We start from the raw sequence: 54,453 nt of genomic DNA, 5'->3' as shown, positions 1-54,453 counted from the left end.
GGGCATCACTTAAACCTTGTTCTTAAAATGACCGAAGAGGCCCGGACGGCCAGCGGCTCAGATGCGACCTAGACCGGATGGAAACAAAAATTCAAGCGTGGGGCAGGGGGCGCCTGCAGAAAGCCTGGGATGGCCCTGATCGCACCGGGCGGGCACCGGGATTGCACCGGGATTGCACGGGGGGGGGGCACGCCGGGGGCGGCCCGGAGGTGCTGACCTGCCGTGCCCGCAGGAGGGCGGAGGCGCTGATCGCGGCGGGGTGGGGATGCTGTGCCAAGATGTGCCCGGCAAGCCCTGCGTGCCCCTAGCTGTGCGGTGTCGTCGGCGGAAAGCTGCCTGAACAGCGTTGAAAACCAATTGTTTGCACTGTGTTGCCTATTCGGAAGATCCAATTTGCAACGCGCCGGCCGGATCTGCCATTCGTCCGATCTTTTATTGTCCTTTGGGAAACGTTCAATGAATCATTTGCAATGACTCCCGTGGGATAGATGGGGCGGTTAATGCAGGTGCCGGATACTTAGTACGTATTCGTGTTAATAATTGCTATGTGTTGGGATGATCAATGCCGCATCCCTTTCATGAAATTTGTCTGAATTGGCGGGGTAAAATTCGTGATCCTGTTGACAAAAGGGCATTAAGACTTTGTAAATCGTTGTAATGTTCAGATGTGCAAGACTCGCGTGTTGGAGCTGTCACTTTGTTAATAATCACCCGGTAGGGCAGTAATTACGACACGAAACTCATAGACGCTGGCGTCCACAATTTTCCCTATCATTCTAATCAGTTGAGATCAAATTATGACCCTCCATAAGTCGATCAAATCGCCCTCCTCCGCAGTCGAGGGGTCGAAGCAACCTCAGGTTGAGGGGGTGAGCAGCCGTAAGCTCCAGGCGATTATGCGTCAAATCAACGAACGCAAGGCCAAGACCATCTTCGGCCTGACCGGATTGCTGGTTCTATTGCCGATGATGAGCCACGCTCAAAGCGCATCTTCCGAGGCGGTTGCGCTGGACAGCGTCGAGAATGTCGTCAGCTACGAAGTGCAGGCCGACGGGACCATCCAGGTCACGCTGTCGAACGGCCAGAAGGTCGTCGTCAGCGAATCCGCGGTCAGCCTGTCCGCGGACGGCAGTGTCATGGTGTCGGCCCTTGCCGCCAGCGAACTGACGGCCGCCGGCGAAGTCGCCTATGGCATGGGGGATGTTCCCCCCGAGGCGCTGGCCCTGGCGGCTGGCGGTGTCGGCATTCTTGCGGCGGCGGCCGGCGGTGGCGGTTCGAGCTCCGGCGGCGGTGATGGCGGCGGTGATGGTGGTGGTGACGGCGGCGGTAGCACGACGATCTCCAAGACGCTGCAAATCGTCGACGCTCCGCTGCACAACGCGCTGGTGTTCTATGATATCGACCTCGACGGCAATCCGGATGAATCCGAATACCTCGGGCTGACCGATGCCAACGGTGCGGTCAACGTCACCTATACCCCCCAGCCGGGGGCCAAGTTCATCATCGTTCCGTCCCCTGCAGGCAGTGATGATACCTCGTATGGCTGGAGTGACAGCTTCTCGGCGCAGTTCGACGATGTCGTGACCCGCGACATTGCCACCGGCAACGTGTTCTCGAACATCCTGCAAGCGGAGGATACCGGCACGGAAGGCGGCCAGGTCGTCTCCCCGATCTCGACGCTGAAGGCAGCGGGCATGACCGATGCCCAGATCAAGACGGCCTTCAACATCCCGGCCGAAACCAATCTGACCACCTTCAACTTCTATGAACAGCTCAGCTCCAGCGATCCGGCCGTGCGCGCGACCGCGCAGAAAATGTCGGCCGCTGCCGTCGTGGCGACCAAGGTGATCGACTCCGCTGTTGCCGCGGCCGAGGCGAACACCTCCGGCGGTCTGACCGCGGCCCAGAAACAGGCGATCGCGACCAAGGCGGCACAGGATGTCACCAAGGTCCTGAACACCCTGCCGGCCGGGACGTCGCTGTCCGAGGCGACCGAGGCGGCGTCGGCCGTTGCCGTTGCCGGGGCCCTGAACCCGACCCTCGACACCACCTCCATGGCCAGCTCGATTTCCACGGCGATCACGGGCGGCAGCAGCGCGGCCAGCGCGGTCAGCAACACTGTCAGCGCGCTGCAGACAGGCGGGCAGTTGTCGTCGCAGGCCTCGGCCACGGTCAATGCCGTGTCGCAGGTGATCAAGACCAGCACGACCCAGATCGAAACGCTCTTCAACAACCTGCCGGAAACCGGCCCCTCTTCCGATTTCAACACCCAGCTGGATGCCGCGACCGATGGTATCTCCTCCGGTGTGGCCGAGGGGATCAACAAGGAACTTCTGGGCGTCGTCCTGACAAAGGATACCAACACGGCGGTCGAAAACCAGCCGACCTTTGTCAAGGGCAACCTGCTGGCCAACGATCACTTCAGCGATGGTGAACTGCTGCCGGCGACCACCGGGATCTATTCGATCAACGGCACCAAGATCGCGGCCCTGTCCACCCAGGAAGGGGCGGGCATCTACTACATCAGCTCCTCCGATTGGGCGTCCATCTCGGGCAACCGCACGGTGTCGGACAGCACGATCGAGGATGCGATCAACCTGAACGGTGACCTGCCCGCGGCACGGGGCGGTGGCGCGGCGACCCGTGGGTCGGCCATCACCAACCAGTTTACGGTCGAGGCCGGCGATACGCTGACCTTCGATTATTTCTTCGGGTCCTACGATTACCTGCCCTACAACGACTACAGCTATGTCGCGATCCAGCAGGTCGACAGTTCGGGCAATGCGATTGGTGCAGGGATCGTCCTGCGCGGCACCGGCGCCGATGGCACCTTCGACGTGCAGGATCTGAAAGGGCCGGTCAATTACACGCTGGCGGGCCAGTGGGTGACCAGCTCGCTCCAGGAATTCTCCTATACCTTCCTGGCGGACGGTATCTACAATATCGCCATCGGTGTCACGGATGTGCGCGACAGCATCGTCGACAGCGCCATGGTGGTTTCGGACATCCAGCTGGAAAGCGGTGGCTCAAGCATTGCCGTGCAGCTGGCCGATTTCACCTCCTACGGCAACGCCGCGACGCTGCTCGAGATCCCCAATACGGTGAACGCCCTGGTGGCGACCGGGCAATACGGCACGCTGATCGTGACCAAGGCCGGTGACTACATCTACCAGGTCAGCACCAGCAACGCCGATCCGATCCCCGAAGGGGTCGTGGTCACCGATGACTTTACCTACACGGTCGAACTGGCGGATGGCCGCCGCGCCACCCAGACGCTCAGCATCAAGGTGACGGGCGTTGCCGATCCGGTCGACAGCCAGCCGGTGATCGGTGTGCTGGATTCTCCGGTGAATGCGGCCGGTGCCGCGGCCGCGCCGATCATCGGCCTGACGACCAATGTCGCCGAAGGCACGGTGGTGTCCTTCGTGATCACCAACGCCAGCAATCAAACCGTTGCCAGCGGCACGGCCACGGTCGAGGCGAACGGGTCCTTCTCGGGTACCGTGGACCTGACGGGCGTTCCCGATGGTGCACTGACGGTGACGGTCTCGGTCACGGCGAACGGCTTTACCGAAACCGCCAGCAGCAGCGTCGAACTGGACACCACTGCGGATGTCGGGGATGACATCTCTGTCGAGATCCTGACCGGGACCGATGGCCCCGCCCTCAACTTCACCGACAATTCCGAGGTGGAGCTGGATGTCTCGGGCCTGGACAGCGATGCCACGGCCATTCTGACGCTGACCAGCGGAGAGACATCGACCTCCATCGAATTCGCGCTGAACGGCCAGTACACGCTCGATCTCAGCGCCTTCGCGGCAGGGTCGGTCATCACCGGCAGCCTGGCCGTGACGGATGATGTGGGCAACGAACTGATCGATCCGGCGGCGCTCAGCTTTACCGTGCAGCCGACCCCGACGGTGATCAACACCACCACCAACATGGGCTACACCAGCCTGGCCGAGGCGATTGCCGCAGCCAGTGCCGAGGACGTCCTGCAACTGGCCGCCGGCGAATTCTCCGAAAACATCGTGCTGGACAAGCCGCTGACCATCCTCGGGGCCAATGCCGGTATCGCGGCCTGGACCGATGCGGACAGTCTCGATCCCGATGGCGGGTCTGGGGCACGTGGCCCGGAATCGATCATCACCGGTACCGTCACCATCGCGGCCAGCGATGTCACCATCGACGGTGTCAGCCTCGACAATGACACGGCGCCGCTCAGCTGGGCCGAGGATCTGCTGACGACAACCCCCGGCGCGCTGGACAACTTCACGCTGACCAACTCGATCATGACCGGTTATGAGGCAGACGGGGCCCCGACCTTCAATGCCAACTCCGACGATCCGCGCGGCCTCTACAACGGTCCCGCGGTGGCCTCGGGCTGGGAAATCAGCGGAAACCTCATCGGTGGCGTGCTGAACGGCAACGCCGGTGCGCTCTACCTCAGCGGCCTGGCGGATTCCGAAATCTCGGGCAACATGTTCTGGCGGCCCGCAGCCGGGCACCTCTACCTGTCGTCCCTGACCGACACGGATATCAGCGGCAACTTCTTCTACCACGGCCTGCATGCCGGGGGCGCAGACTTTGACGGCTTCGCCGATTACTACGACGGCTCAGGCTACGGGTATGGCTACGGCTATGGCTATGGCGCGTCCGAAGACTTCTTCGGCCGCAACTTCTGGATCGAGCTGAAGGGGACCAACGACGGCGTCACCATCACCGCCAACGATGGCAAGTACAACAGCGGCGGCATCCAGCTCTTCGGGGAAAACGAGGGGTACTCCTTCGCCAACATCACGATTTCGGGGAACAACTTTGCCGATTTCATCAACGCCGATCCCACCGGTGTGCTGGAGGCCAACGGCAAGTCCGGCTTCATGGGCGCCATCGTCGTGTCGGTCAGCGAAGGCAGCACGGCAGAAGGCATCCTGATCACCGCCAACACGATTTCGGCGGCGGTGGACCAGGTCTATTCGGGCCGTGACCAGAGCAGCCTGATCGTGGTTCAGGGGCTGGTCGATGGGGTCACTGTGACCCAGAACATCCTGACCTGGACGACATCGGACCCCGAGCTTCTGACGATGCTGTCCGACATGGAGCTTCCCGCGTCGACCTTCGATACCAACTTCAAGGGCGTGTTGCTGGCGGGTGGCATCGAGGGGGACGTCGTGCTCAACGGCAACGACTTCAACTTCTTGGCCGAAAGCGGCAGCAACCCGATCGCTTTCTATAGCATCGGCGAACTCGACGGGTTCGACGGTTTCGGGATCTTCGCGGCCAGCGTCGTGGAATCTGCCAACGACTACGCCGACTGGACCAACGGTCTGGGCGCGCTCTTCGACAACATCTCGGCCAGCTACGACATCGATACGGCGATCTTCGAGACGACCAGCCTCTACCTGCAAACCGACAACGCGGTCTATGCCCTGCAACTCGGCGGCGCAGGGGCGACGACGCTGTCGGGGTCGGCCGGGTCGGATGCGATCTATACCGGTGCGGGCGATGACATCGTCGACATCTCTCAGGGGGGCAAGGATATCATCCTGATCAACGCCAACCCTGAGGCCAATGGGGAAGACCTGATCACCGGCTTCACCCTGGGTGATGGGGCGGATGGCGACTTTGTCTCGCTGGTCAACTTCGATCAGGCGTCGCTGCGCGGCACCGGCGAATACATGCAGATGATCAGCACCGGAAGCGAAGAGGTCAACGCCAACAGCGGCCTGCTGATCTTCACGAACGAGATCAGCGCGACCCCGGATCAGGAAGGGGATGCCCTGGCAAGTATGCTCAGCGGTCTTTCCGGGCTGAACGAAGGCGATGAGTTCTATGTGGTGGCCGATTTCTCCAGCACGGACCTGATCTTCGGTCATGTCACTGTCGGGGCAGGGGGCACCAGCTTCGAAAGCGTCGGCCTGGCCGAGTTCAACAACCTGAGCTTCTCCGACCTGGCGGGGATGACGCAGTCCAACTTCGACAACTTCATGGCGCTGCCGGAAGTCTGATCACACCAAAATAAAAAGGGCGGCGGAGCAACCGCCGCCCATTGACCAAGGGACGGCCCACTTGATGAAGATTCTTACGCGTGGCGTAATGCTGGCAGTTTCCGGACTTGCCGCGGTTCCGCTTGGCCTTGCGCCAGTCATGGCACAGGACGCGACCCCGACGTTGTCGTCGGATGAATACCTGGCCTACCTCGTTACCCTTTCGACCCCGCAGGAAAGCAAAGGCAGTGCCAGCACCGTCGGCATTCCCAGCGGCTTTTCCCTGCCGCACGGGGCCGGGTTCATCGCCGGGGCGCTCAGCGATGTCAGACGTGAGGGCGCGGGCACGAATGGCGCAAACGAGGCGGATGGATCCGCCGCCTTCGGCCTGGGGTTCGGCAACGCGGCCGATGCGGTGGGGGTCGAGGTTCTGCTGAGCCTCGAGAGTGTGGATCCTTCGGATTTCGCGGATTCAGGATCGCTCCACCTGAAGTTTTCCCGCCAGTTGTCCTCGATCCTGCCGGGGCAGGTCGCGGCGGTGGCGATCGGCGCCAGCAACCTTGGCGCCTGGGGCGATTCCTCGGCACGGGACGAGAGCTATTATCTCGCGGCCAGCACGACATTTTCGGTCGGGCGCCTGCCGGGGCTGCTGTCGGCGGGCTACAGCACCGCCATAGGCACGGACGACGAGGAAGACGGCGGTTTTGTCGGCGTCGGGCTGGGTGTGACCGACTGGCTGTCGGTCGGCACCTCCTGGTCGGGCAACGAGGCGATCGTCGGGCTGACCACGACGACAAAGATTTTCAAGGCTTACGATGTGCAGCTGGGTCTGAGTTACGGAGATGTCACGCACAACGGGTCGGATGGTCGCTGGACCCTGAGCATGGCGATCATCGATCTGGATCTGTTCTGAGATCCATCCTGGGTGCTTGAGTGGCGTAAATGGGAAAAGAGGTTTCAAGATGCGTAGTTCCATTCTGGCAACATTGATCACCGTGGCTGCGGCCACGACGGCGCAGGCCGGTCAGGTCTCGGTGATTTCCCCCCCGGCGATCGTCGTGGTGATCCCCCCGACCACACCCGTCGTCGTGCCCCCCAGCACGCCGGTCGTGGTTCCCCCGACCACACCTGTCGTCGTGACGCCCAGCACGCCGGTCGTGGTTCCGCCAACGACCCCTGTCACGGTCAGCCCGGTCACGCCCGTGACCCCGGGGGGCACGGTGACAGCCTCTGTCAATGGGGGGTCGACCTCCCTGGGGACGGGGGCCAGCAGGACGGGCGGCGGGGCATCGTCGCGGGCCGTCGCGGTGTCTCTTCCCAGCCTTCAGGGCTTCAATGTCGGGGCGCTGTCGCTGCCGCAGATGCAGACGGCCGTCGCGCTGATCCAGGGTGTCCTGGCCTCGCCACCCGCCGGTCTGACCCCGGCGCAGGCGGCAACATTGCGCAACCAGATGGCCCAGATGCAGGCCATGCTCGGCCAGTAAGGCCGGTGTCCCGCGCGGCCTGATCCGCCCCCGAGGCCCAATCTCGCCTCTCCAGTCAGGATCCCGCGCGGCTGACCTGCCTGAACTTGGCCGATCCAAACTTCGCCGATCCGAACTTGGCCGATCCGAACCTGGCCGATCCGAACCTGGCCGATCCGAACCTGGCCGATCCGAACCTGGCCGATCCGAACCTGGCCGATCCGAACCTGGCCGATCCGAACCTGACCTGCCTGAACCTGACCTGCCTGAACCTGGCCGATCCGAACAGAAAAACCGGCAGGGCCTGCGTCCTGCCGGTTTTTCATGTCTGCCTTCGCCCCCCGGCAGGGCCGGCGGAGCTATTCGCGGAACGCCTGGTCCTTCACCTTGATCACCGGGCGGGTGATGTAATCCAGCACCTTCTTGCGCCCGGCCAGGATATCGACCTGGGCGACCATGCCGGGCAGGATCTGCACCGGCGTGCCAGCGCCGTCCAGCATGGTGGTGCTGGTGCGGATCTCGGCCACGAAGACCTCTTCCTCGCTGCGTTCCGACCGCTGGATGGTATCGGCCCCGATGCGCACGATCTCACCCTCCAGGCTGCCATAGCGGGCGTAGTCATAGGCGGTGATCTTCACCTTGACCGCCTGCCCGGGGTACAGAAAGGCGATGTCGTCGGGGGTGATATAGGCCTCGATCAGCAGGCTGTCGTCCAGCGGCACGATCTCGATCAGCGGCTCGCCGGCGCGCGCCATGCTGCCCAGGGTGGTGCGGTGGATGCGGTTGACGATGCCGCGCATCGGCGCGCGGATCTGGGCCCGCTGGGCCCGCTGTTGCAACGCCGGCAGCGACGGTTTCAGCGCCGCCAGTTCCGCGGTCGACGTCGCCAGGTCCGTCAGCGCCCCGGATTCATAGGTCCGCCGCTGCGAGGCGATCTGGTCGTCGATTTCCTCCAGCGCGGATTGGTACATCTTCAACGAGGCCTCGGCCCGCACCTTGCGCCCGTTCCAGTCGGCTTCGTCGCGGCGCAGGGTCAGCAGGGTGGTCTGCGGTTCGATCCCGCGCTCGACCAGCGGTGCGATCAGGGCGCGTTCCTCCTCCAGCAGGCCCAGGGTGGAATTCGCCGTCTCCAGGTCGACCAGCCCGGACTGGTATTCCTGCTGGCGTTGCTGGCGTTGCGTTTCCAGGATGGTGATCTTGCCCGCCAGGTCGTCGCGGCGCCCCTTGTAGAGCGCGGTTTCGCTGTGCACGACGTCCGGCGCCCGCACGACCAGGTCGCTGTCGAAATCCAGCATCTCGCCGCTGATCTCGGCCTCCAGCCGCTGAATCCGGGCCATCAACCCGTAGGCGCGCTGTTGTTCCTGGTCCAGCTGCGATGTCAGCTGCACCCCGTCCAGTTCCATCAGCAGGGTGCCGGCCTCGACGATGTCGCCCTCCTGGACCAGAAGATCCTGCAGGACGCCGTTCTCCGAGGCCTCGATCACCTGCACGTCGCCCGAGGGCACGATGCGCCCGTCGGCGCGGGTCACATCGTCGATCTCGGTGGTGGCGGCCCAGGCCACGGCCACCACGATGAACCCCAGGATGGTGGCCAGCAGCAGGCTGTTGCGGATCGGAGAGCTGCTCTTCATCGACCGGGCGAGGCGTTGGAAATCCTTGTGCTGGCTCATGCTTTCACCCCCACGGCAGGCGGTGTCGCGGTGCTGCTGGCGCGTTGCAGCAACGATTTCGGCCCGTCCGCCTGCACCTTGCCCTCGGACAGCACGATGACGCGGTCGACCAGGTCCAGCAGGCTGGGGCGGTGTGTGATGATCACCATGGTGGCATTCTTCATGTGGGTGCCCAGGTTGCGGATCACCTCGTTTTCATTCTGCACGTCCATGGCGCTGGTGGGTTCGTCCAGCAGCAGGATGGCGGGCGAGGCGACGATGGAACGGGCCAGGCAGATCGCCTGTTTCTGGCCCCCCGACAGGCCTTCGCCCTTTTCACCAAGCGGCATGTCGTAGCCCGCCGGATGGCGTGCGGCAAAGGCCTCGACCCCGGTGATGCGCGCGGCGCGCAGGATCGCGGCGTCATCGGGGCGCAGATCGCCGATGGCGATATTGTCGCGCAGCGAGCCCGAGATCAGCCAGGGGTCCTGCAGGGCGGCGCCGATATTGCGGCGCAGATCGCCGGGATCGATCTGGCGGATGTCCACGCCATCGACGCGCACCGATCCCGATGACGGCTGGTACAGCCCCAGCAGCATCCGCGCCACCGTGCTCTTGCCCGATCCGATCGGGCCCAGGATCGCCACCTTTTCGCCCGGCTTGATGGTGAACGATATGCCCTTCAGCGTCTCGACCAGCTGGTTGGGATAGGTGAAGCGCACATCCTCGAAGGTGATTTCGCCCTCCATCTCGGGGCGGGAAATCCACTTGCGGTCATGGGGGCGTTCGCTCTCGGAATTCATCAGCGCGTTCAGGCTGCGGTACGAGGTGCGGGCCTGGTTCATCCGGGTCAGGGTCTGGGCCAGCTGCGCCAGCGGCCCCAGGCAGCGCCCGGTCAGGATGACCGAGGCGATCAGCGCCCCCATGCTGGTCACACCTTCGGAAATCAGGAACACCCCGTAGAAGATGATCAGCACCTGTGCCGCCTGCTGGGTCAGCCCGGTGATGTTCAGGGCAAACTGGGTGATGGCGCGGCTTTGCGCGCCATGGGTGGATTGCTTGGAAATCGCCTCCTCCCAGCGGGCCCGCATGAATCGCGACGCGCCCGAGGCCTTGATCGTCTCCAGCCCCGACAGGGTTTCCACCAGCACGCTCTGCTTGGACTGGCCATCCGTATGGCTCTGCTTGGCCAGCCGCCACAGGAACGGCTGCACCAGCAGTCCCACCACCAGCACGATCGGCACCGCGATGGCCGGGATCAGCGCCAGCGGCCCGCCGATCATGTGGATGACGAAGATGAACAGCACGACAAAGGGCAGATCGACCAGCGCCACCAGGCTGGCCGAGGTAAAGAAATCCCGCAGGCTTTCGAATTCGCGCAAGGTGTTGGCCATCGCCCCGGTCGATCCCGATCGCGCGGCCAGCCGCAGGTTCAGCAGCTGGTCGAAGATCCGCCGCCCCATCAGCAGGTCGGCGCGCGCCCCGGCGCTGTCGATGAAACTGGCCCGCAGCGTCTTGATGCCGAAATCGAACAGCAGCGCGATGCCGATCCCCACCGACAGCGCGATCAGGGATTCCGTCGCCTCGTTCGGCAGGATGCGGTCATAGACCACCATGGAAAAGATCGAGGTCGACAGCCCCAGCACGCTGGTCAGCATCGCCGCCAGGATCACCTGCATGTAAGACCATTTGCTGGCCGCCAGCGCCGACCAGAACCAATGGCCTTCGGTGGTGCTCTGGCGGGTCAGGTCCTCGCGGTAGTTCGGGCGCATCAGGATGGCATGGCCGGTATAGGCCTTGGCCAGCTTCTCGGGCGCCATCTCGCTCAGCCCGTCCCCGACGACGGGGTCATAGAGGATGCAGCGGGTCTTTTCGACCCTGTGCAGCACCACGGCACGATCGCCCGCCAGCAACAGCACGGCCGGGGTCAGGCTGTCGTCGAAATCGCTCAGCTTGCGCGCGCCGAAGGCGGCCTGCAACCCGGCGCGTTCGGCCACCTGCAGCGCGTCGCGCAGCGTCAGAAAGCCCTGCGGGTCGGAAATTTCGGCGAACAGGGCAGCATGGGTGATCGGGCGGTCCAGCTTGGTGGTGACATGCAACATGCAGGCCTCCAGCGGCGACAACTTGCGCGCGCTGCGGGGGCGTTCGGTCTGGATGTCGTGGATATCACTCATCTGGGGTCACTCATTTCCGGCCGCGCGGGGCGGGCCACTTAACTGGGAGGGGTCATGTTGGAAAAATCGGCCTGGAAGATCTCGACGATATCACCGGTCAGGGCCAGGGCATCATAGCCGGTATAGATCTGCGTGCGTTCCGATGTGATGAGGGTGTTCTGCGCCTGCACGTAGTCGCGCTGCGCCTCCAGCACGTCCAGCAGGTTGCGCCGCCCGATCGAGAATTCGTCCCGTGCGGCGGCGACGTTGGCCCGGTTCGCCTCGACCGCGGCGCGCGACGAACGCAGGCGCTGCACCCCGGCGGCCGCTTCGGATTTCACGTAGTCCATCGAGCGGCGGATATCGCGTTCCAGGGCGGCCTTCTGCGCCTCCAGCCGGGTGACTTCGGCGCGGGCGCGGTGAATGGCGCTGCTGCTCTGGCCGCGGGTGTCGAAGGCATATTCGACATTCAGCCCGAAGGTGATGTCCTTGCCGCCGTTGTCGGCACGCTGCGCGGTGCCGTCCAGTTCGACCTGGGGGCGGCGGCTGACCTCGGCCAGGCGCAATTGCGACCGGCTGGCGGCCAGCTGGGCATTCAGCGCGCTGATGCGCGGGCTGGTGGCGACGGCGGCGGCGGTATCGGCGGGCAGGGCCGGGGCCACGGGCGGGGTTTCCAGGGCGCCGGGGCTGGTTCCGAACATCTGGACAAAGCGCGCCTCGGTGCGTTCCAGCTGGGATTGCGCGTCGATCACCAGGGTTTCGGCATCGGCCAGACGCGACCGCACGGTCAGCACGTCCGATTGCGATCCGGCGCCGGCGCTGCGGCGTTCCTCGATCAGATCGGCCATGTCCTGGTGGGCGTCCAGGTTGTCCTGCGTCAGGGCCAGGATCTTGCGCGCCGAGATCACGTTCAGGTAGGCGTCGACCGCGTCCAGCGCCGTATTGGCCGCCGTCACCAGCCGCGCGTTGGTGCTTTGCTGCACGTTCGCCGTCGCCGCGGCCTTGCGGCTGGCCGAGGCCCCGCCATCATAGATCAGCTGGCTGACCTGCAGATAGGGCGTGGCCTGGTTGTTGGTGCGGTCACGGTCGCCGATGACCCGCGATTGCGCGCTGGCCCCGATCGACACCGCGGGCCGCAGTGCGCCCCGGCTGGATTCCAGGTCTGCCTGCGCGATCGAGATATTGGCCCCTGCGGCCTCGACATCGGGGTGGCTGCGTACGGCCTGCGCCACCATGCGGCCGAATTGCGTGCCTGCCACCGCGGTCGACAGGCGGGCGGTCGGCGCACGCAGCGTGGTTGCCGTGGCCGGTTGGGCCGTCGGGGATGGCGTGCCGGTCATGGCTTGCCCCGTCAGGCTCTGGCCCGTCATGCCCTGGCCCGCAGGGGTATCGGCGGGGCTATTGCGCATCTGGCACCCGGCCAGGGCTGGAAGGGCGATAAGAATGAATGCTGGCCACAGGCGCGTGGAAATCATGTCGGCGGCGTCCCTATGTCTTGAAAAAAATCTCGTCTTTGTCGGTCTCGTAGGCGCGCGCCATGGCATCCAGGAACGGGGTCAGGGCAGGGGGGTGGCCCGAAATCTGCGCCGAACCCTGTGCTGCCTCCTGCGCTGCGGTCTGGCCCATTCCGTCCTGCGCCGTATCGCCCTGCGCCGTATTGCCCTGTGCCCTGCTGCCGGGCTGGGGCACGCCGGCCCTCTGCTTCATCTGCGCGATCTTCTGCAACGACAGGATCTGCGCCAGGGCCAGCGCCACGGCCTCGCTGCGAAACAGCTCCTCCAGCCGCGGCCCCGACAGCCTGGACAGCGCGGCGCGGTCCGCGGTGTAGTACCCGGGGCCGGGCAGATCCTGCATCCGGGCCGGTTTCAGCACCCCGGCCTGCCACAGCGCCCGGCTGGCCGCCAGCGTGCTGCGCAGAGAGGCCTGGTAATGGCCGAAAAAGCTCTGGATGGCGTGGAACGCCTCCGTGGGGGTGCCGGTCAGATCGAACAGGCGCCCGTGTCCCGTGCCCCTGGGGCCCGGTGTCGGGGACAGGCAGGCGCTTTGCGGGTCCAGGTGCAGGGTCTCCGGCATGCTGTCTGGCGTGCTATCGGGGCGCAGGTCGCAGGCAAAGGGGTGGATGCGCAGCGCGCCGGGCACGTAGAACGCCTGCCAGGCGCCGCTGTCCGAAACCACCCGCGCGGTCGGATCGGCCAGGTGCAGCAGGGCAACCGGGCGCAACCCCGCCTGCGGGCCGCGCGCGCTGTCGATCTGTTCGAACAGGATGGGCAGGGTGCCCGCCACCGGGTTCAGCTCGGCCAGCACGATCGGCACGCTGACATAGCCGCGGGCGAACCCGTATGAGTTGAAGGGCTGCCAGGACCATGTGCCATGGCGCTGCGCCGAAACCGGCTCGAACCGCTCAAAGAAATCCTCTGCGAAAGAGCGTGTTTGATCTGCGCTGTTCATGATCAGAACTGGTTGCCCATTGGGAGATCGGAACTCTTACAATTTATTGCGGTTTTCGCAGCCGATGCGCCAGTCCGGCGTCAGAAGGGATATGGGCATCAAAGGTTTTATGCTGTCCGGCCGGTTGTGGTGACAAGCCTCGAATATCCGATCCCCCCCGATTTGGATATCCTTAAGGCGGCCTTTCATCAATACGCCGGGCCGGGATCGGCAAATTGTGCGTCTTATTCGCAATAGGGATGGATCCTGCCCGAAACTGTATCGCGGTCTTGTCGGGACTTTCGTCCCCTGCGCGGCGCGCGCCCCGATCCCTGGCCGCATTGCAGGGCGATGGCTGATGCGCCGCAAGGGTGTGCGGGTCATCGGGCAGGCGATCTCGGCCTGTTGCAAAGGGAATCCTGATGTCACACGGCGCCTTTGACCTGTGTTGTGCAATGGAGGCACAAGAGGGGAATGCAAAGGCTATGTGGGTTTTCATTAATATTGTATTAATACGTAGCAATCAGCCGGGACTGATCTTTGTCAGGGCCAGGGCGGCAATGCCGCCATGCTCAAATCCCGTGATTTTGGATGTTTTCCGAAAATCCGCGCGGGATCGGCGGGGCCAGTCGAGAGTTATGCCCGTTCAGATTTATGCCTCCCAGACTCGTGCAGGGCCAGACTCGTGCAGGGCCAGAGTCATGCAGGGCCAGAGTCATGCGCGCCCAGAGTCATGCAGGCCCGGATTAGAACACGCCCGATCCTGCCCCGATCCTGCCCCGATCCTGCCCCGGGCCTGGTTTGGGCCCGGTTAGGGGGTTGGCGCGCCTCAGGGGGGGCGCCGTCCGGGCCAGACACATGCGCCAGACCTATCCCGCAAAGGCGGGGCCTGGCGCCAGACCGGACGGGTTCAGAACAGAAAGTCGTTCGCATCCAGATCGGTGATCTCGACCCCCCGCAGCAGCACCCGGTTGCCCTCGCCCGCGTCGATCAGAACGCCGCTGTCGATCTGGCGCATGTGGTTTTGCGACAGGTCGTCGAAATCGGTGATTCCGCTGACCCCGGACAGGTCGATCTTTTCGAAGTCATTGCACGCCTCGAAGTCCCATATCTGGTCGCTGCCGAAATCTCCCGCAAAGACAAAGACATCGGCATTGAACGCCCCGATCAGGATGTCGTTGCCGGCGCCCCCGTCCAGCACGTCGAACCCGGCGCCGCCGCGAATCCGGTCATTGCCGCCGCCCCCCTCCAGCGTGTCGTTGCCATGGCCGCCGAACAGGGCGTCCGATCCGGTTTCGCCACGCAGATGGTCATCGCCCGTCCCGCCGAACATCCGGTCATCGCCCGATCCGCCGAACATCCGGTCCAGCCCGCTGCTGCCGTGGATCGTGTCGTTGCCGGTGCCGCCGTACAGGTTGTCGGCCTGTCCGCCGCCGTCGATCAGATCGTGCCCCGCACCGCCCTGGATCAGGTCGAATCCCGCGCCGCCGCGAATCCGGTCGTTGCCCGCGCCCCCCAGCAGCACATCCTGATGCGCGCCGCCATACAGCCAGTCGTCGCCCGATCCGCCGTTCAGATAATCGTCGCCGCTTTCGCCCAGCAACACGTCGTCGCCGGCGCCCATCTCCAGCCGATCCGCGCCGCTGCCCCCCAGCACGGTATCTGCCGCGGAACTGCCCAGAACGCTGTCCGCGCCGCCCCCCGCGTCGAAGATGAAGCCCTTGTAGACCTGGAACTGCGCATCGGCGCCGTCCCCCTGCATCACGTTGCCGGTTGCAACGGGGTCGAGGCCGGGCAGATGTGGCAGGCGGTCGGCATAGCCGGCCGACATGGCAAAGCTGAACTGTGCTGCCTCGGCGGCCCCCGCCGCCCCGGCCGCCAGATCCCCATCGAGCGAGATCAGCGTCATCGCCCCGGCCGCCAGGTTCAGCGTCAGGCTGTTGTCGCCGGGGGCCAGCAGATGGCTGTCGCCGATCTCGAACACCGGGGCGCCGCTGCCGGTGGCGTTCAGCTGCGCGACATGGGCCAGCGCGGCATCCTCGGCGGCGATGCCGTAGCCCGCGAAATCCAGCGTGACGCTGGTATCCTGCGCGGCGCTGGCAAAGGTGTGCAGGCTGCCGCCCTGGCGGAAACTGTAGACAAAGACATCGTCGATGCCGTCGCCATCGCTGTCATGGGCGGTCGGGGCCTGTTCGACCGCATGTCCGGGCACGAGGGTGCGCAGCAGGGTAAAGGCCGCGCCGGTGAACTGCATCTCCAGCGCGCCGTCCTTCTGGTCGATCAGGGTCGAGCCGGTGTTCTGCAGGGCGGGCCAGACGTGCATCTCGTCCACGCCCTCGGCCACCAGCCGGTGAAACAGCGCCACGGTGGCAATCCCGGCCTGCGCGCCGCTGACATCGCCATTGGAAAAGGCGGCATTGCGGATGTTCCATTCGCTGGCCACGCCGTCCAGCTCGACCGCCTCCAGCCCATGCGTCTCGGCATAGTCCTCAAAGGCCTCCTGCCAGTCCCCGATCAGCCCGGTGTCGCCGGTGATCGCGCCGATCCCGTCATCGGTGTCCAGCCAGGGGCGATAGGGATAGACATGGGTCGCGACCCCCTCGATGGCGGCAAAGAAATCGGCCACGCTCTCGACATGGGCATAGTCCTGCCCCAGGTCCTCGTCGAACAGGTCGCGCAGCAGCGGGGTGTTGCCCTTCTCGCCGTATTTCACGAATGCCGTCTGGGCGATGATCTGCGGCTGGTCGCCCGGTGCCAGCCCGGTCTCGTCCAGCGCCTCATTGATCCAGACCGCCATGTTGCGCATCAGCGCGGCGGCATCGGCGGTGCTGCCCAGGATCGCGCCGTTATGCCCGCCCATCCACGAGGCGAACTCGTTGCCCAGCTCGAACCCGCTGATCACATGGCCGGCGGGATGCGCCATGGCGGCGGCGACAAAAGCCTTCACATCCGCCTCCAGCGCCGCGACCTCGGCCGGGCTGCCCGATTTCACCGTTTCGAAGAACCGGATCATCGGCACCACCACGGTGACCTTGCCGCCCTCGGTGGCGGCGAACGCCATGAACTGGCCCAGCCGGGTCAGCTGGGTGGTGTCGCCGGCATCGGCAAAGGACGCCACGCTCAGCGCATCCTGCGCGCCCGGGTCGAAATGGCCGGGGTCGGTGATGTCGAAATACTTCTCGGCGATGGTGCCGCCGGGATAGCGATAATGCGTCACGTCCAGCCAGTCGGCCGCCGCCCCAAAGGCCCCCCCGGCCTCGATCGTCTCGCCATGGGCCTGCCGCGTGGCCAGGTAGTTGGACCCGAAATGCCGTGCGGTGACGGTGGCCGCGCCGGTCGCGCCGCCTGTCTGCCCGGGTTCCAGGGTGATCTTGTACGCCATGCGGACCTCCGTCGGCTTCATGCCGCCAGGCTGCGCGGACCGCGTGGCAAAATTCCGGCAAAATTCCGGCGTTATGATAAAATTTGAGTCAAATACCGCTAAAATTTGACGCAAATTGCACAGGATGCCCGGGCAGAAGGCCCGCGCGACCAGGATCGGGCACAAGGCCCGCGCGAGCCGGGCCGGGGAGAGCGCCCCGCAGAACGGCGGCCAGCAGGGGCCCACCAGCGTTCGCCCGCCGCAGCAAGGCCGACCATCAGCAAGGCCCCTGTCCGCAGCAAGGCCCTGTCCGCAGCAAGGCCCTGTCCGCAGAAAGGCCCGCGTCCGCTGAAATCTCAGGGTCGTCAGCAAGGCCCGTGTTCAGGCCCTGTCCGGCGCCCGCTCAGGGCGCGCGCCATCCCCGATCCGGTGGCGCCACGGCTCAGGGGGTGAATTCCACCTTGCCGGGGCTGATCAGCGCCGCGGTCAGCCGACCGGTGGCATAGGCGCCGGTGTCGACGGGCAGGCGGCCCATCTCGGGGCGCGGCTGTTCGACGATGGTATGGCCGTGCACCACCCACAGGCCGTCGGTGCGCGGCGTGCTGGTGAAATCGGAATGGCCCCACAGCAGGGTGGCCTCGCTCTGCTTGGCCGGGGGCCGGGCGGGGTCGGCCCCGGCATGTACCACGATGACATTGCCGGTCTGCCAGATCAGGGGCAGGGCGCGCAGCCAGGCCTCTGTCGGGGCCCCCAGGGCGGTGCGAAAGCGGTCGCGCGCCTCCTCCCACTTGTCGGCGGGGGCGGTGGCGGCGGGCGGGGCGACGCCGAAACTGGCCATGGTCTGCAAGCCGCCATAGCGCATCCAGCGCGGCCCGGACTCGCCCGGGGTGTCGAGGAATTGCAGCAGCATCTGTTCATGGTTGCCCATCAGGCACAGGGTCGAGGGATGGTCGCGCTGCAACGCCTGCAACCGGTGCAGCACGGCCGCGCTCTGATCGCCGCGATCGACGTAATCCCCGACAAAGACCAGCCGCGCCGACCAGGGCGCGCCATTCCGGGCCTCATGCTGATCCTGCTGGCGGGCATAGATTTCGTCGATCCGCTCCAGCAGCCCCGGCATCAGGTGGTCACAGCCATGAATGTCGCCAATGGCAAAAAACGGCTCACCCGGCGCAAGCGGAGATGAAAATGTGGGTTTTGGGGCACGGAAGCGGGTCAGGAAACGCATGGAGGGGAAATAGGTCATTTATTCGTCGCTGTCATCTCTGCCACAAAGTCATGCGTGGTTAATGCGGATTCTCTGCCCTTGGGGGCTATCCCCCGACGTGGGGTCTGGTTAGGAAACCGTATGTGATCTGGGGCAAGGGGCTGATCTGGGTATGACGAGGCGTGGGCGGGTTTTCCTGCGAGGCAGTGTCTGTGCGATCGTCCTTGCAACATGGGGCATCGGGCCGTCTGCACCGGGTCGGGCCGTGGCCCAGGATGGCACCGTGGGGGCGATTGCGCTGCGTCCCACGCTGGGGTTCTACGGCACGCCGGGCGTGGTGGACATGCCGACCGCCCATGCGATGCCGGATGGCGAAATGTCGCTGAGCTCCAGTGCGTTCAACGACACCCTGCGCACGACCTTCACCTTTCAGATGGCGCCGCGGCTCAGCGGCAGCTTCCGCTACTCGGTACTGGATTCGGCGGGCGGGGCCCGGCTGCGCGACCGCGATTTCGACCTGCAATACCAGCTGATGCCGGAAACCGGGGCCTGGCCGGCGCTGGCGGTCGGGCTGCGCGGCCTCGGCGACGACAGCTATTATTCCGGGGAATACCTGGTGGCGACCAAGACCATGGGGCGCTTGCAGACCACCGGCGGCATCGGCTGGGGCCGCCTGGGCAGCTTTGGCGGCGACCGTCTGGGCCTGATCCCGCAGGATCGCCTGGACAGCGATTATTTCAGCGGCGATGCGGCGCTGTTCGGGGCGGTGCAATACCAGGCGACACCGCACCTGGTGCTGGGGCTGGAATATTCCTCGGATGCCTATGACGCCGAGGTCGCCGGGGGCGGGTTCGAACGCAGCTCGCCGCTGAATTTCGCCGCCACCTACCGTTTCGACAACGGCATCGATGTCACCGCCGCCTATCTCTACGGCAATTACGCCGGTCTCTCGCTGACCTATGCGCTGAACCCGAAATCCCCGCCGCGATCCCCGCTGCGCGGCGCCGCGGGCGAGACCGCGCAGGGCCCCGCCGTGGTGCCGCGCAGCGCCGCCGCCCTCGGCTGGGACAGCGATGCGGCGGCTGTTCCGCTGAACGAGGCCGCTCGCCGCAGCCTGGCCGCGCAGGGCATCCGCCTGCTCTCCTTCTCCCGCCAGGGCAGCACCGTGCGCCTGCACATCCGCAACGAACGCTACCAGTCCGAAGCCCAGGGCCTGGGGCGTGCCGCCCGCGCCCTGACGGGCGTTCTGCCCGCTTCGGTCGACACCATCGTGCTGATCCCGGTGCGCCACGACGTCGCCGCCTCGGCCGTGACCCTGCGCCGCGCCGACCTCGAAGAGCTGGAACATGACCTCGAGGGCAGCTGGAAAAGCTATGCCCGCGCCGATATCGCCGATGCCCGCCCCTATCCGCAGCCCGCCGCCACCGGCGCGGCCCGGCTGCGCTACAGCCTGGATGGCTACCTCGGCCCGACCTTCTCGGATCCCGACAACCTGCTGGCCGAAGGCGGGCTGCGCCTTGACGCCGCCTACCGGGTGCTGCCGGGCCTCGTGGTCTCGACCCAGCTGCGCCAGCCGCTGGTGCAGGGCAACGGCGGCGACCCCGATCCGACCTCCTCGCGCATCACGCCGGTGCGCACCGATGCCACGCTGTATGAATCCGACATGGACTTCGAGGTCCGCGACCTGCAGGCCGACTACTTCTTCCGCCCCGGCACCGACCTCTATGGCCGCGTCACCCTCGGCTACCTCGAGGAAATGTACGGCGGCCTCTCGGGCGAGGTGCTGTGGAAACCGGTCAGCGGGCCGCTCGCCCTCGGGGCCGAGGTGAACTATGTCGCCAAGCGCGACCCCGACGACCTGTTCGGCTTTGCCGATTACGAGGTCGCCACGGGCCACCTCTCGGCCTATTACGACTTTGGCGACGGCTACCTCGGGCAGGTCGATGCCGGGCGCTATCTCGCGGGCGACTGGGGCACCACGCTGTCGATGGAGCGCCAGTTCGCCAATGGCATCAGCATCGGCGCCTATGTCACCTTCACCGATGTCTCGGCCGAGGATTTCGGCAGCGGCGATTTCGACAAGGGCATCCGCGTCTCGGTGCCGCTCGACTTTCTGCTGGGCAAACCCACACCGCGGGATCTCGCCACGACCGTGCGGCCCTTCAACGGCGACGGCGGCGCGCGGGTGCAGATCTCGACCCGGCTCTACGACGAGGTCCGCCGCGGTCAGGCGGGCACGCTTCAGCGCAGCTGGGGGAGCTTCTGGAAATGATCCCGGGCCCGCACCAGGCAGGCGGCCACGCCGTGACCCGCATCGCCCTGTCGGGCATGGTCCTGTGCGCCCTGCTGGCGGGCTGTTCGTCGGATGGCGAATTGCAGCGCGTCGGACGGGCGACGCTGTCCGACGCGCTGCGGGCCGCCCCTGTGTCTGGCGACCCGGTCCCTGCCTACCAGCGCCTGCCGGCCCACCCGGCCATGGGCGCGCGCCGCGAATCCGGCGGAGCGGAGGTGATCCTGCGGCGCCGGGACCGCTCTGCCGATGGGGTCGAGACCTGGATCGCCCCCGATGGCAGCGGATTTTCCTTTCGCGATGGCGTGCTGATCGGCACCCGTGGCCTGGGCGACGACCTGATGGCGGCGGACGTGACCGACCTGCGGGCCCGCCTGGCCGACGGGCAGGATGGCCGCAGCGAACGGTTTCACAGCTATCTGACCGGCGAGGGCCAGATCGAGGTGCGCAGTTACGTCTGCGATCTCACTCATGTCTTGCAGCCCCGGCCCGGCCTGCGCGAAACTTGCGCGGGGGTCTCGGACAGTTTCACCAATACCTACTTCACCCCCCCTGGCCCGACGACAGACAGGACCACGGACAGGACCCGTGCCGAGGCGCCCGCGCGCTCCGTGGAAACCTCAAGGCAATACGTCAGCGCGGCCACCGGTGCCCTCCGCTTTCGCAACCTCGACTGATGCGCCCGCAGATGGAAAGATCATGACACAGACCTCATACTCCGCTCATTCCCGACGGGGCGCACTGCCTGCGATCCACGGCCCGCGCGCCCTGTCCACCCCCGTTTACATGATGTTTTTCAAGGCCAGGATCTCGTAATGAAAATCAGAGCCCCCCTCGCATTTCTCTTTGCCACGCTTTTCCTCGGCGGCTGCGGCGTGATCTATCACAGCTCGTCCATCAACAGCATGTCCGGCGACAGCAAGGTCAGGGTGGTGCCGCTGACGGCGGAAACCGTCCTGCTTGCCAACCGCTCGGAATACAGCCCGCGCGCCCTGCCGGCGGCGTTCAACCAGATCGCCGGCACCGGGTCCGGCCTGGGCGTGCCGGCCCCGGCCCCCGATCCGGTGTTCGATTCGCGCCAGCGCCCCGGCGGGATGGAACTGCGCGTGCCCCCCGCGGTCGATCCCGAACCCTATCGCATCGGCGTCGGTGACGTGATCCTGCTCGCCACGCCGAACCCCGGCAATACCGTCGAACAGCTCAGCGGCCTGCTGGCGGCGCAGAATGCCCGCCAGGGCTATACCGTGCAGGATGACGGTGCGATCGCCATCCCCACCGTCGGCCGCGTCGAAATCGCCGGCATGACGCTGGAGGAGGCCGAGGCGCAATTGTTCCAGAGCCTGGTGTCGAACCAGATCGATCCGACCTTCAGCCTCGAAATCTCGGCCTTCAATTCGAAAAAGGTCTCGGTCGGCGGCGCCGTCGGCTCGCCCCGCGTGGTGCCGATCACCCTGACCCCGCTCTACCTCGAAGAGGCGCTGGCCCAGGCCGGTGGCATCACCGTCAACGACCAGGATTACGCTTCGGTGCGGATCTACCGCGACGGCACGCTCTACCAGATCCCGCTGACCGAGCTGTATGCGCGCGACAGCCTGCGCCGCGTTCCCCTGCTGGATGGCGATGCGGTCTTCGTCGATACCGCCTATGACCTGGAACTGGCCCGGGGCTATTTCGAAGAGCAGATCCGCCTGGCCACCTTCAAGCAGACCAGCCGCCAGAGCGCGCTGAGCCAGCTGAACTCCGAAATCGGCATCCGTCGCGCGGCGCTGAACGAACAGCGCGCGCTGTTCAACTCGCGCCTCGGCCTGGGGGCCGAACAGCGCGATTACGTCTACCTGACAGGCGAGGTGCGCACACCGGGCCGCTACCCGCTGCCCTATGAACGCAGCGCCGTGCTGGCCGATGCGCTCTACGAACAGGGCGGCGGCATCTCCGCGCTGTCGGGCGATGTGCGCCAGATCTACGTGCTGCGCGGCGCATCGGACCCGCGCGAATTCGGCGCCCTGACGGCGTGGAAGCTGAACGTGGCCAATGCCGCCAACTTCCTGCTGGCCACCAAGTTCGAACTGCGTCCGAACGACGTGATCTTCATCGCCGAACAGCCGGTCACCCGTTGGAACCGCACGATCCGCCAGATCCTGCCGACCCTGAACGTGACCAATACCGCCGGCAACCTGACGGATTGATCCTGGCCGCCCGCCACCGGGCCGCGCGCCCTCCGGCGTCCTGATCCACATCGTCACCCAGGCGGGGCCCCCGAAACGGGGCCCCGTTGCACGTTCCGCCGCCGCGCTCTCTCCCCCTCCCTCTCCCCCTGTGCCGCTCGCCTCTCCCCGCCCGCGCATTCCGGGCCCTCGTTCCGGTCCCGCATTCGGGTCTCACGTTCGGGTCTCACGTTCTGGCCTGTGGCCTCTTCCCCCCGGGCGTTTCCGTCCTTGCTTCCCCGAGTCTTCGGCCCCGCCCCAGTCCTCGCCCGCCTGTCCTCGCTCCCGCCCGTCCAAGGCGCACATCGCAAAACACGCCCCCCCACCGCCGCCGCGCCGGCCTCCCTGTCATCTGGCCGAAAATACCCCGGGGTCCGGGGCTGGCCCCGGTCCGGCCTCTCCCCCCATCCTGCGCCCCCGATCCTGCCGCCCGATCCTGCGCCCCCCCAGTCCTGCCGCCCGTCCTGGCCCTTTCCCCCTCCGATTTCCCCCCTGAAAAATTCCCGTTCAGTTACCGACAGGATACCGCCCAGATACCGACGTCGAAAATCATTGAAAACAAGGGGTTGCGGCCCCCCACCCGTGAAATGCCGACACACCCCCCGCGCGCGCCCCGCGCCCAGGCACAGACCCCCCTCATACCCCCCCTCACAAACGCTGCCCCGCGCCCTGCGATCCGGCCCTGAGCCCAGCCCTGCGATCCGGCCCTGAGCGACGTGCCCGGCCGTTTTCGAACGGCCCCTCGCAAACGACAACGGGCCCCGTCGGGACCCGTTGTCAGTTCTCGTTCAGCCTGGGAAAGGGGGTGTCTCAGTCGACGTAATACTTGCGCCCGTAATTGGCATAGGCGCCGTATTTGCCGCCATATCCATAGCGTTTCATGCCCTTCGGGCTGATCTGGTTCAGCACCAGCCCGGCAATCGGCTGGTTGGCGCTTTCGAACATCTGCAGCGCGATTTCGACCTGGCCCTTCTGGGTGCGGTCCCAGGCCACGACGAACAGCATCGCGTCGACATGCTGGGCGATCACGCGGGCATCGGGGACCACCAGCACCGGCGGCGTGTCGATGATGATCGTGTCGTACCGGGTGCGGGCGTCCTTGAGGAACCGCACGAAGCTTTCCGACGAAAACAGGTCCGCGGCGTTCGTCGCGGTCTGTTCCCCGATCAGCACGTCGGCGCCTACCCTGTTGTCTTTCAAGACAACGTCTTCCAGCTTGCGCTTGCCGGTCAGCACGGCGACCAGCCCTTCCTCGGCCTCGGTATCGAGGTACTGGTTGAAGACGCGGCGGCGGATATCGCCCTCGATCAGCAGCACCTTCTTGCCCAGGCCGATGAAGTTGTGGGCCAGGGCCATCGACACGGTGGTCTTGCCCTCGCCTGGGGTCGAGGAACTGGTGGCGATGACCTGCGGGGGGTGATCGATATTGGACAGCAGGACCGAGGTGCGCAGGTTGCGCACCGCTTCGGCGGCGGCCGAGGTCGGCTTGTCGACCAGGTACTTGATGACATCCTTGCGGTGGCGCATGGGCAGCAGCGGCAGCTGGCCCATCACGGACAGGCCGGTGGTCTGTTCCAGGTCGCGGGCGGTGCGGAAGGTGTTCTGGCGCAGCTCGCGCAGCAGCACGATCCCGGCGCCCAGCAGCACGCCGAAGAAGGCCGACATGATCAGCACCAGCGATTTGCGCGGCGCCGAGGGCCCCCCCGGAATGACCGCATTGGACAGCACGCGACTGTCTGCCTGCTGGGTGCCTTCCTGGGCCGATGTCTCCTTCAGGCGGGTCAGGAAATATTCGTACAGCAGCCGGCTGGCCTCGGCCTCGCGGGTCAGCTGCTGCAAGGTGATCAGGTCGGTGTTCTGCCGGTCGATCTGGCTGGCCAGTTCGGTGCTGGATTTCTCCAGCGCGGCCAACTGGTTCTCGGCCCGATCGGCCTCGACCTGGGCGCGGGCGACCAGCTGGTCGTAGCGCTGTTGAAAGGTTTCGCGGCTGCCGGGCTGATCGATCTGCAGCAGGATCCGGTTCAGCGTGGCATCATTGGCCAGTTCGGCCTGTTCCTGTGGGGTTTTCGCGGCCTGCAGCCGGGCCAGCGAGGTGGCCGAGCGGTCGCGTTCCGCCGTGGCATTGTCGATGCGCACGCGCAATTCCTTGATCTGGCGTTCCAGCCCGATAAGGGTTTCGGTGCTGACCAGCTCGGTATTGGCGTTGAAGTTCTTGACGCGGGCCTCCGCGCCTTCAAGCTCGGTCTGCAATTCGGCGACACGCTTGGACAGCCAGCTGGTGGCCTGCTCGGTCGCGGCGAATTTCACGTCGAGCTGGTTCATGATGTACTGATCGACCAGGGTATCCGCGATCCTGGCGGACTTCTGTGCCTCTTCGGTTTCGACCGTGATCTCGAAGACGACACTCTGGGGGACGGTGCTGATGGTCAGCGTGCGCAGCAGCTGGTTGACGGTGCTGTCCAGGATACGCTGCTGGCGCAGGGCCTCGCTTGTCGCCGTCGGGGCGCTGGCGGGGGTCGGTTCGCCGGTGAACAGGCGGTTGGCGGTGCGCTTGATCCAGTTGCGGATCTGCGCCTTGAGGGGCGGGCTGCGCAGCGAGGGATTGAATTCGGGGTCCGAGGTCAGGTCCAGCGTCTTGACCACCTTCTCCAGCAGGTTGCGGCTTTGCAGAACCTCCACCTCGGAATTGATGGTGGTGGCATCGCGCCCCAGGCCGCCGACGACGCTTTCGAAATCGACCACCTTTTCCTGGCGGGAATCGAGAATGACGACAGCCGTCGCCCGAAAGAGCGGTGTGGCAACACCATAGGCATAATATCCGCCGATGATCAGCGCGATCAGGGTCACGAGCGCGATCAGCCATTTCCCCCGCCAGAGCGTACCCAGCAGGGCACTGATGTCGATGACCTCGTCGGTGGCACCCGCAGGGGCCTTCTGCTGATCCGAGGAAGAGAAGTTGGTATAGGAACGGTTCATGAACTGATGTCTGACTGTTTTATCTGTATCGGAAAGATGCGATGGCCTGCTGAGTTAAGGTGCCGGTGCGCGACCGCTCGGGCCGCAGGCAGGGAGTGAACTCTAAGTACCATGTCCCTTCGCGAATGGCATTGAATATTGTGTCGTGGCATTCGAAGTTTGTTGAAAAACCCATGCGCGGGACGGTCAAAATCCTCCATCCGCAAAGTTGGCATGGGCCAGTGTGAAAGTGTCGTCGTGTCCTGACGCTATTCAATAGGGGCTTGCGCGGGTTTGTCCAAATCTTGCGACCGGCCCTGAGGCGATATCCCGCCGAGGCTGCGGCAGGACGCAGGCAACGCCTGATCTTTTGGCACGGGATTTGCCATGGCGCGCGCAGCTCCGGGCGTGACGCCGGGGCAGAAGGGGGCCGGCAAGGTTTCGGACAGGGGGTTTTCGGGGCACGAACGACCCTGTACAAACACGCCATAAGCATAGTTATGTTAATAACATGGTATCCGCCCGGGCTCCGTTTTCGAATCCGGGCTGCACTGGGCGCAACTGTGGAATGCGCCTGCCGGATAGGTCGATGCAAAAGCCGCTGTTTTTGCCCCTTTGCGACGGCAACATGCTGCCGTCATTGCTTTCGAAAGCAGCACGTTCTCTGCATCGCAGCAATGATTTGCCGACGGGGTCCGTGCCCCTGCACGCCGACCGAACCCCGGCCGGTTGGCCGGGGGATGTGGCCCCCAAAACACGCCGCAGACAATATTTTAGGACATTTAAAACAGTATCTTATCGGATCTCTTCCGAAAGAGGCGACAGCCGGATCCGGCCCGGGGTGCGCCCTGGCGATCCTGGAACGAGGCGCCTTATCCCCTGTTTTTCTGCCTTTCTGCCGGGCGGCATTGCTGCGTGTGCATCTCGACAGGCTACCCAATGCACAATAAGATCTGTACACAAGCGGTCAGTCCTGAGAGTTTCGGGCCACATAAATTTTGAAAACTATGGAAATCCATGCGTTTTGATAGATGCCGCAAGGGAGTTCATCTGTGAAAGCTTTTGATTTAGGTAATATTGCAGGTTCAACGGCGGTTTCCTCTCGTGGTCGAAGGACCACGATTCGCCGGGAAAGCCAGACGTTTTATATTCGCTACGGGAAACGGGTCTTCGATCTGGTTCTCGCCTTTCTTCTACTGCCCCTGCTGCTGCCGATCATCGCAGTTCTCTGGGCCATTACCTGCCGTGATGGCGGTCCCGGTTTCTTCGGGCACCGTCGGGTCGGGCGCAACGGCAAGCCGTTCCTGTGCTGGAAGATCCGCTCCATGGTCATCGATTCCGAGGCGCGGCTGAAACAGCACCTGGCAGAGAACCCCGAGGCGTTGGTGGAATGGCGTGAAAGCCAGAAACTGACGAACGATCCGCGGATCACCAAGCTGGGTGCGGTGCTGCGGGCGACCAGCCTGGATGAGCTGCCCCAGATCTGGAACGTGCTGAAGGGCGAGATGAGCTTTGTCGGGCCGCGTCCGGTCGTGCGGGACGAGATCCGCCGCTATGGCGAGCTGCGCACCGCCTACCTGTCCCTCAAACCCGGTCTGACCGGGCTGTGGCAGGTGTCGGGTCGCAACGAGGTCAGCTATGACGAACGTGTCCAGATGGACGTGGAATACCTGACCTCGGCGTCGTTTGTTCAGGATGTCGTCATCCTGTGCAAGACGGGCGGGGCGGTCGTCAACCAGACCGGGCACTGATCGACGGCATTCGCCGTGATGCAGGCCCCTTCTCTTGTCGCACCCCGCCGGGCTGGTGGGTTGCGGCACCATGTTATTGAAAAGACTGTCCGTGTCATTGTGAATTCACGTTGTGGGTTCATGTCGTCAAGGGCAGGAATAAGGGGCGTCTCGCTTCTGTGCGCGGATATTTCACACCCACAAGAGAGACGACAATCACGTGACGACTGACAAGATCGTGCTGAATGGCCGCTTCCTGCTGCAATCCGTAACGGGTGTGCAGCGCGTGGCACGCGAACTTCTGATGCAATTCGATGGCATGGTGACGCGGGGCGAGATCCCTCCGATCCGGTTGCTGCTGCCCACCAAGGGCGAGATCATCGGACCGCTGGCGTTGCAGTCCATTGCAATCGAGCGGGTCGGCCACCTGTCCGGCCACGCCTGGGAGCAGATCGACCTGCCCCGCCATGCCGGCAAGGGGGCGCTGCTGTGTCTTGGCAACACGGCGCCGGTTGCCCGGCTGCTACAGCCGGGGCGGCGCACCGTGACGATGGTGCATGACCTGTCCTACAAGTACTTTCCCGCCGCCTACAGCTGGAAATTCCGGGCCGCCTATTCCGCCATCATGCCCTTCGTGCTGCGCTTCAGCGACAAGGTGGTCACGGTATCGGATGCCGAACGCGCCTCGATCGAGACGCATTATCCCTTTCTCAAAGACAGCGGCCGGCTGAGCTATCTGCAAAACGGCGGCATCCCGGATGCGGCGCGCGACATTGCCCTGGATCAACCTGCGGCCGGGGCCGAGGCACGCCCCTATGGCCTTTATGTCGGCTCGCTCACTGCGCGCAAGAATGCCCCCGGCATCCTCCGCTCGGCCATCGCCTTCTTGCGCCGCTATCCCGAAATGCGCTTTGTCGTGATCGGGGCCTCCGGCGCGTCGTTCGAGAGCGTCGATCTGGCGGTTCCCCCCGACCTGGCCGACCGGTTCGAATTCTGGGGGCAGGTGAACGACGCCGAGCGCATCTATGACGCCTACAAATCGGCGCGCTTCCTGCTGTTTCCGTCGTTTTACGAGGCCTCTCCGCTGCCGCCGATCGAGGCGATGACCTTTGGCTGCCCGGTGGTCTCCTCGCGTATTCCCAGCCTGACGGAGCGCTGCGGCGACGCCGCCGTCTATTGCGACGGCGAAGACGTGGACAGCATCAGTGCCGCGATTTCCGCGCTGATGGACGACCCTGCCCTCTGGGCCGAAAAATCCGCGGCGGCGCGGGGGCGCGCGGCCGATTTCTCCTGGGGCGAACAGGCCCGGGACACCCTGGCCCTTTGCGGAGCAGACATATGAAATCCCCGCGGCTGCGTATCGTGCATGAGACCAATCCGGGCAAGTATTTCCCGGCGCTGTTCCTGCTGGCAGATCGCGGCGATGTCGTGCTGACCGGGGCGCATCGCTACAGCGTGTTCAAGGAATGGCTGCGCGCCTGGCGGCGGGATCGCACACCCTTTGCGGCGCGCACCCGCAACGCCGCCGCTGACATGCGCCTGCGTATGGACATGTCGCGGATCTCGGGCGAGGTCATCGTGCTGGGCTTTGCGCCCTGGGATCCGCGCCTGCTGATCTATCGCGGATTGGCCCGCCGGAATCGCATTCTCTATCACACCTCCTGGCATGACTGGGGGCTTGATGCCACGCCGCGCCAGCCCAGACCCGCCGCCTTCAAACGCTGGCTGCGTGACCGCTGGGTGGCCTTCATGGCGCACCCCAACGTGCAGACGATCGCCGTGACCCCTGTCGTCGCCGATGCGGTCACAGAGGGCACCGGCCAGCAGGCACTGGTGATCCCCCATGCCGTGCCGAGCGTGTTCTTTGAAACGGGGGCCGCGCGTGCGCCGCGCGAAACCGGCCCGCTAAAGCTGCTCTACGTCGGTGAAGTGTCGGAAAAGAAGGGTCTGCGGATCCTGCTGGACATGATGCAGACGTTCACGGCCCAGCAACAGCCGATCAGCCTGACCATCATCGGCAATGGGGCCATGGCCGGCGCTGCCGAGGCAGCAAGTGCCGCGGCCGGCGCCCGCGTCGATTTTCGCGGGCCGGTTCATGACCGTGCGGCGCTGGCGGCAATCATGGCCGATCATGATGTGCTGATGCTGTTGTCGCAGCGCACCCCCACCTGGGAAGAACTGTTCGGCATCGTCATCGTCGAGGCGCTGGCGGCGGGCCTGGCCGTCGTCGCGTCGGATCATGTCGGCCCGCGCGGGATCCTGCCCGGGGGGGACGGCCTGTTCGCCGAAGATGCCCACGCCGAGGTCGCCGCCGCCCTGCGAGGGATGGCAACCGACCGCACGGCGCTGGCGGGGCTTTACGCCCGCCAGGCCAAGGCCTGCGAGCCCTATCACATCGACAAGGTCTGCGAGAGCTGGCGCAGCGCGATCCTGCGCGCCGCCGAAACAGACGTGCCCGGTGGACGCTGACGTCCCCCGGATCAACAGGCGGCCACCCAGACAAAGGACGTGCCGACAGGGAGGTGAGGCGACATGACTATTCGGACCATGGCCCGCGCGGGATATGACATTCTGTGGAAAAGCTGGGCGCGGCTGCGCGAAAAGGATCAGGGGATCTACCCGGTGGTGCACCAGGGTATCCAGCGTTCGGGGACGAACTTTCTCTCGGCGGTGCTGAGCAAGGCCGATTACCGGATCATCAATCGCATCGATCCGGCCCGTGATGCGCCGCGTCACAAGCATTTTCGCTGGCAGGACGACAAGAGCAGCATCGTCATGGACAGCCGCTATGGCAATGACCGCCATGTCGGATCGGTGGCCGAAATCAACCGGATCTGCGGCTATCCCGAGGATCAGAAACACATCGTGCTGTTCCGGGAACCGCGCGACTGGCTGGACGGGATCTTTCGCTGGGGGCTGGCAAACGGCTGGTTTCCTTCGCAAGAGGCGTTTTTCGAAGGGGATCTGCACCGCGCCTATCTGCGCGAATGGGATGCCTATTATGCCAAGTGGGCCGACCTTGCCGCGCGGGACCCCGCAGGCGTGCTGTTGGTGTCCTACGGCGATCTAAGGCGGGATGCGCGCGCCGGGGTTCTGGCCATCGACCGGTTCATGGGGGTTGAGCGCGCCACACCGCTGGGGACCGATTTCACCATCGACAAGGTGCGACATTCCAAACCGATGACGGAAAAACGCAAAGGCCTGGAACACCCCGGGATCGACGCGGCGCTGAACGCACCCTTTGCCTTTGACTGGCAGGCGCATGTGCTGAGCGGCGTGCCGGCATGAGGGTGCTTGCCTGGCCCGCCCGGCGCAACGCCGCGCGCAATCCCTATCAAAAGCTGCTCTATGACGCGATGGAGGCCGAAACAGGCACCAAGGTCATCGAGTTCGGGCGCAAGACCATGTTCGCCCGCCCTGCCCCGGATATCCTGCATATTCACTGGCCGGATGTGTTCCTGGCCGCCGGAAAGGGCTGGAAGTTCTGGCCGCGCTATTTCTTCCTGCGGCTGCTGTTCCTGGTGGCCGGGCTGCGTGGCACCAGGGTCGTCTGGACCGCCCATAATCTGCGCCGCACCGGGCAGCGCAACGCCGCCCGGCTGGAGCGGTACTTCTGGCCCTGGTTCCTGGCCCGGATCGATGGCGTCATCTTCATGACCGAGGCCTCGGCCGAAGTGGCGCTGGAGAGTGAACCGGCGCTGGCAGGCAAGCCGATCACGGTGGCCCCGCACGGCCATTACAAGCCGGTCATCGCCCCCTTTCCCGCTTACCATGCCGACACGCCCGATGCGGGCTTGCCCAGGATCCTGTTTTTCGGGTCGGTGACACGCTACAAGAATGCCAACGAAGTGCTGCGCGCCTTTCTGGAAATGCCGCGCGGCAGTGCCGAGCTGCGGATCTGCGGAGAGATGAGCCGGACGATTCCCGACACCAGGCTGACCGAGATGCTGGCGGGCCTTGGCCCGGAGTGGGACGGTCTTGTCACCTTCCGCGAGGCCTTTCTGCCCGAAGACGAGCTGGTGGCCGCCATCCGCGCCGCCGACCTCGTCGTGTTTCCCTACAGCGACGTGCTGAATTCAGGCGCGGCGATCTTTGCGCTGTCGGCGGGGCGGCCCATGCTGTGCTCCGACAACCGGCTGTTTCAGGAGTTGCAGGCCGCCGCAGGCACAGATTGGGTCCGGCTGATCCGGGCGCCGCTGGACGGCGCGCAGATGGCACAGGTCCTGGCCGAGGTCCGCCGGATGCGCCAGGCCGGTCATGCGCCGGATCTGTCTGCCTTCGACTGGGATCGCATTGCCTTGGATACGGTGAGCTTCTATCAAAGGGTTTCCGGTTCGGCAGATAGTGCGGATCGCGACACGCCATCCTCTCTGCGGCAGGAGTGATCTAAAGCCTATGCGCACCCGGTTGATGAAAATCTTCCAGCTGGCCGCCTGGTTCGGGCTGGCGATCGTCATCTTTTCCGCGCCTTTCGGGCGGTCGGAAAGCTATATCGAATTTGTCTCGATATTCTACCTGGTCATCGCCGGGCTGGTTCTGGCCAGTTCGATCATGAGCACGCGGCGCGGCGGAATCGATTACCTGATCTCGTTCTTCTACCTGTTCTTTCTGGCCTATCCGGGCCTTGTGCAGGTCTCTTTCGGGATTTTCCCCTGGGGCGCCAGCCTGAGCTATTCCGACCTGGCCCTGGCCTATGGCATAATTGCCCTGTCGCAGGCCGCCTACCTGTCCGGGACCGGGTTCTACCTGATGCAGCGACGTCAGAAGCTGCGGGTCAGAAGCAGTCTGGGCAATGACTTTGACCTGGATTCTTGCGTGTTCTACGCCCGCTGGGCCGTGGGTTTTGCCATTTTTGCCCTGCTGCTGGCCGTGATGGTTGGCCCCGGCCAGCTGTTCAGGGCCCGGTTCGAGGGCGGCGGCGAGGGCGGCGGCCTGAAGACGCAGTTCCTGTTCATCGGACGGTCGCTGAGCCTGCTGGCCATGGTGATCTTTCTCAGCCTGGCGCGCTATGCGCCCTCCATGATGATCAAGCGGTTCACGATCTGGAGCGCCATTCTCTATACGCCGATCTTTCTGATGCTGAACTTTCCGCCGGCCCTGCCGCGGTTTCTGCTGTTCGGCAACGCCATCGCGCTAAGCTGCATCTACATCGATTTCCTGAAGCCCAAGGTCAAATTCCTGATGACCTTTGCGGCGGTGTCGATCCTGTTCGTGGTCTTTCCCGCGGCCAAGGTGATCGCGCGACCGGATGCCAGCTTTCAGGACATCGTCAATATCTTCCGGATCCGCGACATCGTGCCAAAGCTGCTGACGGGCGAATTCGACGGTTTCATGCAGATCGCCTCGACCGTGCAGTACCTGGCGACCGAACCGATCCGCTGGGGCATGAACCTGCTGGGCGCCTTCCTGTTCTTCGTACCACGCGCCTTGTGGCCGTCGAAACCAGTACACAGCGGCGTGATCGTCTCGGAAGAGCTTGGATATCTCTACAACAACGTGGCCAACCCCCTGCCCTCGGAGGCGCTGCTGGCCTTCAGCCTGCCCGGTGTTCTGATCCTTTTCGTGCTGCTGGGGTTCTGGATTTCCCATGTCGAGACCAACGGCAGCGCCATCCTGTCGAGCGAGCGGGGGTTTCACAACTTCTTCCTCTACGCGATCTTGATGGGCTTTATCATCATCATTTTCCGTGGTGCGCTTAACGCCGTTGCACCGCAAGCTTTGACTGGCATTCTCGCTTATTGGGTCATGATGCTTGCCAAGAGATGGAAAGTTACTTGGAAAACCAGAACATGAGACGTCGGCCAGTGTTCCAGCCTTGATTTTGACGGCCATTCTGCGCGGGATTGCGATCCTTCTCGCGGTCGGTTGGCATGTCAATCATGTCGATACAGGGATGGCCTGGCTGAACCTGCTGCTCTGGCCAGGCGCGCGCTTTGGCTGGGCGGGGGTCGACCTGTTCTTCGTGCTCAGCGGGTTTCTGGTCGGGCGGCTGATTTTCCGTGAAATCGACAGGACGGGCACACTGGATCTGCGGCGGTTCTTCCTGCGCCGGGTTCTGCGGCTCTGGCCCGTGCTCTATCTCTTTCTTATCGCGATGGCGTTTTCCGGGGCGGCCCCACTGAGGGAGTTCTTCTGGCAGATCGCGCTGCATATCCAGAACTACGCCGATGTCAGCGTTGCCACCCATTCATGGTCGCTGGCGGTCGAGGAACATTTCTACCTGATCTTCGCACTGGGCCTGACGGTGCTGTTCGCATTCAAGAAACAGGTCACGCTGTTGCCGGGGATCTTTGTCGGGATCATCGTCCTGTCCCCCGTCCTGCGCGGTCTCGGGTTCTGGCTGGGGGCGGATTTCGTCCAGCTCCAGCAGCAGACGCATTACCGGCTGGACGGGATTTCGGCCGGGGCGCTGCTGGCCTATCTGACCGTCTTCAAACCCGATGTGTTCAAACGCGTGCATCAACAGAAAGTCCTGCAGGTGCTGGGGCTGATCGCGGGGGTGATCTTTGTGTCGATGGTGTCGAAGAACACACCCGCCGGCGCGATCATCGGTTATTCCATGGCCGCCCTGGGCGGGACATCCGCACTGCTTCTGCTACACCAGTCGGGGATCGAACGCCACCTGCCCCGGCTCTGCTTCGCCCTCTCCTTCGTCGGCCTGATTTCCTATCCGCTCTATCTCTGGCACGTGCCGGTCGTGCGGATTCTCGAGATCGGCTTGCACGGCAAGATACCCGTCTGGGCCCTGGTGGTGCTGCAATACAGCCTGTCGATCCTGTTCTCCTATGTCGTGACGCGGGTGCTGGAACGGCCGATGATGGCGCTGCGGGACAAGATCATGCCGACCGGGCACGCCTCGGTCTCGGCCTGAACGCACCTGAAGTCGCGAGCTGAGCAGATCCACCGTCACGGTCCCGCAGGACCCACTTAAGAAAGATAGAGCAGGGTTTCATCGCTTGCTTCCCTCTGCCCGGCCCCGCGGGCGGAGGGGGCATGTTTCTCATTTCCGAAGAAAGCGATGCAACATGGCCCCGATAATCTATTCGAAGTCACTGAATGTGCCCGCGGAAGACCTTCCGCAGAAGATCTATTGGAAGCAGCCGCCGAACCAGATTTCCTCGATCTCGGAACTTCTGGCGACCTCCTATCCGGGCTATGGTCAGGGAACCCGGCACTACTTCGGAAGCTTCACCTACGAAGAGGCGGCGATCGATGCGACAGATCACCATCTGACCACGGTCGGGGGGGTTAAGTTGTATGTTCTGCCGCTCTTCGGCCCGGCTTCGCCGGAATACAACGCCTTTGCCTTCGATGTGAAAGCGGATGGGGTGACCGATGACACGGCCTCTCTCAACCTTGCCCTGAACGTATCGACGCGCCTCTACTGTCCTGCGGGCACCTACAGGCTGACATCATCGATCTATTCGCCCGGCAAGTCCCTCACGCTGCGTGGTGCCGGGATCGGGCAGACGGTGTTCGAGCTGGACCACACGGGCTATGGCTTTTACCTCGGCGGGACAGATGACGCCTACAAGACGGTTCAGCTGATCGACTTTTCCATCCGCCGGCCGGGTGTCGAGAGCTATTCCGGCGCCATCGGGGCCAAGACCTTGCACCTTCAGTACTGCGCCGGGGCGACCATCGAAAAAATCGAAACCGAGGGCAATATCGGCTTTGCGATCAACGTGATGGATGCCAGCGACGTGGTGATCCAGAACTGCAAGGTGCACAGCAGCAAAGGCGACGGGATAGAGCATTATTCCGGCACCGATGGCATTCACCTGACACGGGTGCAGCGCGGCAAGGTCATCGGCTGCACCATTCACAACATCAGCGACGACCCGATCTCGACCGGCAGCTACAATCCGGGCAGTGACCGGCAGAACGTCGACATTCTGTATATCGGGAATTTCTGCCACACCTGCACGGGCGGGATGAAGTTCTACGGCAATTTCCGAGGTGGCCAGATGATCGGCAACCGGATCAAGGATTGCCCCTCTCCTGGTGGCTATATCGTCTATGAGGATCGCAGCGGCACCGAAGGCTATGATCAGGAAAACATCCTGATCCAGGGCAACTGGGCGCAGAATTGCGGTGGCGCGGGCGGCAGTGGCGGTATCTCTCTCTATATGCCGCAGGGGACCGCGATCACGACGATGCGGAAGATCGATATCCTGGACAATGTCATCGAGGATTGTACCAGCGGGATCACCTGCCTCAGCTACGACAAGGCCATCAAGACCGTCGAGGCGCTGACCATCCAGGGCAACATGATCCGCAATTGCACGAAAAACGGTATCACTCTGTTCGGTCTTGAGGGGACCGGAAACCGGGTCGTCAACAATACTGTCCGGGGGGCGGGCGAATACGGTGTTCTGGTGGACAACATGAAGACGGGAAGTGCCCTGACCGTGCAGCAGAACGCCTTCGAGACGGTGAACAAGGATGGCCTTTACAGCTTTGACAACTGGATCAGGCCCAATTCCCTGCGCAATCGTTTCATTGTGAAGGATAACGTTTTCGAAGGGAACGGCGCGGCGGATGGAACACCGACATCTGCACTGCAGATGGGCGCTTCCGTGATGCCCACCTCGATCATCGAGGGCAACCGTTACGATTTTTCCAAGGGCTTCGGGTTGGGCCTGCCTTTCGACAGCGGTTTCCAGTCGCGATCCGATGCGCGGCGGGGGGCGGTTCCGACAACGGGGACCTGGCGGCGCGGGCAATTCATCTACAACACCAGTTCTGTCGAGGGCAGCTCATGGGGCTGGCGCTGCGTGGCAACGGGCACCTTCGGCTCGCTGAGCGGGGTGACTGCCGATGTGACCAGCGGCAGCAGAGAAGCCCTGTTCAGCGATGTCACCAATATCGCCGAGGGGATGTTCCTGACCCTGGGGGCGGACCCTGATGAGCCCTTTTGCGTGCAATGGGTCGATCCTGCGACAGGTGAGGTGCGCTTTACCAAGGCGGTCAGCCTGACACAGACCGGCATAGCGGTGGGATATCACACTCCCACGTTTGAAGAGGTCGCCGCCGCGCTTTCCGCCTGAGCAGGCTTTGATGAAAAGCCCTTTGGAAGGCCCCGGGGGGAGACCTGTTCAGATGCTGCGCAGCGCCGTGCGCAGCATCCTGACCCCCTTCAGGGCCTTTTTGCGATCCACCAGAACCAGCAGCACGAAGAACAGTACCGCGAACAACAGCGCCAGCAGCACCCCCTGCAGGATGACCGGCAATCCCAGCAATGCGACCTCGGGCCTGGCAAACCAGACCATCGCAAAGCAGGCCGCATTGATCAGGGCCGGCGGCAGCAGCAGGCGATAGGCGGCCCACATGCCCATCTTCAGCTCTCGTGTCACGAAGAAGAACGAGATCGGCGTGGCGGCCACCTGTGCCAGAACGAAGATGATCGTCAGTTCGATGATGCTGTCCGAAGGCACCAGCAAAAGCGCCAGAATCGAGATGCCGGTCTTGGACAGCCCCGTGACAAGCATCAGATGGCTGTTGCCACGAGAGGCTTGAAAGGGCCCGTTCAGGTATTGAACGCAGTTCACGGCCCCCATCAGCATCAGCAGCGTCGCGATATCATCGACCCCGTCCCAGCGGCTGCCGAACAGAACATGGCATGTCTCCGGCGATATGGAGGCCAGCAGAACGAAGATGGTGGAGGTGCCGTAGCCGCCCATCATCATGGTCTTGCGATAGACCGAGACAAGGCGGTCGCGATCGTCCGATATGCGCGACAGCGCCGAAAGCGAGACATCCCCCAAGGCCCCCTGCAACATACGCATCAGTACGGTATAGAGGCGCGAGCCAATGGCATAGATCCCGTAGGCCGCGAGACCGAACTTGCCGATGATGATGAAATCGATCAGCCGCGTACCGACAAAGGCGTTCAGGGTCTGCAACGACAGGGGATAGCCGAACCTCAGCATCTCCCGGAACGACTGGGTGTGCAGGGACAGGCCGGGCGTCCACAGGGGGCGCCGCCAGATCAGGAAGGTATTGATGATGCAGGTCACGTAGGCCTGCACCAGAAAGCTCCAGACACCAGCCCCCAGCAGGGCGGCAATGACCGCCAGGACACCACCGATGACATTGGCATAGAAGGTCCGGATCGCCAGGAACTTGAACTGCATGTTGCGCTTGTAAACAGCCTCCTGGAACAGGCTGGGAACGTTCAGAAGCAACGTGGCGATCACCAGGCTGATATAGAGCGCGGCGTCTTCGGCGTGCAGCTGGCTGCTGATCCAATCCGCGTTCAGCGACACCACAAGCGTCACCAGAAGGCAGATGCCCAGAGAAAAGAAGAAGGGCAGGTTGATGTCGGAATCCTGCAACGCCTTGCGCTGCATGATGGAGCGGCCAAATCCCAGCTCGGCCAGGGTCGGGGTGACCTGCAACAGCAATGTGCCGGTGGCCGCGATCCCGAAGGCAGTCGGATCCAGCAGGCGCGCCAGCACCGCCCAGAGGCCAAGGGCAAAGATCCGGTTCACCCAGACTTGCACCAGCGACCAGAATACGCCGCTGGCGGCATATTTCATCAGCGAGCCTTCTACCTTCATCTACCTAGCTTCCATGACAGAGGGGGGACACCGGGACCTAAAACCCTATGCAGCAGGGCGTAGGGTGCGGACGAGTTTGCGTATCACACGCTTCACCAGGTTCTTCAGGCCGCCTTTTTCGGCGCGGCGATAAATCGCCTGCATTCGGTCGGCATAGCCCTGCATCTCGCGGTAAAAGGCAGGCATGTCTCCGCTCTTGCGGGCCTCCAGCCAGGCGGTATGGCTGCGCGCCGCCATGTCGCGCCGGATCTCGACGATCTTCTTGCGGTCTGCCGGCAGGGTAAACTGCCCCGGAGCGACGCGCTTTTTCGGCACCATCCGACCAGCTGCGACATCCAGTTCCAGCCGGTAGGACAGGCCTTCGCGACGATGGCGGAAATTGCCGGCCTGGGTCTTTTCCAGATCGGCGAGGTCGATGGTCTCGAGCGTGATGTCGTCTTGCGCTTCGGCAAAGATTTCCGCCGCCTCGGTCGTGCGGCAGAGCACGACGTTGGTACCGCGCCAGTTCGCCTCGAAGCGGGGCAACCAGGCATCCCCAAAACAGATGTCCGCCGTTTCGGCAAAGATGTCGTCGCAATAATCGCAGGCCTTCAGCTGGAACAGCGCATGCCCCCAGTTCCCCCCCAACAGGGTGCGCGACATCCGGGTTTTCCAGGCCTCCTGCCCCGCTGCGCGCACGCCGAAGGAATAGGCGTTTGCCGGGGCTTCGGGGTCTTTCACGCGGAAATCCACCGCACCAACCTGCTGGGGCGGGACGCCCAGCTGATCGGCCATCGCTTGTGAAAACGCGCCGCTTTTCATGTGGCCGCAGACCAGCCCGACATGCCAGACCAGCTGTGACTTTAGCACTGCATCCTCATTGGCCAATGCCCGCATCGATTTCACGAAACAGGGAACACCGACAAAGGCGTAGCGGCGACCATTGCCCCGGATCCGGGCGATGACGTCGGAAAACTGCACGGCGTAATACTGGGATTTGCGCCGGCCCAGCACCTCGTCCGCGCTCTCGGAGACCGTGAAATCATAGAGCGGTTGCTGCGTACCGGTGCTGCCGACATGGATCACCCCATCGATGCGGCCCTGTTCCAGCAGCCGCAGCAGGAACCAGCTGGTCAGCCCGCCGGAACTGCTGCCCAGAACCTGCGCATCGTCGTTGATATGGCCTGCATGAAGCGTCTGGTAATAACCCGCGCTCTCTGCCCGGTGATCCACGCGCCCCTCGTAGAGATCCTGGGCGAGGTCCGTTTCGTCCCGCGAGGCATCCGAGAACGGACAGACCCGGTTTGCCGCCTCCAGCACCTCGGGCGCGGCATCGGCAAGCTGCGGCAGGTAGGTCTGTTCATCGCTGCGCTGCATCTTGATGCTCTGGCTGGCCACGGCAGCGCAACCGCCACAGCCCACACAGAACCCACCTGAAACGACATCCTTGATATCCACGCTCAACTCGCTTTCCAACTTGCCAACTTGGGTGTCCCGGCCCGGAGGCCCGGGTGGGCCTACTTCAGCTTGTGCAGGACGTTGCGCATGATCCGCACCCCAGAACGGCCCTTTGTCCGGTTCAGATCCTCGCGGTAGGCCTCGATCCATTTCTCGGCCAGACCGCCGGATTGCTTGCGGGTGCGCGGCTGGTCGGGAATGGCGGCCTCGGCGAGGTCGATCCCCGCGAAATCCGCGATCCGCCGCAGCACATTCGCCGTATCCGTGCGCGACGCTTCGAATTCCACCGTCAGGGCGGGCACACCGGCCGCAGCCAGCTCGCTGTCCCAGAGGGCATTGTGCAGGGCCACCCGTTCGACCTCGGCCCGGATCGCCTCGTAATCATAGACGGGGGTCTTGCCGTTGCCCGTCATCGAGCTGATCCAGACGCCGGTCTGACGTGCCACGCAGAGAGAGATTGCCTGACGCAGCAGATCGGCGCGCACCACACGCACCACCACGGGATTCGGGAAAAAATCCAGCGCCGCCTGCAGGCCCCCGAAGAGGGACAGGTGTTCATAGTGAAGTTTGGCCGCAAAGACGCCGTTCCGGGTCGTGCGCCGCTTCATGATTTCGCGCAGGGCCGATTTCATGTCGGGCTGACCCAGGCGGCGCTGCCATTCCTCGGCGTTCTGCGGCGGCGAATATTCAAACGGGCGCCCCATGGCATCGGTCGCCGTCATCGCGTGGCCCAGCATGTGACTGCCCGAACGCGGTGTCGAGGCGATGATGATCGTCCGCTCGGGGGCGGGGGCATCAGCGATGTCGTACTCAGGCGAAAACTGGTCTTCGTAGGCATGTGTCGAGGTCGTTTGCATACCCTTCACCCCCTGTATTCGTGATGTCATCCGTATCATGTCCGGCGATGTCGATCGCCGGGCACCCTGATCTCAGGCGCCCGAAAGGCACCGGCTGAGGGCACTGGCCTGCTCTGCGTTCCAACGCTCGGCCTCGGCATAGGCGGCGGCGCCCATTTCCCGGCGCAATGCCTCGTCGCGGGCAAAGCGCACGATCTCGGCGGCAAAGGCCGCATAATCGCGATCGCCGACAATGACGACGCCCTTGCGATAGCTCTCGGGCAGGCCGCGCACCCCGGTCTCTGTCGAGATTGTCGGCACACCTGCGGCCATTGCATCCAGTAGCTTGATGTTGATGCCGGTGCCAACCAGCATCGGGTTCACCGACAGCGGCGAGCGCTGGAAAGCATCCTTGAGGTCATCGACCCGCCCCAGCTTGGTCACGTTTGCCATGTCCGGGACCTGGCTGCAGATCGACCCGACCAGCGCCAGATCGAAATCAGGGATCTCTTGCACCACCAACGGCAGGACGTTGTCGATGAAATCGCGGATGGCCTGGCGGTTGGAGGGGTTGTTGGAGGCCAGGAACATTGCCGTGTGGCCATTGCTGAAGTCCTCGATGGCATCCCCGAGGTTCAGGAAATGGCTGACGATGTCGATCTCGGGTCCATTCCCGCGCCCATTCCCCTGGGAACCGCCCTGCCCGTCCGATGCGAGCTGCTTTCTAAAGCGCTCGGCCTCTTCTTCCTGAATGGCCAGGATCGCATCGGCCCGCCGGAACCCGGCGTTTTCATCCTCGGGGCGCAGCGAGATCCAGTAACCGATCTTCATGCCCTGGGCGAGGTAGGATTTATGTCGGTCGCCAAAGGCGTCATGGGTATCCAGCAGCCGCCGTGCGGCTTTCGGAAAGGCCTCGAAGACGCGGGAGTTGAAGACATATTCGACGATCACGGCATCGGCATCCCGCCCGACCTCTTTCAGGCGGGCCTGCCAGCGATCGCTCCAGGTCTGATCAAGCGCGGAATAATGCCCGGTCTCGAAGCCCATCAGGCGCAGCGCCTTGCGCACCCCGAGGCGCACCTTGCGGCGGGCGCGATAGAGCTTGTGGCCAAAGGCACCGCCATTGTCGATCTGCACGTAATTATCCGCACCGAAGGCCGCCGCATGGGCTGCAGGATCGCCCTGGTCCAGTTCGGAGGGCAGCGACACGAAGGTCAGCTCATGCCCCAGGTCGGTGATGGCCCGGGCCAGTTCCCGAATCCGGCTGCGGTTGCCGGCCGTGGTCGGAAAGGCGGGAACGCTGGTGACGAGGACGATTTTCATGCGGGGCATCCGTCTCTGCAGCACATCGTCAGACGGTTTCCTGCGCAGTATAGCGCGTGTAGTTTTCCCGGGCCAGATCAAGCACCTTGGGCTTTGCCTCGGCAACGATCCCGGTCAGGTCCGGCAGCGCGGTCACAAAGTCTTCCATGTTGCTGGCCAGCGCGTCGGGTGTGTCGAAAATCGCCGGAGGCAGCAGCAGCGAGCGCGGCAGGCCGAAATGGCGGTAGAGCCCTTCGAACTTGTCCTGATAGGTCAGGCTCAGCACCGGCACGCCTTTCCCAAGTGCGGCAATCGCCAGGTGCATCCGCCCCGTGATCACCCCGTCCAGATGCCCCGCCACAGCCTTCAGGTCGGCCGCACGGTGTTCGCCATCCAGGTAGTGCAGGTTGGTCAGGCCCGCAGCCTTCAGGCGGTCGAAGATCGGGCGCAGGCAGGTCGCATCACCATCCGAACCGCGATAATCATGCGGCAGCATCAGCCAGGACACCGGCTGCCTGCCGGAAACATCCCGCAGCGCGGTCACGGAGGCGGCGACGATCTTTTCCACGTCCGCCTCGGTCGCGCCCTTGATCAGCATCGGGTGCACATTCACGCCGACCACGCTGCGCTGCGCCGCGCGCTGCGCTTCGACCCAGGCCACGGCCTCGGGGTCGGCATGGCCGGGGGCCAGGGTAAAGGCGGAATCGGCCACGAGACGGGGTGTGACGGGGGCGAAGGCCCTGACCCGGTCAAAGGAAATCTCGTCCCGCATGTTCAGATCGACCCGTTTGTCGAGCCGTCCATAGACCGCGGCCAGCGCAGGGGCGGGCTTGTCGTTGAAGCTGCAGCCCAGGATCGTCGCGGGAATGCCGTTGCGCACGGCGAGGTCGGCGGCGATCAGGATGCGGGCGGTCGAGGTGACACTGTAATAGCCATCCATGATATCCGCCCCCAGGGCGATCATCGCGTCATAGGGCGCGCCCTTGAAACGGTCCGCCATGGCCTGGGGAAAATCTTTCATCGGGGGCAGGATCACCGGAGTGAACCCCTTGGCGCGCACGATCTCGCTGGCGCCCGCGCTGCAGAACATGTCGACGGCCAGATCGGGATGCACGGTGCGGAACATGTCCACGGTGGCGGTGATCATCGCATCGTCGCCCAGGGCGCCTGTGATGGCGTCCAGATCACTGGGGAAAATCAGGATCCGTCCGCGCTTTTGCGACAGGGTGGCGGCCTTGCCCTGCGCGGCGGCCTGCGCCCAGTTGTTCAGCACCTCGTCCCAGTTTTTCCTGGCCCTGTAGGCATGAATACGGTTCCGCAATGCTGGGGGGAGCAAGGCACTAACTATGCGTTTCATTTGATATTATCTCGGGTTTCTGAAAATTCGGGTCCGGGCGGCGCGGAAATCGGATGGATGCGCCTGAAGTATCATCTCATGTCCCCATGACGCCAATGCGTCTGAGTAAAGTATAGCTGTTCAATTACCTTCAAGGCTTATTCCCCACGCTCCGCCATGTCGAGATGAAGCCGGCGAAAAATCAGGGCGAATGTCGCGGGATCTTGCGCATGGCGGTAAGTTGAGCAGTCGCCCGGCCCGCCCCTGCAGCCCCTGCCGTCGCAGGTGCGGCGCACGGTGGCAGAAGATACGGTTAAGCATTCACTTCTAGAACCTCCTGCAATGCAACGTCGCACGGGCCGTGCAGATTTGCCCCCCGGACCATGTAGAGGAGAGTTAAGTGAGAAATCCCTTTGAAAGCCGCGCCCAGGCCCTCAACGGACCCAGCCAGGATCTTGTCCCGGTGACGCCTGCCGATGACACGGATCTGGCGCAGGTCGCCGTCGCTCTCTTTGTCGAAACCGCTGGAACGATCGCCTTCATGTCCGTCAAGGGAGAGCTGCGGTCGGTCAAGGTTGGTGATTTTTCCATTCTGCCGGTCGGTGTGCGCCAGGTCCAGGCCAGTGGCACGACCGCCTCGGGTATCCATGCCTTCATGGTGACATGATGATCGGTCTCGATCATTCCATCGCAACGCTGGCCGGGGGGCGACCCGCAGCGCGCGCCCTGGCCAGCTTCGATTGCACCACCGGCAGCCTGCCCGCCGGGCTGTCGCTGACCCGGGCCGGGCCTGCGCCACAGATCGGGGCCACCGGTCTGTTTGCCACGGTCGGTGCCGATACCGCCCGCCTGGCCCGCGATCCTCTCTCTCCGGTCATTCTGGGCCTGCTGATCGAAGCTGCCGCCAGCAACCGACTGCCCTACAGCCATGACCTGACCCAGGCCGCTGTCTGGCAATCTCCGAACGGCCTGACCATCTCGGCCTCGGCCGAGACCTCGCCCGATGGCACGACGAACGCCTCCATGGTCTCGGGCAGCGACGGTTTCCTCTATGCCCTGATCCCCGCCACCCCGGGCGAGACGCTGACCTTCAGCTACTATCGCAAGTTCGGCACCGCGAGCGAGAACCGCCTTGCGGTCTACAACCAGACGGCCCTGAGCTTCATCACAAGCGCCACCCCGACCACCGCCTATGAAACGGACATCCATGGCAATGGCTGGACCCGCATCGCGCATGTCTTCACCGTCCCTGCGGGCTGCACCGAGATCCGGGTTTACCCGCACCGGGTAGATTCCATGCCGGCCGCCGCAGGCACGATTCACCTCTGGGGGCTTCAGGTCGAACAGGGCAGCAACGCCAGTTCCCCTATCCATACCAGCGGTGCGCCCGCCACACGTGCCGCCGATATCGCCGCACTCGAAACTCTGTCGGGGACATATGATGTACGTCTGACCTATGGCGACATGTCTGTCGGGGTGCTGCCTGACCAGGGGATCACGCCGGGCTGGTGGCCCCCCCTCGGCAAGGCCCAGCTGCGCCGGATCGAGGTCTTCTCGGACGGGGTTCTGGGCTAGGCATCCACGTCTGCGCGTTCAGGCCAATTGCGCGCGCACGCAGTCCTCCAGCTCCCGGCGGAACCGCGCCACGCCAAAGCTGAGGGCATTGTTGCGGCAGGCCTCGGCATTGAAGGCCGAAAGCTCGGCCTCGAAACGGTCGACCGCTGCACCCAGATCCTCGGCTGTCTGGCGGTCGAACCAGACGCCCGTCGGATCATCCATGCCAAGGTTGCGCACCGTTTCCGCGGTCCCGCCATGGCCAAGCGCGATCACCGGACAGCCGCAGGCCTGTGCCTCGACCGGGACGATGCCGAAATCTTCCTTGGCGGCAAAGACGAAGGCACGGGCCTTCTGCATCTTTTCGCGCAGGGTCTCGAAAGGCACATGGCCCAGCAATTCGATATTCGCCCCGGCCAATGCGCGCACCTTGTCCATTTCCGGGCCATCGCCAGAGACGACCAGTTTCAGATGCGGGCGGGCGTTGAAGGCCGCGACGATCATCGGGATCCGCTTGTAGGGCACCATGCGTGATGCGGTGAAATAGAACTCCTCGCGCGGGCCGGTCCCGAGGTCGAAGGCCGAGGTGTCCACGGGGGGATAGATGACCTGGGCCTCGCGCCGCCAGGTTTTCCAGATCCGCTTGCGGATGAACTCGGAATTCGCGACGTAGTGATCGACCTGCGCCACGGTGCGCATGTCCCATTTGCGGAACCGGTGCATCATCTCGCGCGCGGCGCGTTTCTTCAGCCCGGCGGCAAAGCCCCCCAGCTCATCGATATATTCGTGCGTCAGATCCCAGGCATAGCGGGCCGGGCTGTGAATATAGGCGATATGGGGCTGCTCGGGCGAGGTGATGACCCCCTTGGCCAGCGCCGCCGAGGAGCTCAGCACCACCTCGTGATGGGTCACGTTGAATTCCTCGATCGCGCGGGTGCATTGCAGCAGCAGGTAGCGATAGTATTTCTGCACGCCGGGCCAGGTGTTCAGCCGGCTGACCTCGATCGGTGCACCGCCAGAGACCTCGGCCCGCTCGGCCGCGCTCAGGAAATCGAACAGCGTGTATATCTTGCTGTTGGGAAAGGTGGCTGCCATCTGCTGCACCACCCGCTCGCCCCCGGCCAGACCGGGCATCCAGTCATGCACGATCCCGACATCCAGTTGCGGGCGCGGCGCACCCGATGCTTCGGAACCCAATTCGCCAGCGATCTCGGTCATGGAAATCCTCTTCGGGCCGGGGCCCGCCAATAGAATACTTGGGTCATCGCCCCGCAGGCAAATCCGCGGGGCCGTCCAGCCTGATCAATCCGCGCCGAACAGGTCGCGGGTAAAGATCTTGTCGGCCACGTCGCTCAGCTCAGCCGTCATCCGGTTGGCCAGGATCACATCCGATTCCGCCTTGAACGCCGCCAGGTCGCGCACGACACGGGAATTGAAGAAGGTCTCCTCGGCCAGCGCGGGTTCGTAGACGATGACCTCGATCCCCTTGGCCTTGATGCGCTTCATGATGCCCTGGATCGAACTGTCGCGGAAATTGTCCGAGCCGGTCTTCATCACCAGCCGGTGCACACCGACGATCTTCGGTTTCAGCGCGATGATCCGCTCGGCCATGAAATCCTTGCGGGTGCGGTTGGCATCGACGATGGCGCGGATCAGGTTCTGCGGCACCTCGGTGTAATTGGCCAGCAGCTGCTTGGTATCCTTGGGCAGGCAATACCCGCCATATCCGAAGGAGGGGTTGTTGTAATGGCTGCCGATCCGGGGGTCATGGCCGATCCCTTCGATGACATCGCGGCTGTTCAGCCCGTTGCTCATCGCATAGCTGTCGAGTTCGTTGAAATAGGCCACGCGCATGGCAAGGTAGGTATTGGCGAACAGCTTGATCGCCTCCGCCTCGGAGGACCCGGTGAAGATAACCGGGATATCCTGTTTCAGCGCCCCTTCCTGCAACAGCGCCGCAAAGGTCTCGGCGCGCGCCGACCGCTCACCCACCACGATCCGGCTGGGGTGCAGGTTGTCATAGAGCGCCTTGCCCTCGCGCAGGAATTCCGGGCTGAAGATGACATTGTCGCAGCCCATCGTCTCGCGCAGCGAGGCGGTGTAGCCCACCGGGATCGTCGACTTGATGACGATCGTGGCGGCCGGGTTGATCCGGTTGACCGCCCGGATCACGGATTCGACGGAACTGGTGTCAAAATGGTTGGTGACCGCGTCGTAATTCGTCGGGGTCGACACGATGACGTAATCGGCCCCCTGAAAGGCCTGCACCTGATCCGTCGTGGCGGTCAGGTTCAGGGTCTTTTCGGCCAGATAATGTTCGATCTCGGCGTCCACGATCGGGCTCTTGCCGGCATTGACCAGCGCCACCCGATGTTCCGACAGGTCCAGCGCCACGACGTCGTGGTGCTGGGCCAGCAGAACCGCATTCGAGAGACCGACGTATCCGATTCCCGCGACGGCTATTTTCATTGTGTCTTCCTCGCAACCGATGCCGATGGATCACGCCCCGGCGTTGTGCCGGGGCAGGCTCCGATCTCAGCTTCGGGCATAGACGTCTTCGTAACGAACGATGTCATCCTCGCCGACATAGGCGCCGGTCTGGACCTCGATCAGGACCATCGGCACCTTGCCGGGGTTCTCCATGCGGTGCACACAGCCAAGCGGCAGGTAGACCGACTGGTTTTCCGTGACCAGTTTGACCTCATCGTCGATGGTCACGCGGGCGGTACCCTCCACCACGATCCAGTGTTCGGACCGGTGGAAATGCGATTGCAGGCTCAGCGCCGCACCGGGATGGACCATGATGCGCTTCACCTGGAAACGCCCGCCCACGACAAGGCTCTCGAACCAGCCCCAAGGGCGGTGATCTTTCGGGAAATGCGTGGCCTGCGCCGCGCCCTTGGCCTTGAGCGCCGAGACCGCCAGCTTGACGTCCTGCGCACGGGTCATGTCGGCCACCAGAACCGCGTCGTTCATCGCGATGACCATGATGTTCTCAAGCCCGATGCCGACGACTTCCAGGCGTTCGCTCTCGGACCGCAGCAAGGTGTTGGAACAATCGATCGCCGTGGCCTCGCCACTGGTGGCGACGCCGTTTTCGTCGGGGCCGGTTTCGCGCCAGACGGCATCCCAGCCGCCCAGGTCCGACCAGGCCTCGGCAAAGGGCACGACCGACAGGTTCGGCGCCTTTTCCATGACCGCGTAATCGATCGAGATGTCTTCGGCACCGCCCCAGTGTTCGGGGGACAGGCGCAGGAAACCGAGATCGGTCTTGGCCTCGGCCAATGATGCCTTGACCGGGGCCAGCAGACCCGGTGCCAGAGCCTCGAAGGCCGCGATCATGTCCTTGGCGCGGAACAGGAAGATCCCGGCGTTCCACAGGAAGGTACCAGCCGCCAGCATTTCGGCCGCGCGCGCCGCGTCGGGTTTTTCCACAAAGCGCGACAGCTTGACCGGCTGGCCGTCGGATTTTTCCGACAGCTCCAGATAGCCATAGGCGGTTTCGGCATGTGTCGGGGTGATTCCGAAGGTGACCATGTCACCGGCGGCGACCGCCTCCAGCCCCAGGGCCACGGCGGCGTGAAAGGCCGCCGCATCGGGCACGACGTGATCCGAGGGGGCCACCAGCATGATCGCTTCGGGGTCCGTTTCAGCCTGGCGCAGGGCCGCGGCCAGGATCGCGGGCGCCGTGTTGCGCCCTTCCGGCTCGATCAGAATCGCGCCCGGATCGATACCGGCACCGGCCAGCTGCTCGGTGACGATGAAACGGAAATCGGCATTGGTCAGCACCATCGGCGCGCCAAAGGACAGCGTTTCGGTTGTGCCCGACAGCCGTTTTGCAGACGCCTGAAACAGCGTCTCTTCTCCGACCAGGGGAACGAATTGTTTCGGGTAGCTCTTGCGGGAAAGTGGCCAAAGCCGGGTACCGGAGCCGCCACAAAGAAGGACCGGGGTAATTTGGGTGAATGGCATCGTATCGAAACCTATGCGTAAAAATTCTTATGCCGTCACTGTTAGCAGGCTTCGCCCAAGGCTCAACCCCTCGCAAGCGGGTCACCGGGATCGCGCCGGACATTCTGTGCTGCGGCGCGGCACAATGAGGCAAAGCCCGATCTGGCGATACAAAAAATTCACATCCCCAGCGGCGGATCGCACCGCCGCGCACAGCGCAAATCCCCGGCAAAGGCGCAGGAACGGGCCTCTGGCCACGACGCCCGGACAAGTGGCCCTATCGCTGGGGCAGGCCGGCGAAGCGCGCGATTTTCAGCCGCTGCATCACGACCAGCGCGATCAGTGGCAGTACGACCCCGGCCATCGTGCCCAGGACAACAAGGAGCGCAGGCGAAGAAATGCCGAACCCCGACAGGATGATGCGTGTTCCGGCGGCGGCCAGGATATGCATCACGTAGATCGCGATCACGTTCTGACCGATATAGGACAACCAGCCCCCGACCCCCTCAAGCATCTGCGCCAGCATGATGACCATGCCGATTCCTGCCAGCGTCACAGGCAACATCACCAGCGCATAATAGCCATCGACCGGCACACCGGCGAACAAGGCCAGACCAGCCCCCCCGGCCCAGACAATCAGACAGCCCAACCCGACCAGCGCCCGCGGCCCCGCAGCAAGGCGCGGCGGCTGCCACAGCACCCCGGCCACGTAGAAGGCAAAGAAGTACAGGATCTGAAACAGGATCCAGCCGTCCATATCCCGCGCCAGCGGTGACAGCAGCAGCAGCACGGCCGCCACAGCCATCATCGGCCACCCCGGCCGCCAGACAGACACCACGCCGACATAGATCAGCAGCACGTAGAGGAACCAGAAGGGCGAGATCGGGAAAATCGGGATCAGCAGCAGGTCGGCCCATCCCTTGTTGCCATTGGTGCTGCCGGCCAGCACCACCTGCACCGCGCCCTGCAACAGGGAAAACACCAGATAGGGCAGCACGATGGCGCGGGCGCGGCGGGCAAAGAACCCCGGCTTCTCGCGCGAGGGGCGCACGTTCATCCCGCTGAGAAAGAAGAACAGCGGCATGTGAAAGGTATAGATCGCGAAATCGACCTGACGCCAGACCGGGTCCGCCAGGATATGGGAGCTGAACAGCCCCCGCACCACATGTCCGTAAACGACGAGGACGATGCCGATCGCCCGGCCGATATCCAGCCAGACGATGCGCCCGCCCTGGGCCTGGCCTGACGTGCGTGACCCTGAGGCCTGTTGCTGAATGCTCATATGTGATCCCGTGAAATATCTGGTCGGTAAAAATGTCTGGTGTTCCCAGGGCAAAGGCGCACGCCGTTCGCCGCGTTTGCGAACCTGCAAAGGCAAACACCCGTAAGGCGGAACTGGCAATGCCTCTTGAGGGGCAAGCCGTCCCCTGCCGCAAGGCAGGCCGCCATCACGCCCCGGATGCAGCCTTCTTCTTCACAAAGCCCAGAAAGGCGGCGTCGGCCGAGCGCAGCCTTGGCCGGCCAGACGCCGCCCAGAAGCCGCGCCATTCCGCCTCCAGCGCATAGACGTCCGCGCCGGGCAGCAGGCTGCGCGCCTGCGCCATCGCGGCGACCGACAGCGGTGGCGCCTCGGGGCCTGTCGTTTCGGTCAGACGGTTGCGCGAGGAAAAGCGGATGATGTCGCCCGGTTCCTCGGCGATCTCGTAATCAGGCAGATGGTCGGTTTCGATCATGTCGCGGATCATCTTTCGGAACACCCGGCGCGGGCTGGCGCTGCCGGACTTGTTCAGCAGCACCTCGACCGAGACGCGCCAGCTGTCCTGACGTCCGCAATGCTTGCGCGCCAGTTCGTAGATCCGCCGCTCCAGCGGTTTGCGCAGACGGAAATAATCCCGGCTCAGCGTCAGCACCGATTTCGACATCACCGCCCGAAACAGCCAATCGCTCAGCGTGATCGACACGCTCATCATCCGCCCCCCCCGGCTCTTGCGCACGATCTCCCAGCTCTCGATCAGGCCGAAGCCGCTGGTGATTTCCTTGTCGCCGGTCACGATATTGGTGGTGATGCGGGTCCCCGCCAGACGCTCGAAGGCCTCGCGCAGACGACGATAGGCATCACCGCTGGTTTCGCGATTGGTCGCCACCAGCAGATCATGCGCCCGCAGCGTCAGGGTGCGGCCGACCGCACGCCCGGCGTTGATCGCCGCCATCAGCTGGCTGATGCAAAAGATCAGGATGTCCTTGTCGTGGATCGTCGCCAGGCCCTTGACGCTCGGCGTCACCTCGATCTGGGTGCCACGATGTTCATAGGACAGGATGCGCCTGTCCGGCCGCGTCGAGAGGCTGAACACCGGATGCTCCATCGTCGCCATGTCATCCTTGGGGATGGCATCCAGGATATCGCAGATAAAGAAATCGACCTGCGGATAGCGGTCAGGCAAGAGGGTACCCTGCCCTGCTCCACCGGGAGTCCTGCCCCCCATGCTCATCGCTGCGGCCATGCCTGTGCCCGTCCTGCTGCCCGTTTCGCCTCGGCTGCCGCCCCTTCGGACAACACCCTGAACCCGGTCCGGATCGCCCCCCATGCCTGTCGCGGGACCTCCGGCCTTTTCGTGGTTTCATTGACACCCACCCTAATCCTGCCCGCGCGCCCGGTCCAGTCTTCGCAACGTGGCTTCGGAGTCGCTTCAACGGGGGTTCAGAGTCGCCTTATCGTGGGTTTGGAATCGCCCGATCCGATTGAAGGGGGAAAATTAAAAATGAAATCAATATGCTAAGCTGTTCACCCAAAGGGCGTAACACTCTAAATAACACGAATATAACACATACAAAAAAATCACCCCGCCTCCTGACTGACCATTTCCCCCTCTGGAAGCCCCGGATTTTCCTAGAAAAAAGGAATCAGATGCCGGGAGTTGTTCCATATGCGCGTTTTCGTGATATCTTGGTGAAAACACAGCACATGAGGCAGTGATGAAAGACGAGCACCCGCCCTATTTCAACATCGACCCGGACCGCGCCCTGCGCGATCTCGATGCGCCCTTTTCGACCGAACGCTTCAGCGATCTGGCCCGGGCCTGCACCCGCGGGCGGGCGGATCTCGCTTCGCGCGGGATGAACGATCAGGGGCGCAAATCACTGCGCCTGTTCTCCACCTGGGAGATTACCCGCTACCTGATCCCCGTGGCCACCCCGCATTTCCGCCGGGTGCTGAAGGCCAACCCGGATCTGCCTCAGGGCCAGTCTGAAACCGAGGGCGGCTCGAAATGGTTCACCCTCGACGAGGTGCTGCGCCTGCGCACCCATTTCGCCGCCGAAGGATCGAAGGCGAAGGAATACAAACCCTACCGCCCCGAAGGTCTGCCTGCCAAGATGGTCGCCGTGGCGAACTTCAAGGGGGGCGTCGGCAAGACGTCGACTGCTGCGCATCTGGCAATGTCGGCCGCCCTTGATGGCTACAAGGTGCTGGTGATCGATCTGGATTCCCAGGGGTCCATGACCTCGATCTTCGGTGGTCAGGTCGAGGATGAATGGCAGACCGTCTTTCCCCTGCTGGCCCGTCATTATGCCACCCATCTGCGCACCGAGAACCAGCGCCGCATCGAACGCGGCGATCCGCCCCTGCCGATGGAGGACACCCTGAACGAAGCGCTTTCGGTCAAGGCCCCGGACCTGATCCAGAAAACCCACTGGCCCAATATCGACCTGATCGGTGCCCAGCTGAACCTCTACTGGTCCGAATTCCAGATCCCGGTATGGCGGATGCAGGCCCGCACCTGGAAGCTCTGGGATGCGCTGACCGAAGTGCTGGAACAGGACGGTGTGCTGGACGATTACGACGTGATCTTTCTCGATACCCCCCCTGCCCTGGGCTATCTCACGATCAACGGTCTGGCGGCGGCGGATATCCTGCTGGTGCCGGTGGGGGCTTCGTTCCTCGAATTCGATTCCACGGGGCGTTTCTTCGACATGCTGCATTCGACCTTCGCCAGCATAGAGGAGGGCGAGAATATCGCCGCACGCGCGCTCGGGCGGCCCGAACTGGCCTTTGAATGGGACGCGGTGCGTGCTGTCATCACCCGCTACGACGGCGCCCAGCAGGGCGAGCTGGCGGCGCTGATGCAGGCCTACCTCGGGCGGACCCTGACCCCCGAGCGGCAGGATTTCACTGCCCTGATCGGACAGGCGGGTGAGCGGGTGAATGGCATCTACGAGGCCGATTATCGCGACTTCAACCGTGAAACCTATGCCCGTGGTCGCGCCACCTTCGATGAAACCTATGCGGCTTTCAAACGCCTGCTTCTGGGCACCTGGCGCCGGGACGAGATCGAGGCCGCAGCCATGCAGGAGCCTGCGCAATGACGTTCCGGCATGACGCGCCTGCCCGCTTTGCTCGCCCCGCTCACCCGGCAAAATGTTTCGCGCGCGAAACAAATGCCACGGTTCCTGTAGCCGGCGCACGCTGCCGCCATATCCTGTTAACCCTGTTGCCCGACCCTGCGGGACGACCCTGACCAAGGAGGCCCCGCATGGCCAAACGCAAACGCCTGACCCCCGCGAACCCTGATTTCCTGGGCACCGATACCCCGGCAACACCCGACACCGAGGCGCCGCGCCCGGAGCCGATGCCTGACGACCTCGAAACCAAGGGCTATCCTCTGGGGATCGCGCGCACCCGCAATCGCCCTGCCTCGCCCTCTCGTCCGCCGATTGCCCAGGTCGCGGGCGAGGCATCGGCCGCGGCCGCCCTGTCGGAGCTGACCGAGGCGATGCGCCAGGCCCGCAGCGAAGGACGACTGGTCCAGTCGCTGAAACTGGGGGATATCGACCTCGCCCATCTTGTGCGGGACCGCCTGATGGCGGACGAGGCAGACCTGACGACGCTTGTCGACTCCTTGCGCAAACGTGGCCAGCAAACCCCGATCGAGGTGGTCGACAGGGGAGAGGCCAGCCGCCCGCGCTATGGGCTGATTTCAGGGTGGCGTCGGATTGCCGCGTTGGAGCGTCTGTCCCGCGAGGATGCTCGCTTCGGACAGGTTCTGGCGCTTGTGCGGGCCCCGAAAAACGCCGCCGAAGCCTATGTCGCGATGGTCGAGGAAAACGAGATCCGCGTCGGACTCAGCTATTATGAACGCGCCCGGATTGCCGTGAAATCGGTCGAGCAGGGCGTCTATCCCGATCTCAAGACCGCGCTGAACAGCCTGTTTGAAAATGTTTCGCGCGCGAAACGGTCCAAGATCAAGAGCTTTACCACCCTGGTCGAGGCGCTGGATGGCGTGTTGCGCTTTCCGACAGCGATTGGCGAACGTCTGGGGCTGGACCTGGCAAAGCACCTGGGCGAACGTCCCGATCTGCGTGGCCGCCTGCGCACCGATCTGGTGGCGCGGCCGCCCGACTCCCCCGAGGCCGAACAGGCGCACCTTGCCGATGCCCTGTCTCAGGGCGCCGTGGGGGCGGAGAGTGCCAGCCCCACGGCAGCACGCCAGCCCATCGAACCCGTTGCGGTGACGCCCCCCGCGCCGCAACCCGATGCGCCGAAACAGCCGCGCCGCGAGGTTCGGGTTGGCGACGTAAAGACGCGTTTCGATGCTGACACGGGCGAGGTGCATCTGGCCGGTCCCGGCGTCGACATGCGCTTTCTGGTCGAGCTTGAAACCTGGCTGCGCCGGCGCGAAGACCGCGACTGACCCCGCCTCGGCGATCAACGGGCAGGGACGGCTGCCTGAAATGTTTCGCGCGCGAAACAAACCGCCCCGGAGGATGTCTCCGGGGCGGTTCTGGTTTTGACGTTTGCGCGCGTGCGACCGGCCTGGTGCGCCGGGCTGGTCCCGTTGAGGGGGTCAGTTGCCGTTGATGAGGCCCATGCTTTCGAGCTTGAGCAGGACCTGGTGGGCGCAGTTGTCGACGTCGACGCTCTCGGTTTCCAGGCGCAGTTCGGGGGTTTCGGGGACATCGTAGGGGTCCGAGATCCCGGTGAACTCCTTGATCTTGCCTTCGCGCGCCAGCTTGTAGAGGCCCTTGCGGTCGCGGCGTTCGCATTCCTCGATCG

The 54,453-nt window shown here is 64.0% G+C and carries 36 protein-coding genes; 18 read left to right on the top strand and 18 right to left on the bottom strand.

Translation table 11 applies throughout. The features are described 5' to 3' along the window. The first annotated feature begins 896 nt into the window (after positions 1-896). From DL237_RS18905 to DL237_RS18895, 3 genes are all read left to right on the top strand, one after another. On the top strand, positions 897-6,008 hold the full coding sequence (locus DL237_RS18905) for a beta strand repeat-containing protein (protein WP_119400607.1): 5,112 nt from the start codon (positions 897-899) through the stop codon (positions 6,006-6,008). Positions 6,009-6,072: 64 nt separating this feature from the next. After that, positions 6,073-6,900: a hypothetical protein gene (locus tag DL237_RS18900; RefSeq protein WP_119400606.1), complete on the top strand. Its 828-nt coding sequence runs from the start codon at positions 6,073-6,075 to the stop codon at positions 6,898-6,900. Positions 6,901-6,949: 49 nt separating this feature from the next. Then, complete coding sequence (locus tag DL237_RS18895) at positions 6,950-7,471, top strand: hypothetical protein (protein WP_119400605.1); 522 nt, start codon at positions 6,950-6,952, stop codon at positions 7,469-7,471. Positions 7,472-7,809: 338 nt separating this feature from the next. Here the strand turns inward: DL237_RS18895 and DL237_RS18885 are convergent, their stop codons facing one another. The 6 genes from DL237_RS18885 to DL237_RS18860 all read right to left on the bottom strand — a co-directional run bounded on the left by DL237_RS18885 (position 7,810) and on the right by DL237_RS18860 (position 18,286). Next, complete coding sequence (locus tag DL237_RS18885; RefSeq protein WP_119400604.1) at positions 7,810-9,120, bottom strand: HlyD family type I secretion periplasmic adaptor subunit; 1,311 nt, start codon at positions 9,118-9,120, stop codon at positions 7,810-7,812. Beyond that, the gene (locus DL237_RS18880) at positions 9,117-11,273 is read right to left on the bottom strand and encodes a type I secretion system permease/ATPase (RefSeq protein WP_119400603.1); all 2,157 of its coding nucleotides are present in this window, start codon (positions 11,271-11,273) and stop codon (positions 9,117-9,119) included. The genes DL237_RS18885 and DL237_RS18880 overlap by 4 nt, the downstream gene beginning before the upstream one ends. A gap of 38 nt (positions 11,274-11,311) precedes the next feature. Then, entirely contained in the window at positions 11,312-12,661 is a 1,350-nt protein-coding gene (locus tag DL237_RS18875; RefSeq protein ID WP_158585690.1) for a TolC family protein, read from the bottom strand. 79 nt (positions 12,662-12,740) lie between these two features. After that, positions 12,741-13,700 carry a SapC family protein gene (locus DL237_RS18870; RefSeq protein ID WP_119400601.1) on the bottom strand — a complete coding sequence of 320 codons (960 nt, stop codon included), beginning with the start codon at positions 13,698-13,700 and terminating at the stop codon, positions 12,741-12,743. An 889-nt stretch (positions 13,701-14,589) separates the two neighbouring features. Beyond that, a complete protein-coding gene (locus DL237_RS18865) occupies positions 14,590-17,061 on the bottom strand; it encodes a calcium-binding protein (RefSeq protein ID WP_147405379.1) in 2,472 nt (823 codons plus the stop codon). A 421-nt stretch (positions 17,062-17,482) separates the two neighbouring features. Next, complete coding sequence (locus DL237_RS18860) at positions 17,483-18,286, bottom strand: metallophosphoesterase (RefSeq protein WP_233545063.1); 804 nt, start codon at positions 18,284-18,286, stop codon at positions 17,483-17,485. Between the two features lie 226 nt (positions 18,287-18,512). Between DL237_RS18860 and DL237_RS18855 the strand changes: the two genes are divergently transcribed. The 3 genes from DL237_RS18855 (at position 18,513) to DL237_RS18845 (ending at position 22,723) form a co-directional block, all read left to right on the top strand. Beyond that, positions 18,513-20,519: a YjbH domain-containing protein gene (locus DL237_RS18855; RefSeq protein WP_158585689.1), complete on the top strand. Its 2,007-nt coding sequence runs from the start codon at positions 18,513-18,515 to the stop codon at positions 20,517-20,519. Positions 20,520-20,551: 32 nt separating this feature from the next. Then, positions 20,552-21,214, top strand: a complete 663-nt coding sequence (locus DL237_RS18850; RefSeq protein WP_158585688.1) for a YjbF family lipoprotein — start codon at positions 20,552-20,554, stop codon at positions 21,212-21,214. 138 nt (positions 21,215-21,352) lie between these two features. Continuing rightward, positions 21,353-22,723: a polysaccharide biosynthesis/export family protein gene (locus DL237_RS18845; RefSeq protein ID WP_199672169.1), complete on the top strand. Its 1,371-nt coding sequence runs from the start codon at positions 21,353-21,355 to the stop codon at positions 22,721-22,723. An 828-nt stretch (positions 22,724-23,551) separates the two neighbouring features. Here the strand turns inward: DL237_RS18845 and DL237_RS18840 are convergent. Further along, the gene (locus DL237_RS18840) at positions 23,552-25,717 is read right to left on the bottom strand and encodes a polysaccharide biosynthesis tyrosine autokinase (protein ID WP_119400597.1); all 2,166 of its coding nucleotides are present in this window, start codon (positions 25,715-25,717) and stop codon (positions 23,552-23,554) included. Between the two features lie 1,127 nt (positions 25,718-26,844). Here DL237_RS18840 and DL237_RS18835 point away from each other — a divergent pair. The 8 genes from DL237_RS18835 to DL237_RS18800 all read left to right on the top strand — a co-directional run bounded on the left by DL237_RS18835 (position 26,845) and on the right by DL237_RS18800 (position 36,476). Continuing rightward, positions 26,845-27,447 (top strand): sugar transferase, encoded by a 603-nt coding sequence (locus tag DL237_RS18835; protein WP_233545066.1) that lies wholly within the window; start codon positions 26,845-26,847, stop codon positions 27,445-27,447. A gap of 199 nt (positions 27,448-27,646) precedes the next feature. Beyond that, the gene (locus tag DL237_RS18830; RefSeq protein WP_119400595.1) at positions 27,647-28,768 is read left to right on the top strand and encodes a glycosyltransferase family 4 protein; all 1,122 of its coding nucleotides are present in this window, start codon (positions 27,647-27,649) and stop codon (positions 28,766-28,768) included. Beyond that, on the top strand, positions 28,765-29,895 hold the full coding sequence (locus DL237_RS18825; RefSeq protein WP_119400594.1) for a glycosyltransferase: 1,131 nt from the start codon (positions 28,765-28,767) through the stop codon (positions 29,893-29,895). Before DL237_RS18830 ends, DL237_RS18825 begins: the two co-directional genes overlap by 4 nt. Positions 29,896-29,958: 63 nt before the next feature. Beyond that, positions 29,959-30,714 (top strand): sulfotransferase domain-containing protein, encoded by a 756-nt coding sequence (locus DL237_RS18820; RefSeq protein ID WP_119400593.1) that lies wholly within the window; start codon positions 29,959-29,961, stop codon positions 30,712-30,714. Beyond that, complete coding sequence (locus DL237_RS18815; RefSeq protein WP_119400592.1) at positions 30,711-31,811, top strand: glycosyltransferase; 1,101 nt, start codon at positions 30,711-30,713, stop codon at positions 31,809-31,811. The genes DL237_RS18820 and DL237_RS18815 overlap by 4 nt, the downstream gene beginning before the upstream one ends. A 10-nt stretch (positions 31,812-31,821) precedes the next feature. Then, positions 31,822-33,219 carry a hypothetical protein gene (locus DL237_RS18810; RefSeq protein WP_119400591.1) on the top strand — a complete coding sequence of 466 codons (1,398 nt, stop codon included), beginning with the start codon at positions 31,822-31,824 and terminating at the stop codon, positions 33,217-33,219. Beyond that, entirely contained in the window at positions 33,179-34,297 is a 1,119-nt protein-coding gene (locus DL237_RS18805) for an acyltransferase family protein (RefSeq protein ID WP_119400590.1), read from the top strand. Before DL237_RS18810 ends, DL237_RS18805 begins: the two co-directional genes overlap by 41 nt. 154 nt (positions 34,298-34,451) lie before the next feature. Then, positions 34,452-36,476 carry a right-handed parallel beta-helix repeat-containing protein gene (locus DL237_RS18800; RefSeq protein WP_119400589.1) on the top strand — a complete coding sequence of 675 codons (2,025 nt, stop codon included), beginning with the start codon at positions 34,452-34,454 and terminating at the stop codon, positions 36,474-36,476. A gap of 48 nt (positions 36,477-36,524) precedes the next feature. Here DL237_RS18800 and DL237_RS18795 read toward each other — a convergent pair whose 3' ends face one another. From DL237_RS18795 to DL237_RS18775, 5 genes are all read right to left on the bottom strand, one after another. Further along, positions 36,525-37,988, bottom strand: coding sequence for an oligosaccharide flippase family protein (locus DL237_RS18795; protein ID WP_119400588.1), 1,464 nt, complete (start codon positions 37,986-37,988; stop codon positions 36,525-36,527). 45 nt (positions 37,989-38,033) lie between these two features. Continuing rightward, complete coding sequence (locus tag DL237_RS18790; RefSeq protein ID WP_233545064.1) at positions 38,034-39,425, bottom strand: Coenzyme F420 hydrogenase/dehydrogenase, beta subunit C-terminal domain; 1,392 nt, start codon at positions 39,423-39,425, stop codon at positions 38,034-38,036. Between the two features lie 59 nt (positions 39,426-39,484). Next, the gene (locus tag DL237_RS18785) at positions 39,485-40,282 is read right to left on the bottom strand and encodes a Stf0 family sulfotransferase (RefSeq protein WP_158585685.1); all 798 of its coding nucleotides are present in this window, start codon (positions 40,280-40,282) and stop codon (positions 39,485-39,487) included. 72 nt (positions 40,283-40,354) lie between these two features. After that, a complete protein-coding gene (locus DL237_RS18780) occupies positions 40,355-41,584 on the bottom strand; it encodes a glycosyltransferase family 4 protein (RefSeq protein ID WP_158585684.1) in 1,230 nt (409 codons plus the stop codon). Between the two features lie 28 nt (positions 41,585-41,612). Beyond that, a complete protein-coding gene (locus DL237_RS18775) occupies positions 41,613-42,920 on the bottom strand; it encodes a polysaccharide pyruvyl transferase family protein (RefSeq protein WP_119400585.1) in 1,308 nt (435 codons plus the stop codon). A 379-nt stretch (positions 42,921-43,299) separates the two neighbouring features. On the opposite strand from DL237_RS18775, the gene DL237_RS18770 reads away from it, so the two are divergent. Together DL237_RS18770 and DL237_RS18765 are read left to right on the top strand one after the other, a co-directional pair. Further along, positions 43,300-43,566 carry a spike base protein, RCAP_Rcc01079 family gene (locus DL237_RS18770; protein ID WP_119400584.1) on the top strand — a complete coding sequence of 89 codons (267 nt, stop codon included), beginning with the start codon at positions 43,300-43,302 and terminating at the stop codon, positions 43,564-43,566. Then, positions 43,566-44,474 (top strand): phage head spike fiber domain-containing protein, encoded by a 909-nt coding sequence (locus DL237_RS18765; protein WP_119400583.1) that lies wholly within the window; start codon positions 43,566-43,568, stop codon positions 44,472-44,474. The genes DL237_RS18770 and DL237_RS18765 overlap by 1 nt, the downstream gene beginning before the upstream one ends. 18 nt (positions 44,475-44,492) lie before the next feature. On the opposite strand, the gene DL237_RS18760 is transcribed toward DL237_RS18765, so the two are convergent. From DL237_RS18760 to DL237_RS18740, 5 genes are all read right to left on the bottom strand, one after another. Beyond that, positions 44,493-45,671 carry a glycosyltransferase gene (locus tag DL237_RS18760; RefSeq protein ID WP_119400582.1) on the bottom strand — a complete coding sequence of 393 codons (1,179 nt, stop codon included), beginning with the start codon at positions 45,669-45,671 and terminating at the stop codon, positions 44,493-44,495. Positions 45,672-45,755: 84 nt separating this feature from the next. Continuing rightward, complete coding sequence (locus DL237_RS18755) at positions 45,756-46,922, bottom strand: nucleotide sugar dehydrogenase (RefSeq protein WP_119400581.1); 1,167 nt, start codon at positions 46,920-46,922, stop codon at positions 45,756-45,758. Positions 46,923-46,988: 66 nt separating this feature from the next. After that, positions 46,989-48,425 (bottom strand): mannose-1-phosphate guanylyltransferase/mannose-6-phosphate isomerase, encoded by a 1,437-nt coding sequence (locus DL237_RS18750; protein ID WP_119400580.1) that lies wholly within the window; start codon positions 48,423-48,425, stop codon positions 46,989-46,991. A gap of 256 nt (positions 48,426-48,681) precedes the next feature. Then, positions 48,682-49,686 carry an acyltransferase family protein gene (locus DL237_RS18745; protein ID WP_119400579.1) on the bottom strand — a complete coding sequence of 335 codons (1,005 nt, stop codon included), beginning with the start codon at positions 49,684-49,686 and terminating at the stop codon, positions 48,682-48,684. Between the two features lie 166 nt (positions 49,687-49,852). Continuing rightward, positions 49,853-50,905, bottom strand: a complete 1,053-nt coding sequence (locus DL237_RS18740) for a replication initiator protein A (protein WP_407691922.1) — start codon at positions 50,903-50,905, stop codon at positions 49,853-49,855. A gap of 472 nt (positions 50,906-51,377) precedes the next feature. On the opposite strand from DL237_RS18740, the gene DL237_RS18735 reads away from it, so the two are divergent. Both DL237_RS18735 and DL237_RS18730 read left to right on the top strand, forming a co-directional pair. After that, the gene (locus DL237_RS18735) at positions 51,378-52,766 is read left to right on the top strand and encodes an AAA family ATPase (protein WP_119400578.1); all 1,389 of its coding nucleotides are present in this window, start codon (positions 51,378-51,380) and stop codon (positions 52,764-52,766) included. 167 nt (positions 52,767-52,933) lie between these two features. Further along, positions 52,934-54,091 carry a ParB N-terminal domain-containing protein gene (locus DL237_RS18730; RefSeq protein ID WP_119400577.1) on the top strand — a complete coding sequence of 386 codons (1,158 nt, stop codon included), beginning with the start codon at positions 52,934-52,936 and terminating at the stop codon, positions 54,089-54,091. Positions 54,092-54,244: 153 nt separating this feature from the next. On the opposite strand, the gene DL237_RS18725 is transcribed toward DL237_RS18730, so the two are convergent. Beyond that, positions 54,245-54,453: adenylyl-sulfate kinase (locus DL237_RS18725; protein WP_119400300.1), on the bottom strand; the 209-nt coding region annotated here is incomplete at its 5' end.

It is taken from the genome of Pseudooceanicola sediminis (assembly GCF_003575965.1).
Lineage (GTDB): Bacteria > Pseudomonadota > Alphaproteobacteria > Rhodobacterales > Rhodobacteraceae > Pseudooceanicola > Pseudooceanicola sediminis.
Note: the sequence above shows the minus strand (reverse complement) of the source record. Positions and strands in the feature narration are given on the sequence as shown.

Coding starts and splice junctions, on each gene's coding strand:
- DL237_RS18865 (WP_147405379.1), bottom strand. CDS start 17,061: ATGGCGTACAAGATCACCCTGGAACCCGGGCAGACAGGCGGCGCGACC.
- DL237_RS18880 (WP_119400603.1), bottom strand. CDS start 11,273: ATGAGTGATATCCACGACATCCAGACCGAACGCCCCCGCAGCGCGCGC.
- DL237_RS18760 (WP_119400582.1), bottom strand. CDS start 45,671: ATGACCGAGATCGCTGGCGAATTGGGTTCCGAAGCATCGGGTGCGCCG.
- DL237_RS18780 (WP_158585684.1), bottom strand. CDS start 41,584: ATGAAAATCGTCCTCGTCACCAGCGTTCCCGCCTTTCCGACCACGGCC.
- DL237_RS18815 (WP_119400592.1), top strand. CDS start 30,711: ATGAGGGTGCTTGCCTGGCCCGCCCGGCGCAACGCCGCGCGCAATCCC.
- DL237_RS18885 (WP_119400604.1), bottom strand. CDS start 9,120: ATGAGCCAGCACAAGGATTTCCAACGCCTCGCCCGGTCGATGAAGAGC.
- DL237_RS18730 (WP_119400577.1), top strand. CDS start 52,934: ATGGCCAAACGCAAACGCCTGACCCCCGCGAACCCTGATTTCCTGGGC.
- DL237_RS18795 (WP_119400588.1), bottom strand. CDS start 37,988: ATGAAGGTAGAAGGCTCGCTGATGAAATATGCCGCCAGCGGCGTATTC.
- DL237_RS18875 (WP_158585690.1), bottom strand. CDS start 12,661: ATGCGCAATAGCCCCGCCGATACCCCTGCGGGCCAGGGCATGACGGGC.
- DL237_RS18750 (WP_119400580.1), bottom strand. CDS start 48,425: ATGCCATTCACCCAAATTACCCCGGTCCTTCTTTGTGGCGGCTCCGGT.
- DL237_RS18800 (WP_119400589.1), top strand. CDS start 34,452: ATGGCCCCGATAATCTATTCGAAGTCACTGAATGTGCCCGCGGAAGAC.
- DL237_RS18825 (WP_119400594.1), top strand. CDS start 28,765: ATGAAATCCCCGCGGCTGCGTATCGTGCATGAGACCAATCCGGGCAAG.
- DL237_RS18775 (WP_119400585.1), bottom strand. CDS start 42,920: ATGAAACGCATAGTTAGTGCCTTGCTCCCCCCAGCATTGCGGAACCGT.
- DL237_RS18905 (WP_119400607.1), top strand. CDS start 897: ATGCGTCAAATCAACGAACGCAAGGCCAAGACCATCTTCGGCCTGACC.
- DL237_RS18895 (WP_119400605.1), top strand. CDS start 6,950: ATGCGTAGTTCCATTCTGGCAACATTGATCACCGTGGCTGCGGCCACG.
- DL237_RS18810 (WP_119400591.1), top strand. CDS start 31,822: ATGCGCACCCGGTTGATGAAAATCTTCCAGCTGGCCGCCTGGTTCGGG.
- DL237_RS18740 (WP_407691922.1), bottom strand. CDS start 50,905: ATGGCCGCAGCGATGAGCATGGGGGGCAGGACTCCCGGTGGAGCAGGG.
- DL237_RS18745 (WP_119400579.1), bottom strand. CDS start 49,686: ATGAGCATTCAGCAACAGGCCTCAGGGTCACGCACGTCAGGCCAGGCC.
- DL237_RS18845 (WP_199672169.1), top strand. CDS start 21,353: ATGAAAATCAGAGCCCCCCTCGCATTTCTCTTTGCCACGCTTTTCCTC.
- DL237_RS18765 (WP_119400583.1), top strand. CDS start 43,566: ATGATCGGTCTCGATCATTCCATCGCAACGCTGGCCGGGGGGCGACCC.
- DL237_RS18785 (WP_158585685.1), bottom strand. CDS start 40,282: ATGCAAACGACCTCGACACATGCCTACGAAGACCAGTTTTCGCCTGAG.
- DL237_RS18870 (WP_119400601.1), bottom strand. CDS start 13,700: ATGAACAGCGCAGATCAAACACGCTCTTTCGCAGAGGATTTCTTTGAG.
- DL237_RS18820 (WP_119400593.1), top strand. CDS start 29,959: ATGACTATTCGGACCATGGCCCGCGCGGGATATGACATTCTGTGGAAA.
- DL237_RS18755 (WP_119400581.1), bottom strand. CDS start 46,922: ATGAAAATAGCCGTCGCGGGAATCGGATACGTCGGTCTCTCGAATGCG.
- DL237_RS18860 (WP_233545063.1), bottom strand. CDS start 18,286: ATGACCTATTTCCCCTCCATGCGTTTCCTGACCCGCTTCCGTGCCCCA.
- DL237_RS18900 (WP_119400606.1), top strand. CDS start 6,073: ATGAAGATTCTTACGCGTGGCGTAATGCTGGCAGTTTCCGGACTTGCC.
- DL237_RS18735 (WP_119400578.1), top strand. CDS start 51,378: ATGAAAGACGAGCACCCGCCCTATTTCAACATCGACCCGGACCGCGCC.
- DL237_RS18840 (WP_119400597.1), bottom strand. CDS start 25,717: ATGAACCGTTCCTATACCAACTTCTCTTCCTCGGATCAGCAGAAGGCC.